Annotated in this window: 60 protein-coding genes (1 of these 60 only partly in view); 28 read left to right on the plus strand and 32 right to left on the minus strand. The window is 65.9% G+C overall.

Annotated elements, in window-relative coordinates; all coding sequences use genetic code 11:
• On the minus strand, positions 1-796 hold a 796-nt coding region (locus AB7F11_RS18645), incomplete at its 3' end, for a ParB/RepB/Spo0J family partition protein (protein WP_428300091.1).
• Positions 797-1170: 374 nt separating this feature from the next.
• Complete coding sequence (locus AB7F11_RS18650) at positions 1171-1566, minus strand: ATPase (protein WP_428300090.1); 396 nt, start codon at positions 1564-1566, stop codon at positions 1171-1173.
• Positions 1567-2308: 742 nt separating this feature from the next.
• Between AB7F11_RS18650 and ltrA the strand changes: the two genes are divergently transcribed.
• Entirely contained in the window at positions 2309-3808 is a 1500-nt protein-coding gene (ltrA, locus tag AB7F11_RS18655) for a group II intron reverse transcriptase/maturase (RefSeq protein ID WP_428300803.1), read from the plus strand.
• Positions 3809-4024: 216 nt separating this feature from the next.
• On the opposite strand, the gene AB7F11_RS18660 is transcribed toward ltrA, so the two are convergent.
• From AB7F11_RS18660 to AB7F11_RS18670, 3 genes are all read right to left on the minus strand, one after another.
• Complete coding sequence (locus AB7F11_RS18660; protein ID WP_428290531.1) at positions 4025-4891, minus strand: universal stress protein; 867 nt, start codon at positions 4889-4891, stop codon at positions 4025-4027.
• A 14-nt stretch (positions 4892-4905) separates the two neighbouring features.
• Positions 4906-6399, minus strand: a complete 1494-nt coding sequence (locus AB7F11_RS18665; RefSeq protein ID WP_428290530.1) for a SulP family inorganic anion transporter — start codon at positions 6397-6399, stop codon at positions 4906-4908.
• 316 nt (positions 6400-6715) lie between these two features.
• Positions 6716-7687, minus strand: a complete 972-nt coding sequence (locus AB7F11_RS18670; protein ID WP_428290529.1) for a YeeE/YedE thiosulfate transporter family protein — start codon at positions 7685-7687, stop codon at positions 6716-6718.
• 149 nt (positions 7688-7836) lie between these two features.
• Here AB7F11_RS18670 and AB7F11_RS18675 point away from each other — a divergent pair, with 149 nt between their 5' ends.
• Both AB7F11_RS18675 and AB7F11_RS18680 read left to right on the plus strand, forming a co-directional pair.
• Entirely contained in the window at positions 7837-8016 is a 180-nt protein-coding gene (locus AB7F11_RS18675) for a hypothetical protein (protein WP_428290528.1), read from the plus strand.
• A 65-nt stretch (positions 8017-8081) separates the two neighbouring features.
• Positions 8082-8789 carry a DUF6969 family protein gene (locus tag AB7F11_RS18680; protein ID WP_428290527.1) on the plus strand — a complete coding sequence of 236 codons (708 nt, stop codon included), beginning with the start codon at positions 8082-8084 and terminating at the stop codon, positions 8787-8789.
• 22 nt (positions 8790-8811) lie between these two features.
• On the opposite strand, the gene AB7F11_RS18685 is transcribed toward AB7F11_RS18680, so the two are convergent.
• The 9 genes from AB7F11_RS18685 to AB7F11_RS18725 all read right to left on the minus strand — a co-directional run bounded on the left by AB7F11_RS18685 (position 8812) and on the right by AB7F11_RS18725 (position 15225).
• The gene (locus AB7F11_RS18685; protein WP_428290526.1) at positions 8812-9888 is read right to left on the minus strand and encodes a hypothetical protein; all 1077 of its coding nucleotides are present in this window, start codon (positions 9886-9888) and stop codon (positions 8812-8814) included.
• Between the two features lie 56 nt (positions 9889-9944).
• Positions 9945-10679: a cytochrome c biogenesis CcdA family protein gene (locus AB7F11_RS18690; RefSeq protein ID WP_428290525.1), complete on the minus strand. Its 735-nt coding sequence runs from the start codon at positions 10677-10679 to the stop codon at positions 9945-9947.
• 13 nt (positions 10680-10692) lie between these two features.
• Positions 10693-11073: a thioredoxin family protein gene (locus AB7F11_RS18695; RefSeq protein WP_428290524.1), complete on the minus strand. Its 381-nt coding sequence runs from the start codon at positions 11071-11073 to the stop codon at positions 10693-10695.
• 78 nt (positions 11074-11151) lie between these two features.
• The gene (locus tag AB7F11_RS18700) at positions 11152-12288 is read right to left on the minus strand and encodes a patatin-like phospholipase family protein (protein ID WP_428290523.1); all 1137 of its coding nucleotides are present in this window, start codon (positions 12286-12288) and stop codon (positions 11152-11154) included.
• Between the two features lie 103 nt (positions 12289-12391).
• Positions 12392-13192 carry a 3-hydroxybutyrate dehydrogenase gene (locus tag AB7F11_RS18705; RefSeq protein WP_428290522.1) on the minus strand — a complete coding sequence of 267 codons (801 nt, stop codon included), beginning with the start codon at positions 13190-13192 and terminating at the stop codon, positions 12392-12394.
• A gap of 119 nt (positions 13193-13311) precedes the next feature.
• Positions 13312-13596: a DUF427 domain-containing protein gene (locus AB7F11_RS18710; RefSeq protein ID WP_428290521.1), complete on the minus strand. Its 285-nt coding sequence runs from the start codon at positions 13594-13596 to the stop codon at positions 13312-13314.
• Positions 13597-13607: 11 nt separating this feature from the next.
• Complete coding sequence (locus tag AB7F11_RS18715; protein ID WP_428290520.1) at positions 13608-14303, minus strand: haloacid dehalogenase type II; 696 nt, start codon at positions 14301-14303, stop codon at positions 13608-13610.
• Between the two features lie 30 nt (positions 14304-14333).
• Positions 14334-14642 (minus strand): hypothetical protein, encoded by a 309-nt coding sequence (locus tag AB7F11_RS18720; RefSeq protein ID WP_428290519.1) that lies wholly within the window; start codon positions 14640-14642, stop codon positions 14334-14336.
• Positions 14643-14655: 13 nt separating this feature from the next.
• Entirely contained in the window at positions 14656-15225 is a 570-nt protein-coding gene (locus AB7F11_RS18725; protein WP_428290518.1) for a carboxymuconolactone decarboxylase family protein, read from the minus strand.
• A gap of 266 nt (positions 15226-15491) precedes the next feature.
• On the opposite strand from AB7F11_RS18725, the gene AB7F11_RS18730 reads away from it, so the two are divergent.
• The 3 genes from AB7F11_RS18730 to AB7F11_RS18740 all read left to right on the plus strand — a co-directional run bounded on the left by AB7F11_RS18730 (position 15492) and on the right by AB7F11_RS18740 (position 17083).
• The gene (locus AB7F11_RS18730; RefSeq protein ID WP_428290517.1) at positions 15492-15971 is read left to right on the plus strand and encodes a DUF4148 domain-containing protein; all 480 of its coding nucleotides are present in this window, start codon (positions 15492-15494) and stop codon (positions 15969-15971) included.
• A 273-nt stretch (positions 15972-16244) separates the two neighbouring features.
• Positions 16245-16856 (plus strand): sigma-70 family RNA polymerase sigma factor, encoded by a 612-nt coding sequence (locus AB7F11_RS18735; protein ID WP_428290516.1) that lies wholly within the window; start codon positions 16245-16247, stop codon positions 16854-16856.
• A complete protein-coding gene (locus tag AB7F11_RS18740; protein WP_428290515.1) occupies positions 16853-17083 on the plus strand; it encodes a zf-HC2 domain-containing protein in 231 nt (76 codons plus the stop codon). The genes AB7F11_RS18735 and AB7F11_RS18740 overlap by 4 nt, the downstream gene beginning before the upstream one ends.
• A gap of 1 nt (position 17084) precedes the next feature.
• On the opposite strand, the gene AB7F11_RS18745 is transcribed toward AB7F11_RS18740, so the two are convergent.
• The 5 genes from AB7F11_RS18745 to nrtS all read right to left on the minus strand — a co-directional run bounded on the left by AB7F11_RS18745 (position 17085) and on the right by nrtS (position 19630).
• Positions 17085-17906 (minus strand): AraC family transcriptional regulator, encoded by an 822-nt coding sequence (locus tag AB7F11_RS18745; protein ID WP_428290514.1) that lies wholly within the window; start codon positions 17904-17906, stop codon positions 17085-17087.
• Between the two features lie 68 nt (positions 17907-17974).
• Positions 17975-18544 carry a carboxymuconolactone decarboxylase family protein gene (locus tag AB7F11_RS18750; protein ID WP_428290513.1) on the minus strand — a complete coding sequence of 190 codons (570 nt, stop codon included), beginning with the start codon at positions 18542-18544 and terminating at the stop codon, positions 17975-17977.
• The gene (locus AB7F11_RS18755) at positions 18541-18777 is read right to left on the minus strand and encodes a zf-HC2 domain-containing protein (protein WP_428290512.1); all 237 of its coding nucleotides are present in this window, start codon (positions 18775-18777) and stop codon (positions 18541-18543) included. The genes AB7F11_RS18750 and AB7F11_RS18755 overlap by 4 nt, the downstream gene beginning before the upstream one ends.
• Entirely contained in the window at positions 18771-19409 is a 639-nt protein-coding gene (locus tag AB7F11_RS18760) for a sigma-70 family RNA polymerase sigma factor (RefSeq protein WP_428290511.1), read from the minus strand. The genes AB7F11_RS18755 and AB7F11_RS18760 overlap by 7 nt, the downstream gene beginning before the upstream one ends.
• On the minus strand, positions 19406-19630 hold the full coding sequence (gene nrtS / locus AB7F11_RS18765; RefSeq protein ID WP_428290510.1) for a nitrate/nitrite transporter NrtS: 225 nt from the start codon (positions 19628-19630) through the stop codon (positions 19406-19408). Before nrtS ends, AB7F11_RS18760 begins: the two co-directional genes overlap by 4 nt.
• Positions 19631-19982: 352 nt before the next feature.
• On the opposite strand from nrtS, the gene AB7F11_RS18770 reads away from it, so the two are divergent.
• The 5 genes from AB7F11_RS18770 to AB7F11_RS18790 all read left to right on the plus strand — a co-directional run bounded on the left by AB7F11_RS18770 (position 19983) and on the right by AB7F11_RS18790 (position 23512).
• Positions 19983-20303 carry a DUF2282 domain-containing protein gene (locus tag AB7F11_RS18770; protein ID WP_428290509.1) on the plus strand — a complete coding sequence of 107 codons (321 nt, stop codon included), beginning with the start codon at positions 19983-19985 and terminating at the stop codon, positions 20301-20303.
• A gap of 44 nt (positions 20304-20347) precedes the next feature.
• The gene (locus tag AB7F11_RS18775) at positions 20348-21322 is read left to right on the plus strand and encodes a DUF692 domain-containing protein (protein WP_428290508.1); all 975 of its coding nucleotides are present in this window, start codon (positions 20348-20350) and stop codon (positions 21320-21322) included.
• A complete protein-coding gene (locus AB7F11_RS18780) occupies positions 21319-22089 on the plus strand; it encodes a DNA-binding domain-containing protein (protein ID WP_428290507.1) in 771 nt (256 codons plus the stop codon). Before AB7F11_RS18775 ends, AB7F11_RS18780 begins: the two co-directional genes overlap by 4 nt.
• Positions 22090-22200: 111 nt before the next feature.
• Positions 22201-22686, plus strand: a complete 486-nt coding sequence (locus tag AB7F11_RS18785) for a DoxX family protein (RefSeq protein WP_428290532.1) — start codon at positions 22201-22203, stop codon at positions 22684-22686.
• 25 nt (positions 22687-22711) lie between these two features.
• A complete protein-coding gene (locus AB7F11_RS18790; RefSeq protein WP_428290506.1) occupies positions 22712-23512 on the plus strand; it encodes a YiiX/YebB-like N1pC/P60 family cysteine hydrolase in 801 nt (266 codons plus the stop codon).
• 30 nt (positions 23513-23542) lie between these two features.
• On the opposite strand, the gene merR is transcribed toward AB7F11_RS18790, so the two are convergent.
• Positions 23543-23956, minus strand: a complete 414-nt coding sequence (merR, locus tag AB7F11_RS18795) for an Hg(II)-responsive transcriptional regulator (RefSeq protein WP_428290505.1) — start codon at positions 23954-23956, stop codon at positions 23543-23545.
• 42 nt (positions 23957-23998) lie between these two features.
• Here merR and merT point away from each other — a divergent pair, with 42 nt between their 5' ends.
• The 12 genes from merT (at position 23999) to AB7F11_RS18855 (ending at position 38556) form a co-directional block, all read left to right on the plus strand.
• Positions 23999-24370, plus strand: a complete 372-nt coding sequence (gene merT, locus AB7F11_RS18800; protein WP_428290504.1) for a mercuric ion transporter MerT — start codon at positions 23999-24001, stop codon at positions 24368-24370.
• Between the two features lie 12 nt (positions 24371-24382).
• Positions 24383-24667: a mercury resistance system periplasmic binding protein MerP gene (gene merP / locus AB7F11_RS18805; protein WP_428290503.1), complete on the plus strand. Its 285-nt coding sequence runs from the start codon at positions 24383-24385 to the stop codon at positions 24665-24667.
• Entirely contained in the window at positions 24664-24885 is a 222-nt protein-coding gene (locus tag AB7F11_RS18810; RefSeq protein WP_428290502.1) for a GDCCVxC domain-containing (seleno)protein, read from the plus strand. Before merP ends, AB7F11_RS18810 begins: the two co-directional genes overlap by 4 nt.
• A gap of 56 nt (positions 24886-24941) precedes the next feature.
• The gene (locus AB7F11_RS18815) at positions 24942-25298 is read left to right on the plus strand and encodes a hypothetical protein (RefSeq protein ID WP_428290501.1); all 357 of its coding nucleotides are present in this window, start codon (positions 24942-24944) and stop codon (positions 25296-25298) included.
• Between the two features lie 102 nt (positions 25299-25400).
• Complete coding sequence (locus AB7F11_RS18820) at positions 25401-26768, plus strand: TolC family protein (protein ID WP_428290500.1); 1368 nt, start codon at positions 25401-25403, stop codon at positions 26766-26768.
• A 4-nt stretch (positions 26769-26772) separates the two neighbouring features.
• Entirely contained in the window at positions 26773-28440 is a 1668-nt protein-coding gene (locus AB7F11_RS18825; protein WP_428290499.1) for an efflux RND transporter periplasmic adaptor subunit, read from the plus strand.
• Positions 28437-31607, plus strand: coding sequence for an efflux RND transporter permease subunit (locus AB7F11_RS18830; RefSeq protein ID WP_428290498.1), 3171 nt, complete (start codon positions 28437-28439; stop codon positions 31605-31607). The genes AB7F11_RS18825 and AB7F11_RS18830 overlap by 4 nt, the downstream gene beginning before the upstream one ends.
• Before the next feature lie 6 nt (positions 31608-31613).
• On the plus strand, positions 31614-33896 hold the full coding sequence (gene selD / locus AB7F11_RS18835) for a selenide, water dikinase SelD (protein ID WP_428290497.1): 2283 nt from the start codon (positions 31614-31616) through the stop codon (positions 33894-33896).
• 120 nt (positions 33897-34016) lie between these two features.
• A complete protein-coding gene (locus AB7F11_RS18840) occupies positions 34017-36167 on the plus strand; it encodes an FAD-dependent oxidoreductase (protein ID WP_428290496.1) in 2151 nt (716 codons plus the stop codon).
• A 13-nt stretch (positions 36168-36180) separates the two neighbouring features.
• Entirely contained in the window at positions 36181-37227 is a 1047-nt protein-coding gene (locus AB7F11_RS18845; protein WP_428300087.1) for a hypothetical protein, read from the plus strand.
• Between the two features lie 17 nt (positions 37228-37244).
• Positions 37245-37919, plus strand: coding sequence for a TIGR04283 family arsenosugar biosynthesis glycosyltransferase (locus tag AB7F11_RS18850; RefSeq protein ID WP_428290494.1), 675 nt, complete (start codon positions 37245-37247; stop codon positions 37917-37919).
• A 7-nt stretch (positions 37920-37926) separates the two neighbouring features.
• Positions 37927-38556, plus strand: a complete 630-nt coding sequence (locus AB7F11_RS18855) for a TIGR04282 family arsenosugar biosynthesis glycosyltransferase (RefSeq protein WP_428290493.1) — start codon at positions 37927-37929, stop codon at positions 38554-38556.
• On the opposite strand, the gene AB7F11_RS18860 is transcribed toward AB7F11_RS18855, so the two are convergent.
• The 8 genes from AB7F11_RS18860 to guaB form a co-directional block, all read right to left on the minus strand.
• Positions 38543-39154 carry a CDP-alcohol phosphatidyltransferase family protein gene (locus tag AB7F11_RS18860; RefSeq protein ID WP_428290492.1) on the minus strand — a complete coding sequence of 204 codons (612 nt, stop codon included), beginning with the start codon at positions 39152-39154 and terminating at the stop codon, positions 38543-38545. The genes AB7F11_RS18855 and AB7F11_RS18860 overlap by 14 nt on opposite strands.
• The gene (locus AB7F11_RS18865; RefSeq protein WP_428290491.1) at positions 39147-39794 is read right to left on the minus strand and encodes an ATP-binding cassette domain-containing protein; all 648 of its coding nucleotides are present in this window, start codon (positions 39792-39794) and stop codon (positions 39147-39149) included. The genes AB7F11_RS18860 and AB7F11_RS18865 overlap by 8 nt, the downstream gene beginning before the upstream one ends.
• 1 nt (position 39795) lies before the next feature.
• A complete protein-coding gene (locus AB7F11_RS18870) occupies positions 39796-41463 on the minus strand; it encodes an ABC transporter permease (RefSeq protein WP_428290490.1) in 1668 nt (555 codons plus the stop codon).
• Positions 41436-42611 carry an ABC transporter substrate-binding protein gene (locus tag AB7F11_RS18875; protein WP_428290489.1) on the minus strand — a complete coding sequence of 392 codons (1176 nt, stop codon included), beginning with the start codon at positions 42609-42611 and terminating at the stop codon, positions 41436-41438. Before AB7F11_RS18875 ends, AB7F11_RS18870 begins: the two co-directional genes overlap by 28 nt.
• Before the next feature lie 79 nt (positions 42612-42690).
• Positions 42691-43746 (minus strand): aminoglycoside phosphotransferase family protein, encoded by a 1056-nt coding sequence (locus AB7F11_RS18880; protein WP_428290488.1) that lies wholly within the window; start codon positions 43744-43746, stop codon positions 42691-42693.
• Positions 43747-43828: 82 nt separating this feature from the next.
• The gene (locus AB7F11_RS18885; RefSeq protein ID WP_428290487.1) at positions 43829-45235 is read right to left on the minus strand and encodes a tyrosine-type recombinase/integrase; all 1407 of its coding nucleotides are present in this window, start codon (positions 45233-45235) and stop codon (positions 43829-43831) included.
• A gap of 226 nt (positions 45236-45461) precedes the next feature.
• A complete protein-coding gene (gene guaA / locus AB7F11_RS18890) occupies positions 45462-47078 on the minus strand; it encodes a glutamine-hydrolyzing GMP synthase (protein ID WP_428300095.1) in 1617 nt (538 codons plus the stop codon).
• 71 nt (positions 47079-47149) lie between these two features.
• A complete protein-coding gene (guaB, locus tag AB7F11_RS18895; RefSeq protein ID WP_428300085.1) occupies positions 47150-48619 on the minus strand; it encodes an IMP dehydrogenase in 1470 nt (489 codons plus the stop codon).
• Positions 48620-48791: 172 nt separating this feature from the next.
• On the opposite strand from guaB, the gene AB7F11_RS18900 reads away from it, so the two are divergent.
• Entirely contained in the window at positions 48792-49343 is a 552-nt protein-coding gene (locus AB7F11_RS18900) for a DUF4124 domain-containing protein (protein WP_428291647.1), read from the plus strand.
• Here the strand turns inward: AB7F11_RS18900 and AB7F11_RS18905 are convergent.
• Together AB7F11_RS18905 and AB7F11_RS18910 are read right to left on the minus strand one after the other, a co-directional pair.
• On the minus strand, positions 49337-49666 hold the full coding sequence (locus AB7F11_RS18905) for an RnfH family protein (RefSeq protein ID WP_428300084.1): 330 nt from the start codon (positions 49664-49666) through the stop codon (positions 49337-49339). The genes AB7F11_RS18900 and AB7F11_RS18905 overlap by 7 nt on opposite strands.
• 263 nt (positions 49667-49929) lie before the next feature.
• Positions 49930-50376 (minus strand): type II toxin-antitoxin system RatA family toxin, encoded by a 447-nt coding sequence (locus AB7F11_RS18910; protein ID WP_428300083.1) that lies wholly within the window; start codon positions 50374-50376, stop codon positions 49930-49932.
• Between the two features lie 48 nt (positions 50377-50424).
• On the opposite strand from AB7F11_RS18910, the gene smpB reads away from it, so the two are divergent.
• The 4 genes from smpB (at position 50425) to AB7F11_RS18930 (ending at position 52776) form a co-directional block, all read left to right on the plus strand.
• Complete coding sequence (gene smpB / locus AB7F11_RS18915; protein ID WP_428291650.1) at positions 50425-50919, plus strand: SsrA-binding protein SmpB; 495 nt, start codon at positions 50425-50427, stop codon at positions 50917-50919.
• Positions 50920-51013: 94 nt separating this feature from the next.
• Entirely contained in the window at positions 51014-51388 is a 375-nt protein-coding gene (locus tag AB7F11_RS18920) for a hypothetical protein (protein WP_428300082.1), read from the plus strand.
• Positions 51389-51424: 36 nt separating this feature from the next.
• Complete coding sequence (locus tag AB7F11_RS18925; RefSeq protein WP_428291652.1) at positions 51425-51967, plus strand: sigma-70 family RNA polymerase sigma factor; 543 nt, start codon at positions 51425-51427, stop codon at positions 51965-51967.
• Between the two features lie 14 nt (positions 51968-51981).
• Positions 51982-52776, plus strand: a complete 795-nt coding sequence (locus AB7F11_RS18930) for an anti-sigma factor family protein (protein ID WP_428300804.1) — start codon at positions 51982-51984, stop codon at positions 52774-52776.
• 5 nt (positions 52777-52781) lie between these two features.
• Here the strand turns inward: AB7F11_RS18930 and AB7F11_RS18935 are convergent, their stop codons facing one another.
• Both AB7F11_RS18935 and AB7F11_RS18940 read right to left on the minus strand, forming a co-directional pair.
• On the minus strand, positions 52782-53771 hold the full coding sequence (locus AB7F11_RS18935) for a lipase family protein (RefSeq protein WP_428300080.1): 990 nt from the start codon (positions 53769-53771) through the stop codon (positions 52782-52784).
• A gap of 201 nt (positions 53772-53972) precedes the next feature.
• Positions 53973-54234, minus strand: the final stretch of a protein-coding gene (locus AB7F11_RS18940) for an enoyl-CoA hydratase/isomerase family protein (RefSeq protein WP_428300079.1). 839 nt of this gene lie beyond the right edge of the window; 262 of the gene's 1101 nt are visible here — the last part of the coding sequence; the start codon falls outside the window, past its right edge — the gene reads right to left on this strand; it ends in the stop codon at positions 53973-53975.

Consider the following 54234-nt stretch of genomic DNA (forward strand, 5'->3'; position numbering starts at 1 on the left):
GCCGAAGTTCGGAACGCAACGTAAAAGAGCCCACGAGGGGCACAGTTATGCCGAGTGATTCTGGGAATCTATGCAGGCTGTTGCCGACCGTGCTCGGCATAACCTCGCACTCCACATAAGCCGCGTTATGCCGATCTCGGCATAACGCGGCTTCCTGCGCCGCGTGGTCCTCGGTGATCGCCAGGGCCATCAACTGCTCGAGCGAGACCTTGCCTTGCTGGTAGTCCGTCAGCAGCCGGGGCGAGACATTGGCCAGCCGCAGCCGCCGCTTGACCACCAGTGGCGTGACCCCGAAGTCGGCCGCAATGTCTTCCAGTGCACGCCCTTCGGCCACCAGCGCCTTCCAGGCAAACAGTTCGTCCACCGGGGACATGGGTTCGCGCTGCACGTTCTCGGTCAGGCTCACGGTGCGGGCCGAAGTGTCGGGCACCAGCAGACAGGGCACCGGGTGGTCCTTGTCGAGTTTGTGGCGCTTGACCAGCAGCTTCAGCGCGGCCAGCCGCCGACGCCCAGCCACCACCTCGAACGACAGCCCATCGGGCGATTCGATGACGGTCAGGTTCTGCAGCAGGCCCAGGCGGCCGATGGACGCTGCGAGTTCGGGAATGGCCGTGTTGCCGCTTTGGCGCACGTTGCGGCTGGACGGACGCAAGCGCGAGAGCGGGATCAGATGCAACTCATAGGGTGCCACCTCCGGGACGCTCAAGGATTCCTCGGTTCTGGCTGCTGCGCCTATGGCCGCAGCGGTTGCCACGGCGTTCAGCGCCAGGGCTTCGGGTTGAGAAACGGTGTTCATGTGAAATCTCCTGCCCCTCTCGGGGCCTTGGTTCAATGAAAGGTCAGACGAAACAGATGGGGGTTCAGTGGGTGTTGTGCATGGGCGCTCTCCTTGGGTGCTGGGCTCCGCAGGGGCCGCGAAGCCCTTCGCGGCCATGGGCAGCCGCTGGGGCCGGCGCGGGTGCGCCGTCAAGGGAGGAAGCGAAGGCGCTGGCGCGGCCCGCAGGCGCAGCCGAGGACACGGGCGCCGCAGCGGCCCTTGACGGGGGGAGCGCCCGCAAAGGCCAGGCAAGCCGGCAAGGCCGGCGCGCAGGCGTTGCCATTCATGCGTTGCAAAAGAAAAGCGCCGCGCCCGCAGTCTGCGGGGCGGCGCATTGAAGATTCAGCGCAGCGTCAACCCGCCGCGGGCACCACCATGGCCTGCAGCTGCGCGATCACGCCGGGTTCAACGAAGACACAAGGCTGCCCAGCGTCAACCGGGACGTTGAACACCCGGGTGAACACCTCCCGCTTGATGTGCACCAGCTGACCGGTTCGGTAGGTCTGTTCAGGCTTCATCCGGCCCGAACCGGACGGTGCCCCGCTGCGCCGCGGATCGCATTCGACCAGTGCCACAAAACCTTCTGCGAACATCTTCTGGTGCTCGGGACACAGGCTCCAGCCCGTGGTCGTGTGGAGTGCCATGCTCGCGCGCAGGCGTCGGTCGAGCAGCAGGTTGCCTGTGTCAAAAGAGGTGCCGCACACCAGGCACAGCTGCTGTTCCAGCGAAATGTATGACTTGTCGTCCATGACCAACTCCGGTGATCGGGCGGGATTGCCCGAGACCGGAACCGGAACACCGCAGCGCAGCGGTCACAGGTTCGAAGACGGCCGACAGGCCGCCAGCGCCCACCGGGCGCGCAGACCTTGACGGCGAGAACGTGCGACCTGAGGTCGCTTGAATTTCTGTTTCACGGAGGTAGCTATGACCTGATGAAACCGGCTGTTCCATCAGCCGTTCCCTACCCGGACATGCGGAGCTGGCAACGGCTCGGTATGAAGCTCCGGGGACAACGTTGCCGCCGGTTTACCGGTACGCCAAGCCGTGAGGCGAAGCGGAATCTGCCAGCACAAGGGCGGAGAGGAGCAAGGGATGGGTGGGTACGACCAACACATGTGAACGTCCGACAACGCGTCGTAATGTCAGACAAGCCAAAGGTGCTGAAAGGCTTGAACCAAAAGGTATGCGGCAAGGCACGGTCCTTTGTTCTCTGGACCGTCATGGACATGATTGCCGCCGGCGCACAGGACGGGTCCGCACCATCCGGAAATTCATGCGGAACAGGGTAAGCCCATCACGCTGCCGGCAACGGCAGGCGAACCGTGAGGAACGCTGTGGGTGTGGTGGGTAGAGGAATGCGGAGAAAGCGAAAGCCCGGCTGTAATGGACGGGATACGGGCTGCGACATCGCCCGACGCGAAAGCGGGCAGACTTCCGCGCGGTCATTCATGGCGAGAGAATCTTGACCAATCGTTGTACGAGGAAAAGCAGATGACGGCGAACGATACGAAGGTATCGGGCGCTGGTGCGTCCTCGCCCGCTACGCTGATGTGGGACCAGGCCAACTGGCCCCACATCGAAGCAGAGGTGAAGCGACTTCAGATGCGTATCGCCAAGGCAGTTCGGGAAGGCAGGTGGGGCAAGGTGCAAACCTTGCAACGTCTGCTGACCCGCTCGCACAGCGGCAAGATGCTTGCCGTCAAGCGAGTGACGGAAAACAGTGGGAAGAGAACGCCGGGGGTGGACGGAAAAGTCTGGCTGACCCCGGCGGCCAGATGGAAGGGGATGCTGTCGCTGGGGCATCGTGGCTACTGCCCGATGCCGCTGAGGCGGGTCTACATTCCCAAGAGCAATGGAAAGAAGCGTCCGCTGGGAATTCCATGTATGCGGTGCCGGGCGATGCAGGCCTTGTGGAAGCTCGCCCTGGAACCCGTCGCGGAGACACAGGCGGACCCGAACTCCTACGGCTTTCGGCCTGAGCGCGCGACTGCCGATGCCATCGAACAGTGCTTCACGGTCCTGTCGCGCCGTATTTCGGCGCAGTGGATTCTGGAGGGTGACATCCGAGGTTGTTTCGACAACTTCAGTCACTCCTGGTTCCTGGAGCACATACCGATGGACAAGGCGGTCCTGCGCGCATGGCTGGAGGCCGGCTACGTCGATGAGGGATCCTTGTTCGAGACGCGGGCAGGTACACCCCAAGGGGGGATCATCTCGCCCGTGATCGCGAACATGGCGTTGGATGGCTTGGAGGCGGTGGTGCATGCGAGTGCCGGTGGATCGGAACGCGCACGCCGCAGGGCCAAGCTCAACGTCATCCGCTATGCCGATGATTTCGTGGTGTCTGGTGCGTCGAAAGACGTGCTCGAATCCCAGGTCCTGCCTGCAATCCGCCGGTTCATGGCCGAACGCGGGCTGGAACTGTCGGAGGAGAAGACCCGGATCACGCACATCGGGCAAGGGTTCGACTTCCTGGGTCAGAACGTGCGCAAGTACGGCGACCAGTTGCTGACCAAGCCGGCGAAGAAGAGCATCAAGTCGCTGCTGGACAAGGTCAGGGACATCATCAAGGACAACGCGAGCGCCACGCAGGATGCGGTGATCCGGCAACTCAACCCTGTGATCCGAGGTTGGGCCATGTATCACCGTCATGCTGCGGCGAAAGCGACCTTCTCATTGATTGACTCGCACATCTGGCACATGCTTTGGAGGTGGGCCGTGCGCAGGCACCCCGCCAAAGGGGCACGATGGGTCATCAGACGGTACTTCAGGGTAAGAGGATCACGGTCTTGGGCCTTCGCAACGAGGGGTTCGACTGACGGCAAAACGGTCAGCCTTCAGCTCTTCTGCGCGATGACGGTAGCGATCACCCGCCACGTCAAGGTTCCTGGGGCTGCCCATCCGTTCGATCCGGAGTGGACTGCGTACCTGGCCCGTCGTCGAGCCGCGAAACGTTCCGTCAAATTGTTCGGTGCCAACCCATGGTGCTGAAGAATGGCTTGAGCCGGATGCGGGGTGACTCGCACGTCCGGTTCTTAGGGGGCGGCGGCGCAGCAATGCGCCGCTGCTACCCGACGGTGTGCAAGGATGAAGGGATCAGCGAGCCAGCCCCACCACACCAGCAGGCGCGAACCAGGGCAATCGCAAGGCTCAGGCTGGGACCCAGCTTCAGTCGAGGTCAACCAGGGTGGACTGTTCGGTTTCCTCTTAGCGCAGCAGCAGCGTGGGTACCCTCGCCGCGCGCAGCAGTTCGGTGGTCTTGCTGCCCATGAACAGCTTGCGCAGCGGCGAGTGGGTGTAGGCCCCCATCACGAGCAGGTCGACGCCCATTTTCTGGATGGCGTGGCCGATCACGGTTTCCGGGTCGCCGGGCTCGATGTCCGCCACCACGCCAAAGCCAGCCTGCTCCAGCGTTTGGCGCGCCCACTCGATCTGCTTCGGGCCGTCGCCCGACGGCTTGCCCGACATCAGCACGTGCACCGGCAGGCCTTTGAAGAGCGGGCTGGCCGCCACCATCTCCACGCCCTTGCGTGTGATGGCGCTGCCGTCGAAGGCAATCAGCACGCGCTCGGGCGCCTTGAAGCGGTCGGTCACCGCGAGGATGGGGCGCTGCAGCGAGCGCACCGTCCATTCCACGTGGCGGCCCAGGTCGCGCTGCGTGGTGCTGGCCGAGGCGCCGCGCCGGCCCAGCACGAAGAGGCGCACGCCGTCCTGCTGCTCGCTCAGCGTTTCGGCCAGATCGCCGTGGCGCTGGCGCGTGTCCACCGGGCTGGCGCCGGTGGCGAGCGCCCGCTCGCGCAGACCCTGCAGGAAGCTGCGGGCCTGTTCGCGCTCGGCGCGGGTGCGGGCGGCGTCCTGCTCGCTCAGGTTCTTGAGCAGGGTTTCTTCGGCATTGGCGCCGATGGCGCCGCTGTGGTCCTGGCTGCCCTGCAGGGCAGGGTGACGGTCGATCACGTGCAGGAATTCCAGCGGCGCGGCCATGCGCTCGGCGGCCCAGGCGGCGTAGTCGGCCACGTGTTCGGCGTATGGCGATAGGTCCACACAGGCCAGCACTTTGTTGTCTTGTTGGGTCATGTTGATGCTCCTGTTCAGTGACCGACCAGCATGTCGTCGGCGCCGTCTTTGTCGTGGATGGCGAACTTGTCCACCATGGTGGTGCTGGCTTCGTTCAGGCCGATCACTTCCACCTCGGTGCCTTCACGGCGGAACTTCAGCACCACCTTGTCCAGCGCGCTGACGGCGGTGATGTCCCAGAAGTGCGCGCGACTGACGTCGATGCGCACCGTGTCCACCACCTCCTTGTAGTCGAACGCGTTGGCGAAGCGCTCTGCGCTGGCGAAGAACACCTGGCCGGCGACGGTGTAGGTGCGGCTGCGGCCCTCGTTGTCTGACATCGAGCGCACGCGCAGGATCTGCCCCACCTTGTGCGCGAAGAAGAAGCCCGAGAGCAGCACACCGGTGAGCACGCCCTTGGCCAGATCGTGCGTGGCCACGGTCACCACCACGGTGGCGATCATTACCGCGCTGGAGCTCTTGGGGTGGTCGCGCAGGTTGCGGATGGAGCCCCAGTTGAAGGTGCCGATGGAGACCATGATCATCACGGCCACCAGCGCGGCCATGGGGATCTGCTTGACCCAGTCGCCCAGGAACACCACCAGGATCAGCAGCACCACGCCGGCCACCAGGGTGGACAGGCGCCCGCGCCCGCCCGATTTGATGTTGATCACACTCTGGCCGATCATGGCGCAGCCGGCCATGCCGCCGATGAAGCCGGTGGCGATGTTGGCCACACCCTGGCCCACGCATTCGCGGTTCTTGTCGCTCCTGGTGTCGGTCAGGTCGTCGACGATGGTCGCGGTCATCAGCGATTCGAGCAGGCCCACCACCATGAGCGTGAGCGCGTAGGGGAAGATGATCTTGAGGGTCTCGACGTTGAGCGGAATGTCCGGGATCAGGAACATCGGCAGGCTGTCGGGCAGCTCGCCCATGTCGCCCACGGTGCGGATGTCCAGGCCCATCCAGATCGAGAAGGCTGTCAGCACCACGATGGTCACGAGCGGCGAGGGCACGGCCTTGGTGAGGTAGGGCAGGCCGTAGATGATGGCCAGGCCCGCGGCCGTCATGGCGTACACATGCCAGGTGACACCCACAGTCTGCGGGTTCAGCTCGGGCAACTGGGCCATGAAAATTAGGATGGCCAGGGCATTCACGAAGCCAGTGACCACCGAGCGCGACACGAAACGCATCAGCACCCCCAGCTTCACCCAGCCCGCAATGACTTGCAGCACGCCGGTGAGCACGGTGGCGGCCAGCAGGTACTGCAGGCCGTGGTCTTTCACCAGCGAGACCATGAGCAGCGCCATGGCGCCGGTGGCGGCCGAGATCATGCCAGGGCGCCCACCCATGAAGGCGATGATGGTGGCAATGGAGAACGAGGCGTACAGCCCCACCTTCGGGTCCACGCCCGCGATGATGGAAAAGGCGATGGCCTCGGGGATGAGCGCGAGCGCGACCACCAGGCCGGCGAGCACATCGTTGCGGACGTTGGCGAACCAGTCCTGTTGAATTTTCTGAAGGGACATGAGTCAAGCACCCTCGCAGCGAAGCGAAGATGAGTCGAGGAAGAGGAGAAAAGGAGAAACCGCCCAGACGGACAGTTGAAGCAGAGCGCGATGGCCAGGCCAGATGCCCGGCGCCGGTCAAGGCGGTGTGACCGAACTGAAATACCCACGCGGCAAAGCCGAGCCACGGTAGGTCACCGTGGGGCGTTGAAGGGCTGGGTGGAAATGCTGCATCGCCGCATTTTAGATGATCAACGCGGCATCAAGGACCATGCATCCAAGATGCACCAGTGGAAACGGCGAACGACCTTTGTCAATATTCGGGATCAACCACCCATCAGGCACGCTCGGGCGCCTTCATCAGTTTCACCACCACATAGATCCCCGTCAGCATGGCCGCAAAACTGGCCAGCGCCTGCAACGACAGCGTGGGCATCAACACCAGCAACACGGTGTCGTTGCCTCCCGGCACCAGTGCGCCACCGATGCCCATGAGTCCGCCGCCCAGCATGTTGCGCCACCCGAACATGGTCTGCGCGCCGCGCCATTGAAACTGGCCGCGCTGCACCGACGAGACCACCATGCCCACGAACAGGCAGGAGACCAGCGTCAGGCGATACCATCCTGGCGGCTTCGTTCCGGATATCCAAGAAACACCCAGCTCGCGCAGGTAGTTGGTGTAGGTCCAGGCGCCTTCCAGCAGGAACAGCAGGCCGCTGCAAAGACCCAGCACCATCGCGGCCATTGAAAGTCGATACCTGGGCGCCAGAAGCCACTTGTCTGGGCGCTGGTGGTGGACTCTGCAGCGCCAGAGCACCACGAGCTGCCACACCGCCCACGCCAGCAGCAGCAACATCAGCGCTTTGCGAAAGCCCGCGCCCACCGCACTCCACCAGAGTGCTTCCGCATGGGGCCAGGGCAGTGTGCCGACCGATTGCAGCCACGTCACCACGAGGCTGCCCAGCACAAAGAACGCCAGCGTGGTGAGCAGACGGGTTTCGCCGTCCGCCAGCCGCTGCAAGGTGGACAAGGAACAGCCGCCATTCACCGCTGCCCCCATGCCGAACAGCAGACCGCCGACCACGCTGAACAGCCAGCTGCTGGCCAGCACGGGGCGCCCGGCGATGGGCGCTCCCACCCAGACAAACAACCCCGTGACCAGGCTGGCCCAGAGCGAGGCGTAAAAAAAACTGACCAGCAAGCTGGCCTTGCGCTGCTCCATCCACTGCATCACCGCGCGCACCGTGCACAAGCTGGCACGGTGGGCCGCGAAGCCGATCAGAAAAACCAACACAAAACTGAGCCACATGGCGCTTGGTCGGTGATCGCCGCATCCGGATTACACCGATCGCTGTAATGATCCGGCTCCAGGTGACGACCAAGCCCCACCAAGGACTGTTCGTGGGCATCCGGCCTCGCGCATGTCACTGGTTTCTGTCACTTCACCGGAGAACCCCCATGTCATCACTTTCTTCCCGCCTGTCCCTGAGCCTGGCTGCGGCCGTTGTCACCACCGCCGCCCTGGGTGGCTGCGCCATGGCCTGCCGCGCTTGCGGCGCCAAATGCGGCACGTCCAAGACCATGCCTAAGTGCAGCGCCTGCAAGGCCAAATGCGGCGCCTGCGCACCCAAAAAGTAATCAACCCGTGCCCCACGTCCCCTGAACGGCACCCCGCTCTGGGGACGTGTCATCGACCTGCATCCATGCCTGCATCCGCCCTGCTGCGCCGACACTGGCGCTCGGCCCCATTCACCGAACTGGGCGCCGCCCTGCACCACGGCCAGGCCAGCGTAGAAGCCTTCGCCACCGCCACGGAAGCAGCGGGCTCCCTGCTCCAAAGCTGGGTGCAAGGCGCCGAGGTGGTGGCGTACGAACACTACCCGCCATCCGACGTCATTGATCTGGCCAGCGGGACCCAGTTCTACTACCACGCCCACCGCACCCACGGCGACGAACACGGGCATCTGCACGTGTTCTGGCACGCCACCGCGTCAGGCCGCCGCAGCCGCCCCACACAAGGCCGCAAGGTCTGGAAACGCAGCGCACCGACGCACATGTTGGCCATCGCGCTCGACGCCCGTGGCTTGCCGGTCAAGCTCTTCACCACCAACCAGTGGGTCACCGAAGGCCACTGGTTCGACACTGCGCTCACCCTGGCCTGCCTCGACCGCTGCCGACCCGGCCCGGTGCCCGGCCACGAAAACGCCTGCGCCTGGCTGGGCCATTTTCTGGCGCTGTACCGCCCCCTGATCGCCGACCTGCTGCAGCGCCGGGACGCCCGCCTCGCGAAGCACGGCGCCCTGGCGGATGCATTGAGCAACCACCGCCTGGAGGTGCTCAGCCAGTCGCGCATCGACTGGGCCGCCGATCTCGATGCCCTACAAGCCGAGGCGACCCGGCGCGGGCTCTGAGGCTGGGCACCGCCCCGGTGAATCAGCGGGCCTCGACCGTGAACTGGTGGCTGTTGCCCTTGAGTACTTCGACCGTGGGCCGGTACAGGCCCGGCAGGCTGCCCGCGCGGAACTGGATCGCGAGCAGACCCGGGTTGGGCTTGCCGCCTCCGGCCGCAGGCGGAAAGCGGTCGCTGCGCAGCACCTGCCCCGAAAGCACCGGATTGCCATCGGCACCCAGCGGGCTGGTGGCCGCCTGGCCCGTGGCGCCTTTCGGTGCCGCACCGATGATGCCGCCGACCACCGTGTCGACCGCCGGGTCCAGGCGCTTGTCGCCGTTGCTGTCCTGCACCAGCAGACCACCGGTGTAGCGCGGAAAGCGGTTGATGTCGCGCGGCGCCACGCCCACACCGTTGAGCGGTGCACCGTTGGCGCCCCAGAGCAGCAGCCCCAGGTGCATGGGGGCGACCTGCCCGGTCGCTACCGTCTGGAAGTCGGTGTTCGCGCCCGGTGGCACATGGAAATTGGTGGGCGCCAGCCGTGCCTCCAGCATTTCTTCCTGCACCCGCATGCCTCCTTGCCAGACCGCCTGCACCTGGCCCTGGGCGGACCGGCGCGTGACCGTCACCGGGTAACCGCCGGTGGCCGGGTTGGTGAAGCTGCGACCGCGCAGATGAATCACCTTGATGCCCGGTGCGTTGCCGCCTTCTGCCGCCATGTCCTTGAGCGCGGTGACGGTGATGACGTGGTCTTTCTCGACATAGTCTATGCGGTACTGCCCGGCCAGCGGCACGGCACCCTGCGGCCAGCCCTTGGTCAGCACGAGATTGGTGTCCCGGTCGGCCACGATGGGCACCGAGGCGTTGCGCTTGAACGCCGGAGACAGCGCCAGCTGCAGCGACTCGCCCGCCTTCAGGGCCAGGCCCGGTGTGGCCGGGTTGGCGTCGGGCACCAGCACAAACACATAGTCGGTCGCTTCGCCCGCCACATGCCCGTCGTATGACACCGGAGCCGGAGCGGTGAGGAGCGCCTGCGGTTTCTGCGGTTCGACGGTGCCGCACGCGGCCAGCAGCAGCACCGAAGCGCCGATCAGCGGAAGGGTTTGGGTCATGGCATGCATGGGAAGGTCTCCTTGAAATGAGCGGTTCACCGAAGAACCCGTGGTTGAAGAATCGGTCAGATGCCCACCGTGAGGTTGACCCAGGCGTCGGGCATCCACTGCACGAACAAAGCTTCGAGCCGTTTGTCCCAGCCCATCAGGATGGCCACACCCAGCAGGCCCAGCAACACGGCAAAAGCGTGGCGCACGCGATCGATGCGCGCCATCACCCAGTCGCGCACACGGTTGAAGCCGCTGCGCGAGGCGTACGCCACGGCCACCAGGGGAATGGCCGCCCCCAGGCCAAAAACACCCAGGATCAAGCCGCCCCGCGCCAGGCCACCCTCGCTCGCCACAAGGGTGAGCGCCGAGCCGAGCAAAGGACCTGAGCAGGGGCTCCAGACCAGGCCCAGCACACCGCCGAGCAGAAACGCACCAGTGAGCGAACCGCCCTGCAGCCCCGACGATGCGGCATGGGCCGAATTGGCCAGCGGCAACATCCAGCGCGTGAAGCGTTCGCCCAGCGCGGGCACCAGCATCACCACCGCAAAGGCGATCAACATGGCGGCACCCGCAAAGCGCACGGTGTCGCCATCCACCCCCAGCGCCGGCCCGAGGGCGCCGAGCACCACGCCGATGCCGGCGAACGAGGCAACCATGCCCAGGCCCATGGCCACCGGCCCCAGCCGGTTGCCCTGCAGCGCACCACCGACCACCAGGGGGAGCATGGGGAAAACGCAGGGTGAGAGCGTCGTCAGGCCTCCGGCGGCCAGGCTGAAACCGAGTTGTGGCAGAGAGACCAGATCAGACATGCGTGTGTTGCGCTCAGAGCGCGGACTTGAATGCGGTGCGAATGGCGGCTGGGTCGGTGTCACCCACCAGGCGCGCCCACTCCTGTTGCCCGCGCAGCACCACGAAGGTGGACTGGGCGCGCACGTTGAACCGCTTCTTGATGTCCTTCTCGGTGTCGTAGTTGACGACCATCACCGTCAGGTCCAGACCCGACTCGCTCTTGAGGGACTGCAAGACCTTGTCCTGCGCGCGGCAGGTCGGGCACCAGTCGGCATGGAAGTGCAGCGCCACCGGCTGGTTGCTGGCCTGGGCCTGCGCCAGCAGCGCGGCAGAAAAGGGTTTGATCTCCAGCGCGTGCGAGGCAGCACTGGCGAGCAACAGAACAGAGGCAAAAAAGACGCGGCGAAGAACCATGTTGACTCCTTGAATGGGACCTGGGTGATGAGTTCAGTCGCCCCCACGCGTGCATTCCTTACAGGCGTCAATGAACAATCAGGCCAGGTCGGCCGGCGCCGCAACCGCTGCGTCCAGGTGAAGCCTGTGCAGACACACCCCTTCGAGCGGATCGTGTGGCGCTTCCCAAGGCTTTTCCGCCAGCGCCTGGCGCCCCAGCTTCAGCCCGGCGTCCGAACGCATGCCCACTCCGCGGGGCGTGAAGTCAATGTCCTTGCTCTGGTCCGCACCCGGCAGGTGCGGCGCCATCAGGCTGACGACGTGCATCACCGTGTTGCAACCCCAGGCGCCCAGCTCGCGCGCGTGGGCGCTGTCGGGCACTTGCCGGGCCAGGTCGCGGATGATGTGGCGCAGCCGGTGCAACTGGCGCTGGCGCTCGATGTGCGATTCGGCCCGGCTGGCGAACTGGATGTCTTTCAAACGGCCCTGCACGTCCCAGAGGCTTTGCGGTTCATCCCCGTGCGGCTCCCACAGGCGGCAGGCAAAGATCAGCGAGTCGCAGCGCGGCTTGTCGTCCAGCACGACCTCGATCGGCGTGTTCGAGTACAGCCCGCCGTCCCAGTACGGGTCGCCGTCGATGCGCACGGCACCGAAAGCCGGCGCCAGCGCCCCTGAGGCCATGATGTGGTCGACGCCGAGGCGTTCGTGCCGACTGTCGAAATACCGCATCTGCCCGGTGCGCGCGTTGACCGCGCCCACCGTGATGCGCATGGGCGAGCGCGCGAGGTATTCAAAATCCACCAGCTCACCGAGTGTGTCGCGCAGCGGCTGCGTGTCGTAGTACGCCGCCTGTTCGATGCCGAGCGCCTGGCGCGGGTTGAACCAGGCGGGCAGGTTGGGCTTGAAGAAATCGGGAATGCCCTGCCCCACCACACCCAGGTTGTGCTGCCACTGCGCCAACCCGGCCAGCGAGGGCCACAGTGCAAAGACGCCTTGCCCCGCCTGCCGCGACTGCATGCGCGCCCAGAACTCACGCAAGCGCGCCAGCCGGTGCTGGGGATGGTTGCCAGCGATCAATGCGGCGTTGATCGCACCGATGGAGGTGCCGATGACCCAGTCCGGCTCCTTGCCGCCTTCGTGCAGGGCCTGGTAGACACCGAGGTGAAACGCCCCTACCGCGCCACCGCCCTGCATGACCATCACGGTCTGCTGGGGCGGGCAGTTCGTGTTCGGCATTTCCATCCTGGTACGCGCCACCTTCGCGGCCACCGTTTGGGCGGAATCGCGGGGTTGGCGGGATGGGGTTTTTGCGCGTGTGGCCATATCGATCCGCCTTTCGTTATTGCGCCGTCCAGCCGCCGTCGATGGGCATCACCGCGCCGGTGATGCTGGCGCCGGCGTCGGAACACAGGAAAGCCGCGTAGGCCGCCACCTGCTCGATGGTGACGAAGCGCTTGGTGGGCTGTGCGTGCAGCAGCACATCGTCGATCACCTGCTGTTCGGTCAGGCCGCGCGCCCTGGCCGTGTCGGGGATCTGCTTTTCCACCAGCGGTGTCCACACATAGCCCGGGCACAGCGCGTTGGCGGTGATGCCCTGGGTGGCCACTTCCAGCGCCACCGTTTTGGTGAACCCGGCGATGCCGTGTTTGGCCGCCACGTAGGCGGACTTGAACGGCGATGCCACCAGCGCGTGCGCAGAGGCCACGTTGATCACCCGGCCCCACCCCTTCGTCTTCATGCCGGGCAAGGCCAGCCGCGTGGTGTGGAACGCGGCCGACAGGTTGATCGCGATGATCGCGTTCCACTTGTCCACCGGAAACTCGTCCACCGGCGCCACGTATTGAATGCCCGCGTTGTTCACCAGGATGTCGATAGCGCCGCGGGTGCCGATGGCTTCTTCCATCATGGCCTGCGTGGCCGCCGGATCGGACAGGTCGGCGCCGCTGTGGTGCACGTTCACCCCGTGCAGCTGCGACAGCTCGCTGCGCAGTTGTTCGATGGCTTCGATTTCGCCGAAACCGTTGAGCACGATGTCGCACCCCGCCGCGGCCAGCGCCGTCGCGATACCGAGACCGATACCGCTGGTGGACCCTGTGACGAGGGCGGTTTTTCTCTTGGCGCGGGTGGTCGGGTGGGACATGGGCAATTCCTGAAAAGCGGTCGATGGCAAGCCAGACGGCTTGTGCCCTTCAGTCGCTGCCCATCACGGCATCCTTACAGCGCGCCCATCGCGATGACGTTGTGCGTTGGCAAGCACGCTCAGTCAGGCGCCAGCGTCACACCCCGCCAGAAGGCCACACGATCGCGTATGGCAGTGGCACGCGCGGTCGGGTGGGTATAGGTCCAGATGGCGTCCCTGTTGACCTGCCCGGCCACCACGATGTCGTAGTAGCTGGCCATGCCTTTGTAGGGGCACACGGTGTTTGTCGAGCTGCTGCGCACGTGCGCCTTGACCAGCGAGCCGAGCGGAAAGTAGCTGACCCCCTCGTGCTCCACGATGTCATCGCTCTGCGCAATCACGGTGTGGTTCCAGATGGCCTTCATCACACAGTCCCTCAAACACCCAGCCGCTGTGCGAGCGCGGGGAAGTCATCGACCACGAAACTGCAGTCGGGGTGGGGATGCGGATCGGGCGGCCCAGCCGGTCCCCACTCCAGTGGCCGGCGGACGAAAGCGGTCTGGTAGCCGCAGCCTCGTGCCGCATTCAGGTCGAAGTTGTGGCAAGCCACCATCAGGATCTGCGCCGGCTCCAGGCCCAGCCAGGTGGCGACCTGCGCATAGGCCTCGGGTTGTGGCTTGTACACGCCGATCATCTCGCACGACACCACGGCATCCCAGTCGATGTCGTTGCGGCGCGAGACGGCCACCACCATGGCCAGCGGCAACATGGTGAACGAGACCACCGGGTAGCGGCGCTTCAGGCGGTTCAACGCGGCGGGAAAGTCGGGCCAGGTGTTCAGCGCGTGCCACGCCCGGTGTATCTGCCAGCGGTCCTGCGCGGTGAATGCCTGAAGACCGTGATGTGCCAACACGCCATCGAGCGTCGTGCGGTGCACGTCGTCCATGTTGAAGGCGGGTCGCACCTGCCCGACGATGGCTTTCATGGCCGCGCGCCGGTAGTCGTTGGTCACGGCATGCCAGTCGCGCGTCAGGTCATGCACATGACCCACGCGCGTGAATGCGTCCACGAGACCAGAATGCCAGTCGAACACCGTGCCGCCGGTGTCAAACGCCAGTGCCTGGATGTCCATGGTGTGGGCTCCCGAGATGGTGACCTGCCATCAACCGCCGCCGCGGTGCGTCTGCAGGTCAAAGCGTTTCTGGACCCGGTAGCGTTCAGCATCGCTCAGGTCCTCGTAGGTGAAGCGCACCGCCAGCTGCGGGATGACCAGCAGCGCTATGCGGCGCGGCGGCAGGGTCTGCCAGCTCAGCGTCAGGCGCCCCTGTGGCCAGCTCGCCAGATTGCTCTGCCCCGCCGCGTCGGTCTGCAACCGGGCCTCGGGCAAGGCCCGGGGCAGCCACGCCAACAATTCGTCGGCGGTGCAGCCCATGACCCGCTCGAAGGTTTCTGGAACGAAAGAAGGGGTCATGGGCTTGCCGGTCTCAATCGACCTTGTAGGCCGCGAAGCGCTCGTCCACGGCCGTGCCGAACGCGTGGTTGGAATAGTTGCTCAGCACCTTCACCGACACCGCCAGCACGATGTAGAGCAGATCGCGCTCCTGGTAGCCAGCATCGAGAAACGCTTTGACCGCTGCAGGGCTGGGCTGGCCCAGGCCTTTGACCATTTCGGTGGTGACTTCAAACAGTGCGGCCAGCTTCGGATCGGGAATGGGCTGGTGGCTGCGGATCGCTTGCAGCACAGGCGCCGGCACACCGGACATCTTGTCGGCAATCATGCTGTGCGCCGCCGTGCAGTATTTGCAGCCATTGGTCCGGCTGACCGCCAGGAACACGACCTCCTGCTCGGTCGGCGTGAGGCCGGACTCCTTGCGAAACAAGCCATAGCCGTGCAGGTAGGTGCTCAAGACGGCCGGTGCGTTGACCATGTTGGCGTACATGTTGGGGATGAACCCCACCTGCTTGAGCGCGGTGTCGAGGATCTCTTTCTGAGCGCCCTGGGCATCGGCGTGGGCCACGGGCTTGAGTTGCTGGATATAGGGTGCTGCTGACATGTGTGGGGCTCCTGGGGATGAGGTGAAACAAGCCGCGGTCGGTGAATCCGGATCGGTTCGACGGTGACTGAGCACCATGCTATGAGCCGTCCAAGCGCGGCGAATCACTGAACGTCTCAGCTTTGCTACCCATCGTTCTCCTGCCGTGCTGGTCGCGGTGAACGCAAAGATGGTGAAAAAATCCTTGTCACGTTTTTTCAGGTTGTTCCGACCAAGGTCATGACGGCACTGCAGATCGCAGCGCTGCAAACCCGAAAGGAAACACCATGAAAACCGTACTCTCTGCCGTGGTCATTGCCCTGTCCACACTGGCCGCCGGCCAGGCCCTCGCTGCCGACCCTGCAGCGCCCAAAACCCGCGCCGAAGTGCAGGCCGAGCTGGCTGAGGCCATTCGCAATGGCGACATGATGGCGAACGGCGAGTCTGGCGCCACTTACAGGCAGCTCTACCCCAGTCGCTACCCGCAACAGACTGCCACGATCGGCAAGACCCGGTCCGAGGTGCAGGCTGAACTGGTCGAAGCCATTCGCAATGGCGACATCATGGCGAACACCGAAAGCGGCGCCACCCTGCGGCAGCTCTATCCGAGCCGATATCCCCAGCAGCCTGCATCGCTCGGCAAGACCCGCGCTGAAGTGAAGGCCGAACTGGCCGAGGCCGTCCGCAACGGTCACACGATCGCCGACGGCGAAAACGGTTCCAGCTTCAACCAGATCTATTCGGGTCGCTACGGACGGCGTTCCTGACTCAGGCCTTCGCCGTGAATCCATGCTCGTCACGCGGGTCAAGTCATGACAGCTCTGCACCCGCCCACGATAGCGGCCATGCATTGAACGGTGCGCCGTGCACCCGTGGCAGGGTCGCCCTGCATCACAGCGCTTCCGGCCGCGGTTGGAAGCGTTTTTTTCTGGATAGGGTCCGGGGGGAACTGTAAGACGCGAGACTGCTAGAGCGACTGTGTGGGACCACCACCTGCCTTGTTCCAGCGACGGCGTACTTCAACCCAGGAGACCAAGACCATGGACACCGCTACGGGCCTTCATGCAAACCAACCCAGCACCCCCTCCACACCGCCGGGCGATCCGTGGACACCGCTGCGCCAGCGTCTGGTCCGGCACGCGCGCCTGCTGGTGCACGAGCCAGCGCTGGCCGAAGACCTGGCGCAGGAGACCCTGATGAGCGTGCTGGAGAGTCCGCAAGCCCACCGCGGCGATGCCTCGCTCACCACCTGGGCCACCGCCATCCTGAAGAACAAAATTGCCGACTGGTACCGCTCGCCCCACCAGCGCCGCCGGGTCTACAACGCCAGCGACGAAGAGGAAGCCGACCCCGCCGAAGGACAGTTCAACGAACAGGGCGGGTACCTGGAGCCGGTTCCCGCCTGGCAACAGCCCGAAGGCCGGGAGGCGCAGCGTCAGATCATGTCCAGCCTGGAGGCCTGCTTGCGCCATCTGCCACCGCAGACCGGACGCGTGTTCATGATGCGCGAATGGCTGGGATTCGAAACCTCCGAAATCTGCGAACGGCTGGGGCTGACTGCTGACAACTGCCGCATGGTGCTGCACCGCGCACGCATGGGCCTGCGCCAATGCATGACATCCCATGGCCACACTGTCCGGAGCGCCACATGAACATTTTTCACTCCTGTGAGCGGGCGGCAGAACTCATGTCCCAGGCACTGGACGAACCCCTGGACCTGGCCGACCAGATGCGGCTGCGCATCCACCTCAAGATGTGCGGCAACTGCCAGGAGGTGGAGAAGCAGATGGCCACGCTTCACGCGCTGGCACCTCAGCTGGGGCTGCTCGATCTGGACATGAGCGACGAACGCGAGCCGCCCGTGTCGAACACACCTTGAGTCAGACTGGCTGCGCCGTCCACGCACCCGGCGCCATGCCGATCTTGCGCACGAAGGCGCGAGAGAGTGCGCTGGCACTGCCGTACCCCACTTCCAACGCCACCTGCTTGATGGCCACCCCGCGCGCCAAAAGCCGCTGCGCCGTCAGCACACGCCAGGAGGCCAGGTAGTCGGCCGGGGTCTGCCCCGTCACTTCGCGAAAGCGCTCGGCAAACCGGGCGCGCGACATGCCAGCGCGGTGCGCCATGCCGGGCAGATCCCACTGCAGTTGCGGCGATTCGTGCAGGGCCGCGAGCACCGGACCGATCCGTGCGTCCGCCAGCCCCGCCAGCGTGCCGCCCTGCGTCAGACCCTGGGCCATGCAGTGGCGCAGCAGACGGACCATCAGCACCTCGCACAGTCGGTCCAGCACCCCTTGGCGACCGGGGTGTTCGTGGAACGCCTCGTCGAACATCAGGTCCAGCAAAGCGTCCACCCCGGGCAACTGGCTCAGAGACACCATGACCAGATCCGGCAAGGAGGCGGTGATCGGGTTGATGCCAGAGCCACCGAACTGCACCGTGGCACACACCACGTCCGCTCCGGCCCCGTCGTCGGCCACCAGGCGGTGCTGGTCGGGTCGCGGCAGGAACATCAGCGTGGGCTCGGTCACCGCAAACCGACGTCGTGTCACGCCCCGCACCTGCACGTCGCCGCTGCGGATCAGGTGCAGGTGCCCGCGCTGGGTGTCGCGCTCGAAATCGTGAATGCCACAGATGTTGCCGGTGTAGAAAACACCCGCGTGCAGGGAAAAGCTTTGGAGCAGGCTGGCCAGAGGATCCATGTTCAGATGGTACGTCCGGTCAATCAACCATCAACATCAGGCACCATTCGTATCCATTGCGGGTCAAGTCAAGTGCCATCTGGCGCCTGGGATGCTGCATCCAGGAAGGCCAACAAGGGCGCATAGCCCGTGTCCTTGAGGCCCTGCCCGCGGGCGACAAACACCTCGGGCGAACCCTTCACCCCATGCCCTTCCAGCAGCCGGTTCATGAAGTTGAACAGGCACACTGTGAGCACGGCATCGTGCAGGGCGGCTTCGCTCCAACCGGCGGCAAACACTGCCTGCGCATCGGCTTCGGTCATGCGCGAGGGCTCCAGCGTGAGCTTGCGCGCGTAGCGCAGCAGCGGCTTGAGCCGCTCGTCCACGTCGGCGCTGTCAATGTCGGTCAGCAGACGCTCCAGCACCCCGGCTTCCAGCCCGAACGCCCTGGCCGTCTCGGCGTGCACGCCAAAACAGTACTGGCAGGCATTGAGTCCGGAGACGTAAGCGGCGATCAGTTCTTTGTGGCGCGGCTCCAGCAGCCCCTCGTTGCGCAACGCGGCGGTGTGGAACTCGACCAGGGCCCGGCCCGCTCTCGGATTGAGCGTCAGGATGTGGCGAACGCCCGCGTCCTCGGGCAGTGATTTGAAGAAGCTCATGGGTGCTTGCTTTCGTGGTTCTGGGTGTTTGCGGTGCCAGGTTCTTCGATCACCTCGTCCAGGCGCTCTGAATAGGCCTTCATGGCCTTGCGTAGAAAAGGCACCTGCAAGCTGAAGTTCTTGCAGCCGTCGCACATCATCAGGTGCAGGTTGAGCGACATCTTCTCGACAACCGAGAGCTTGCGCTCCTGGGATTCGGACACCAGGCGGGTCACTTCGCGGCAATTCAGCATGTTGCACCTCCCCGGGCAAACCAGCGGTCTTCCAGACACTCCCGCAGACGCAGGCGCGCACGGTGCAGCATCACATTGAGGTTGGTCGGGGTGATGCCCACCTCGCTGCAGATCTCGCGCGACTCCAGGCCCACGTATTCACGCATCATGAACACCTTGGCTTGTTGGCCTGGCAGCCCCTCCAGGCACAGCTCGAACACCTTCCAGAACTGCTTGTCGTGCAGGGTTTCGGTCGGATTGCCCCAGGTCGCGGGGCGCTCGTCTGCCTCCCACATGCCCCGGCCATTGAACAGCTCGGAGAGGTCGGCCTCTTCGTCGGCATCGCCCACCGGCTGGTGGATCGAAACCTCGCGCTGCCGCTGGCGCAGCCGCAGGATGTCGGTGATCTTGTTCTTCAGGATAGCGAAAACCCAGGTCTTGAGACTGGCCTTGCCAGCGTAGGCCGCGGTGTTCCTGAAAGCACCCATCAGGGCCTCCTGCACCGCGTCTTCGGCCAGTTGCGGGTCCCCCAGCTGAAGAGAAGCGAACTTGACCATCTTGCCCCGCAGCGCGCTCAGCTCGGCCGGATCAATCTCCTGAGCCTGAGACGCGCCGTCCTGCACATCGGCTGCCTTTGTCTTGCTGGCGCTCATGGTGCAGCCTTGTTCGACAGTTGATTGCGCGCTGCGCTGTAACTGGACACCGCGTAGGGCACCAGGAAATTCAGTAACACGTGTCCCCAGGCGATGGGTCCGCCCGAGAAAAACGCCTCGCCCTGGTTGATCAGGTTGAGCACACAGCCCACGACCAGCGAAACACGCAGCGCGCCCACCACGATGGGCCGTGAAAACACCGTGCCTAAAAACCTTTGCATCAACGGCTCCATATGTAGGGTGGTGTCTGACGCCCTGTACAGGCGCGCAGACGCTGGCCGCGATTCTCGTACAGAACGCCCGGCGTCCGGGCGCAGCGCACAGCGGCGTCCACCGAAATAGCTTGCAACCCATACCCGAACTCCATGTGTGTTGACAGACTTGGTCGCCGAGCGCGCGTTATTCATTACACGGTTCAGCCGTCTCCCATCACCAAGTCTCATCACCCGTGTGCGCTGAAAGAAAACTTCGGCGACTCGGTGTAAGGATCGCCCAAACGGAGGCGACTACATCCCTGCAAGCTCATCTTGTGGGCGAGCACCTTCCAACCTCAATCCCTTTCAGGAGAACACCATGAGCTACAGCATCACCCGCCGCAACGCCGCCCAGATCGCCTCGGGCGCAGCCCTTGCCCTCGCCATGGGCGCCGCCCTCACGCTGGCCGCCAGCCCGGCCGTCGCCCAGAGCGCCGACAAGGAGAAGTGCTTCGGCGTCGCCCTCAAAGGCAAGAACGACTGCGCTGCCGGCCCCGGCACCACCTGCGCCGGAACATCCAAGGTGGACTACCAGGGCAACGCCTGGTCGCTGGTGCCCAAGGGCAGCTGCGAGAAGACCGCATCGCCCAAGTCGCCCACCGGGTTCGGCCAGCTCAAGGAATTCAAAGAGAAGGCCTGATCGCTTCGCGTGAACGACGGACACCAGAACCAGGAGCCGACGCCATGAGCCACCGCGCTGCCTCGACCACCGCCTGCGTTCCGCCGATCACGCTGACGGACCACAGCCCACCCGATCGCTGGCCCCTGCCGCATCGGGCGGGGCTGGGCCTCAAGCCCGAACATTTCACGCACATTCACGAGCACCAGCCCGATGTCGGCTTCTTCGAGGTGCATGCGGAAAACTACCTCGTGGCCGGTGGCCCGCTGCTGCAACACCTCACCCGCATTCGTGAAAGCTATCCACTGAGCATCCACGGCGTGGGCCTGTCCATCGGCGGCGAAGACCCGCTCGATACCACCCACCTGGACGCCGTGGCCTGCCTGCTGGAGCGCTTCCAGCCCGCCGTTTTCTCCGAACACCTTGCTTGGTCCAGCCACGGCGGCGTGTTCTTCAACGACCTGCTGCCCCTGCCCTACAACCTGCCCACGCTGCAACGCGTGTGCGAACACATCGACCAGGTGCAAAGCCGCCTCGGGCGCGCCCTGCTGCTGGAGAACCCGTCCACCTACGTCGAGTTCATCAGCTCGACCTGGAGCGAAGGCGACTTCCTGCGCGAAGTGATCCACCGCACCGGCTGCGGCCTGCTGCTCGATGTCAACAACGTGTATGTCTCCAGCGTCAACCACGGGCGCGACCCCCGACGCAGCCTGTGCGAACTGCCCTGCCATGCCGCGGGCGAAATCCACCTCGCGGGGTTTGCCGAAGACCTCGACGCCGCCGGCGACCGCCTGCTGATTGACACCCACGGCACGCCGGTGGCCGAGGCGGTCTGGGCCCTGTACGACGCCGCGCTGGCGATCACTGGACCGTTGCCGACATTGATCGAGCGAGACAACGATCTCCCTTCCTTCGAGGTGCTGCGTCAGGAGGCTCGCTTGGCCGACATGCACTTGTCGGCCATCGCCCCCGCCACCGGCCGCGCCAAACCTTGCCCCCGGACCAAAACCCGCTACGCGGCGGCACAGGAGGTTGCATGAGCGTGCAACACACCTGGGCGCAGTCCCTGCTGGATCCCTCGCAATCACCACCCGCAGGCCTCACCACCTGGAACCACAGCGATCCCTCCAAGCGCTTGGCGGTGTACCGCAACAACGTGCTGGTCTCGCTGGTGGACGCGCTGGCCCACACCTTCCCGGTGACGCAAGAACTGGTGGGAGAAGACTTCTTCCGCGCCATGGCCCAGGTCTTTGTGCGCGCCCACCCGCCCCGCACCCGCGTGCTCGCGCACTACGGCCAGGCGCTGCCGGGGTTCATCGCCCAGTTTCCGCCCGCCACCGGTCTGCCCTACCTGGCCGATGTGGCACAACTCGAATGGCAACGCCTGCAGGCCCTGCATGCGGCCGACGCCAGCGCCATGGAGCCCGCCGCCATCGCCATGCTGCTGGGTGACGCCGCGAGCTTGCCTCAGGTGCATTGGCAACCGCATCCGAGCCTGCACCTGCTGCGCTCGCCTCATGCGGCCGTCTCGCTCTGGGCTGCCCACCAGGCCGACAGCGGCCTGGCGCTGGAACACATTGACACCACACGGGCCGAATCGGCCCTGGTGTTTCGCAGCGTGCTGAACGTGATGGTGCTGCAGGCCGATGCCGGCTTGGCCGCCCTGACAGCCGGCCTGCTTGACAACGCCCCCTTCGGCGCAGCCATCGCCCAGGCCTTGAGCGCCGACCCCGCTTTCGACCCCGCGCAGGCCATGGCCGTGCTGATCCGCCACGGGTTGCTGGTCGGCGCCCGGCACCCGCACTGAACACCGGCACAGACCCCGTTTCGCCACTCACAACCTCTTTCAGCCACAACAACCCAGGAGACCGCCATGAACACCCTCACCACTTCCCAAGGTACCGACACCAACGGCCTGATGTCGCGCCTGAGCGCGCTGCTGCGCACCGTGCACGGCATGATGGGCCACCTGCCCAACACGCTGCTGGCCTTCATCGCCCGCTTCTCCATCGCCGCCGTGTTCTGGAAATCGGGCCAGACCAAGATCGAAGGCCTGGCCATCGACATCGTCAGCGGCGAGTTCACGCTGGGCATGCCCCGACTGTCCGACAACGCCGTGTTCCTGTTCAAGGAAGAATACAAATTGCCCATCCTGTCGCCAGAACTGGGCGCGACGATGGCCGCGCTGGGCGAACACATCCTGCCCATCTTCATCCTGCTCGGCCTGGCCACCCGCCTGTCGGCGCTGGGCCTGCTGGGCATGACGATGGTGATCCAGCTCTTCGTCTACCCCGACGCCTACGCCACCCACGGCACCTGGGCCGCCGTGTTGCTCTACCTCATGGTCCACGGCCCGGGCAAGCTGTCGATCGACGCCTGGATTGCCAAGCGCTGCGCCGGCTGACCCGACCAACAAGCCGGAGCCGATCATGGGCACGGTGTCTGGCTGGTTCGGCTCGCAACTGGCCCGTTACCTCTCCGCCGAGGTGCACCAGCATGGCAGCGCGCCGCCCACCCGGGCGGACCGGCTGCTGGCGACCCTGCAACCGGGCGATGTGCTGCTGGTGGAGGGCCACAGCCGCTTCAGCACCGCCATCAAATACCTCACACAATCGACCTGGTCGCACGCGGCCTTGTACGTGGGCAGCGAGGCACTGGTCGGCACCGGCGCCCCACCCGGACATTGTTTCGTGGAAGCCGATGTGAGTGACGGGGTGCGCACGGTGGGGGCCGCGCTGTTTGAGGCCTATCACACCCGCATCTGCCGACCGGTCGAACTGCGGGCCGAAGAGATCACACAGGTCGTGGGCTACGTGATTGCGCGTCTGGGCCACCAGTACGACCTGCGCAACGTGTGGGACCTCGCCCGCTACCTGTTGCCCACGCCACCCGTGCCACAGCGCTTTCGCCGACGCATGCTGTCGCTGGGCAGCGGCGACCCGACCCGCGCCATCTGCTCGACCCTGATCGCCCAGGCCTTCCAGTCGATCCGCTACCCCATCCTGCCGCTGGTCAGCACCACCAGCCGCGACAGCCCGGACTGCCCCGCCTGCGTGGAAGAGATCCTGCAGCTGCGCCACCACAGCCTGTTTGCGCCCCGGGACTTCGACGTGTCACCCTACTTCGCCGTGGTCAAGCCGACGCTGGCGCAGGGCTTTGACTTTCACAGTCTTCAATGGCAACCCGGTGCCGACGAGGTTGGTCCGGTCAGCACGCTGGCCAGTCGGTAAATGTCAACAGCACAAACTGCGTTTCGCTGTTCAGGCCTGCCCGTCCCGGATCGATGCGATCAACGGGCAACGCACACGCCCACGCGTCGATCCGCAGCGCGCCACCAGATCGGCCAGCACCTGCTCGATGCGCTGCAGGTCTGCGAGACGGGCGCGCACATCGGCCAGCTTGCGCTCGCCCTGTTCGCGTGCCTCGCCACAATGCGATCCATCTTCCAGCTTGAGCAGTTCCGCCACCTCGTCCAGGCTGAAACCCAGGCGTTGCGCGGATTTGATGAAGCGCACCCGCGCCAGATCAGCATCGCCGTAGCGCCGAACTCCACCCTGAGGCCGCGCAGGTTCGGGCATCAGACCTTTGCGTTGGTAGAAGCGGATGGTCTCCAGGTTGACCCCGGCCGCCTCCGCCAGGACGCCGATGGTGAAGACCGGGGAAACAGCTCGCATGGCACTTGACTCCGTACTTGAGTACAGCCTTAAGCTTACGCCATGAATACCGATCACCCCAGCACATCACAAGAAAAGTCCGGCCTGTGGGCTCTGCTGACCGGAGGCCTCGCGGCCTTGTTCGCATCGGCCTGCTGTCTCGGCCCCTTGGTGCTGATCACCCTCGGCGTCTCCGGTGCCTGGATCAGCCGGTTGAGCCAGCTCGGGCCGATGCAGCCGGTGTTTCTGGCCGCCGCAGTGGTGGCGCTCGTGCTCGCATGGCGTCGCATCTGGCGCCCTGCCGCGGTTTGCTTGCCAGGCCAGGTGTGTGCCCGTCCAGCCGTCAAGCGCGTTTACAGGCTGTTGTTTGCCGCGGTGGTCGCCCTGCTCACCATCGCGTTGGTATTCCCGTTCATCGCCCACTGGTTTTACTGAAAGGCCCCTCCAATGACCAAGATTGGGATCACGCTGGTACTGTGCCTGGCGGCAGGACCGGGTATCGCAGCGCCACAAACCGTCACCCTGTCCATTCCCACCATGGACTGCCCGGTCTGCCCCATCACCATCAAGAAGGCGCTGACACAGGTCACAGGTGTGAGCCAGGCCCTGGTGAGCTACGAGCGGCGCGAAGCCACGGTGACGTATGACAACGCACGCACCACGGTTGAAGCGCTGACGCGAGCGACCGCGCAAGCGGGATACCCCTCCACCTTGTCCGGGCGCCAACCATGAGCGCGGTCGAACTGATCTCGATGCTCACCTGTCCCCATTGCGGACACGGCAAAACCGAAACCATGCCCATCGATGCCTGCCAATGGTTCTACGAATGCGAACAGTGTCATGAGGTGCTCAAGCCCCTGCCCGGCGACTGCTGCGTGTACTGCTCCTATGGTTCGGTTCCCTGCCCGCCGATACAGGCCAATACCGATGGTTGCTGCAACGGCGCTTGATCGGCATCAACAACCGATTGCCACAGAGCCGGTGTCACCCGCCTAGAATCCCGAACATGCGTTTCCTTCTCGCCCTGCTGCTGTGCCTGGCCATTCCCTTGCAGGGATGGGCTGCAGGCCGGGGTGAGCCAGCACCGTGCCCGATGGCGGCCACGATGGCGATGCATGCGTCAGCAGGCCATGGCGACATGCCTGTTGCATCCGGCGACTGTTGCAACGACGCCGCCACCGCCGCCTTGACCGGCAAGCTCTGCAAGACCGGGCAAGAATGCCAAACGCCCACCGGTGGGTTCGTGGCCCCGGCCCAGGCCGCCGTGTACCCCTTGCCAGCGGCCGCTGTTCCAGCGTTCTTCACCTCTGCTCCTTCATTGGGCGCCTCCGCCAGCGTCTGGCGCCCTCCCACCCTTCTCTGACTCCGTTGATCCGGACCGTGCGCCGCCATGCGGCGCCGTCTGCGTCGTGGCCGCGTGCATGTTGCTGCAGGCGGCCGGGTTCATTCCTCATGGAGCAGAGACATGCCATCCCCTTTTGCGGCCGCAGGCCGCACCGTGTATCCGGTCGTTCGCGGTCGGCGCTCGAAATCACCCTTCATCCCGCTGGCCGTTGCGCTCTGCCTGGCCGCACCCGGCTGGGCATCGGGCGCTGAACCCCTGAGCCTGCAGGCCGCCGTGCACGCGGCACAGGTGCGCTCCCAGGCACTGAGCGCGCAGGACGCTGCGGCCCGCTCGGCACGCGAAGCCGCCGTGGCAGCGGGTCAGCGCCCGGACCCGGTGCTGCGGTTCTCGATCAACAGCTTGCCCATCGAAGGCGACAACCGCTTCAGCACATCGGCCGAGCCCATGACCAGCAAGGCCGTCTCTTTGATGCAAGCGTTCCCCGCCGAGAGCAAGCGCCAGGCTCGTTCGCAGCGCCTGGAGCGCGAAGCCGAGGTAGCCCTGGCCACGCGGGCGGTGCGCGCGGCCAACCTGCGGCGAGACACGGCCATCGCCTGGTTTGAACGGCAAGCGCAGGAGAAGCGCGTCGCCCTGCTGCGGGCGCAGCTGAACGAAAACCGCCTGCAGCTCCAGGCCGCCGAAGCGGCCACCCGCGGCGCTCTGCCCGCTGGCGCCAACAGCGCCTCGGTGGACTGGCTGAATGCGCGCGACGCGGTCGCCCAGGCGCAGCAAGCCCTGCTGGGCGCTGAGGCCAGCCTGGTCAACGCACGCCAGGCGCTGGCCCGCTGGACGGGTGAGACGCCCGACCGGCCCTTGGGTGATGCGCCCGCGCTGGCGCCCTTGGCACTGTCGGCCACGGGCTTCGCGCCCCACCTGCAGCAACACCCGGACCTGGCCTTGGCGAGCGCGCGCCTGGCCGCCGCCGAGGCCGACGCCGAGCTGGCCCGACAGGATCGCCAGCCCGACTGGAGCGGCGAGCTGATGTTCAGCCACCGCCGCCCGCGCTTCGACAACATGGTTTCGCTCGCGGTGTCGGTGCCGCTGCAATGGGACCGTGCGCAGCGCCAGGACCGTGTGCTGGCCGCGCGCCTGGCGCGCGTGGACGAACTGCAGGCCGAGCGCGAAGAGCGCTCGCGCGGGGCGCTCGCCGAGACCGAGCGCTGGCTGGCGGCCTTGCAGGCCGGTCTGGAGCAATCGGCACTGATCGACAGCGCGCGTTTGCCATTGGCGCGCCAGCGCGTGGACCTGGCGCAGGCGGCCTACCGCGGCGGCAACGCCCGGCTGGGCGATGTACTCGCGGCGCGCCGCATGGCCCTGGCCCTGGAGATGGAGCGCGTCGACTTGCAGCTCTCGACCGCGCGCCTGTGGGCCCGGCTCGAATACCTCCTGCCTGTCGCTTCACCCCCAGGTGCTGCACCCGTCGACCCGACCGCCACCACAAAGGAATGACACCATGAAAACATCCACCTGGATCGGGCTGACGGCTGTCGCCCTGGCCACCTTGACCGCCGTCGGCTACGGCGCCTGGACCGTTGGCATGAATGCCGGCATGTCCATGGCAACACCCCAGGGAGCACCCGCCGACGCCGGCGCGGCCACCCCTTCCACACAAGACCCCAGCGGCTGGACGATCACGCAAGGCTTCGAGGCCACCGAACGCCACATGCGCGAGGGCCTCAAGGCCGGGGATGTGGACCCGATGACGGGGCTGAAAATCCTGAATTACCACGACCCCATGGTCCCAGGCAAGAACTTCGACGCGCCGGGCAAATCACCCTTCATGGACATGCTGCTGGTGCCCCGCTACGCCGGCGGCGGTGCTGCCGACACCGGTGGCGTCAGCGTGAGTGCCCGCGTGCAACAAAACCTCGGGCTGCGCACGGTGGCAGTGACCGAAGGCCAGCTCGACAGCGCGGTGTCGGTGGTCGGCAACGTGGCCTGGAACGAACGCGACCAGGTGCTGGTCAGCGCTCGGGCGCTGGGTTTTGTCGAACGCCTGCACGTGCGCGCCGCGCAGGACCGGGTTGCAAAGGGTGCACCATTGGCCGACATCTACGTGCCCAGCTGGGTGGCGGCGCAGGAAGAGTATCTGGCCGTGGCCCGCATGGCCGAACAAGACCCCCAGTTGGTGTCCCTGCGCGATGCCGCTGCACAGCGCATGCGCCAGGCGGGCATGAGCCCGGTGCAGATTGATCGTGTGGTGAACAGCGGCAGCCTGCAGCCCCGTTTCACGCTGACCGCACCCCTGGATGGCGTCGTCACGGAACTGATGGTGAGCGAAGGCGCAACCGTGATGCCAGGCATGGCCCTGCTGCGGCTGCAGGGCACGGGCACCGTCTGGGCCGAAGGCCAGGTGCCCGAGAGCCAGGCCGCCCAGCTCACCACCGGCGCATCCGTCAGCGCCACCAGCCCGGCCGCCCCAGGCCAGACCTTCACCGGGCGCCTGCAGGCGCTGCTGCCCTCGGTCGACCCGGCCACACGCACGATCAAGGCACGGCTGGAACTCGCCAATCCCCAGGGCCGGCTGGTGCCGGGCATGTTTGTGCAGATGCGCTTCGCCAACCCCGATGCGAGGCAGGTTTTGCTGCTGCCCAGCGACGCGGTGATCCACACCGGACAGCGCAGCGTGGTGATGCTGGCTGAAGGTGACGGCCGTTTCTCGCCGGTCGAAGTGCGCACCGGTCGCGAAGCGGGCGATCAGACCGAGATTCTGCAAGGTCTGCAGTTGGGGCAAAAGGTGGTGCGTTCGGGCCAGTTCCTGATCGACTCCGAAGCCAGCCTCAACGGCTTTCTGGCGCGGCTGAGCCCTCCGACAGAAGCTGCGATGGACAAAGCGGCAGCGATGCCCGAGAAGGCTGGCGCCGTATCGCCAACCGCGCACCAGACGCCCGCCAAAGTCAAGGCGGTCGATGGCGACACCGTCACGCTGAATCACCCGGCCATACCGGCGCTCAAATGGCCGGCCATGACCATGGATTTCCGGTTGCCACCAGCAGACCAGCGGCCGAAGCATCTGTCGGCAGGCCAGTCGGTCCAGATCGAATTTGAGATGCGCGACGGTGACGTGCCGCAGATCACGCGCATCGAACCCCGCACCGCAGCCACCGGAGCGAAACGATGATCGCGCGCCTGATCCACTGGAGCATCGCCAACCGCTTCCTGGTTCTGATGGCCACGGTGATGATCACCGCCTGGGGCGTGGTGTCGATGCTGCGCACGCCTCTGGATGCGCTGCCCGACCTGTCGGACACCCAGGTCATCATCCGCACCAGTTGGCCCGGGCAGGCGCCGCAGCTGGTGGAAAACCAGGTCACCTACCCACTGACCACCACCATGCTCTCGGTGCCCGGCGCCAAGGCGGTGCGCGGGTTCTCGATGTTTGGGGACAGCTTTGTCTACGTGCTGTTCGACGACGGCGTGGACCTGTACTGGGCGCGCTCGCGGGTGCTCGAATACCTGAACCAGGTGCAGTCCCGGCTGCCGGCCACGGCCAAATCGTCACTCGGCCCCGACGCCACAGGCGTGGGCTGGATCTACCAGTACGCGCTGATCGACCGCAGCGGGCGGCAGGACCTGGCCCAGCTGCGCTCGCTGCAGGACTGGTTCCTGCGCTTCGAACTCAAGACGGTGCCCGACGTGGCCGAGGTCGCCAGCATCGGCGGCATGGTGCGCCAGCACCAGATCGTGCTCGACCCAGACAAACTGGCGACCTACGGCATCACGCAGCAGATGGTGGGTGATGCCGTGGCGCGCGGCAACCAGGAGGCCGGCGGCTCGGTGCTGGAGCTTGGCGAGGCCGAATACGCGGTGCGTGCCAACGGCTACCTGAAAACCCTGGACGACTTCCGGGCGCTGCCGCTGAAGACCACCGACGCCGGTGTGTCGGTGCGGCTGGGCGACGTGGCGCGCGTGCAGATCGGGCCCGAAATGCGGCGCGGCATCGGTGAGCTCAATGGCGAAGGCGAAGCGGTCGGCGGGGTGGTGGTCATGCGTTCGGGCAAGAACGCTTTGCAGACCATTGAAGCGGTCAAGGTTCGGCTGGCCGAATTGCAGCGTGGCCTGCCCGAGGGGGTGGAAATCGTGCCCGTGTATGACCGCTCTGGCCTGATTCAGCGCGCTGCCAACAACCTGGGCATCAAGCTGCTGGAGGAGTTTGGTGTGGTCGCCCTGGTGTGCGCGCTGTTCCTGTTTCACCTGCGCAGCGCCCTGGTGGCCATCGTTTCGCTGCCGCTGGGCATTCTGGTGGCCTTCATCGTGATGCAGCAGCAGGGCGTGAACGCCAACATCATGTCGCTCGGCGGCATCGCCATCGCCATTGGCGCCATGGTGGACGCGGCGGTGGTGATGATCGAAAACGCCCACAAGCACCTGGAGCGCTGGGCGCACGAACACCCGGGCGAGACGCTCGAAGGCGAGCCGCGCTGGCAAGTGATCGGCCACGCGGCGGCGGAGGTCGGCCCCGCCTTGTTCTTCTCGCTGCTGATCATCACCCTGAGCTTCATCCCGGTGTTCACCCTGCAGGCGCAAGAGGGGCGGCTGTTTGCGCCACTGGCCTACACCAAGACCTACGCCATGGCGGCGGCCGCCGGTCTGGCGGTCACCTTGATTCCGGTGCTGATGGGTTACCTGGTGCGCGGCCGCATTCCCGAAGAGACCGCCAACCCGCTCAACCGCGGACTCATCGCGCTGTACCGGCCGGTGCTGGATGCCGTTCTCAAGGGGCCGAAGCGCACTCTGCTGGTGGCCGCCGTGCTGCTGGGTTTGAGCGTCTGGCCGCTACAGCACATCGGCGCCGAGTTCATGCCGCCGATGGACGAGGGCGACCTGCTCTACATGCCGACCGCGCTGCCCGGTCTGTCGGCAGCCAAGGCCACCGAACTGCTGCAACTGACCGACCGCCTGATCAAGACCGTGCCCGAGGTGGCCAGCGTGTACGGCAAGGCGGGCCGCGCCGACAGCGCCACCGACCCGGCACCGCTGGAGATGTTCGAGACCACGATCCAGTTCAAGCCGCGCGAGCAATGGCGCGCGGGCATGACACCAGACAAACTGGTGGACGAACTCGACCGCACCGTGCGCGTGCCCGGCCTGGCCAACATCTGGGTGCCACCGATCCGCAACCGCATCGACATGCTCGCCACCGGGATCAAGAGCCCGGTGGGGGTGAAGGTGGCCGGCGCCGACCTCGCCACCATCAACCGCCTCACGCAGCAGATTGAAACGGTGGTCAAGGGCGTGCCCGGTGTCACCAGCGCGCTGGCCGAGCGCCTGAGCGGTGGGCGCTACATCGACGTCGACATCCGCCGCGACGAAGCGGCGCGTTACGGTCTGAACATCGCCGACGTGCAGGACGTGATCTCGGGTGCGGTGGGCGGCATGAACATCGGCGAGACCGTGGAAGGGCTGCAGCGTTATCCGATCAACCTGCGTTACCCGCGCGACGCGCGCGACTCGCTCGCAGCACTGCGCGAGCTGCCCATCGTCACACCGCGCGGCCAGCGTCTGGTGCTGGCCGACGTGGCGCGCCTGAGCATCGCCGACGGTCCACCCATGCTGCGCAGCGAAAACGCACGCCTGGCCGGGTTCGTCTATGTGGACATCCGCGACCGCGACCTGCGCGGCGCCGTGCTGGACATGCAAAAGGCAGTGGCTGAGCAGGTGAATTTGCCGGCTGGCTATTCGGTGTCGTGGTCGGGCCAGTTCGAGTTCCTGGAGCGCGCCAGCGCCCAGCTCAAGCTGGTGGTGCCGTTCACGCTGCTGGTGATCTTCCTGCTGCTCTACCTGACCTTCCGCCGCCTCGACGAAGCCCTGCTCATCATGGCCACGCTGCCCTTCGCCCTCATTGGCGGCATCTGGCTGCTCTGGACCCTGGGGCACAACCTGTCGGTGGCCAGCGTGGTCGGCTTCATCGCGCTGGCCGGCGTGGCGGCCGAGTTCGGCGTGATCATGCTGCTGTACCTGAAGCAGGCCTGGGCCGCGCGGCTGGCCAAAGGGCTGGACACCGACACCGACCTGCTCGACGCGATCCGCGAAGGCGCGGTATTGCGCGTGCGGCCCAAGGCGATGACGGTGGCGGTGATCGTGGCCGGCCTGCTGCCCCTGTTCTGGGGCGCGGGGGCGGGCAGCGAGGTGATGCAGCGCATCGCCGCACCGATGGTGGGCGGCATGCTCAGCGCACCGCTGCTGTCCATGCTGGTGGTGCCGGTGGTTTATCGTCTGATGCGCAGACCCAAGCGACAAGTCCAGCTGGGTTTGACGACCCAGGGCACCCCAACGCCATCCAACTGACCCTTCATGCAAGCCTCCGAACAACCCATCCTGCGCGACCTGGTCCTGGTCGGCGGTGGCCACAGCCACGTGGTCGTCTTGCGCATGCTGGCCATGCAGCCCGAGCCCGGCCTGCGCATCACGCTGATCTGCACCGACATCGACACGCCCTACTCCGGCATGCTGCCGGGCTATATCTCGGGCCACTACCGCTTTGACGATGTGCACATCGACCTGGGCCGCCTGGCGGCCTTCGCCGGGGCGCGCTTCATCCACGGCGAGGTGACAGGTCTGGACCGCGCCAACCAGCGCGTGCAGCTGCGTGACCGGCCTGCCGTGCCCTACGACCTGCTCTCCATCAACACCGGCTCCACGCCCAACATGCGCCAGATCAAGGGCGCACAGGCGCACGCGGTGCCGGTCAAGCCCATCGCCCAGTTCAACCAGCGCTGGCTGCACCTGCTGGCGCGCGTGCGCGAGTTGCACCGCCGTTTCACGATCGCGGTCGTGGGCGGCGGTGCGGGCGGGGTGGAGCTGGTGCTGTCCATGCAGTACCGGCTGCGCAACGAGCTGCAGAAACTCGGCCGCAACCCCGACCTGCTGCACTTTGTGCTGCTCACGGCGGGCGACACCCTGCTGCCGACACACAACCCCGGGGTCCGTGCCCGATTTGTGCGCGTGCTCAAGGAGCGCCATGTGGCCGTGCACACCCGTGCGGAAGTGAATCAGGTCTCGCCCGGCTGCCTGCACACACAGGACGGCCGCACCTTCGACGCCGATGAAACGATGTGGGTCACCCAGGCCGGCGGACCGGCCTGGCTGCAAAGTACCGGCCTGGCGCTGGACGAACACGGCTTCATCCAGGTCAACGACCGGCTCCAGACGCTGGACGACCCGAAGATCTTCGCCGCGGGCGACGTGGCCTCGTTCAGCCGCCGTCCGCTGGAAAAGGCCGGTGTGTTCGCGGTGCGCATGGGCCCGCCGCTGGTGAAAAACCTGCGCCTGGCCTTGCGTGGCCAGCCGCTGGTGGTCTACCACCCTCAACGCAGCTGGCTGGCGCTGATCTCCACCGGCGACCGCTACGCCGTGGCCTCGCGCGGCTGGCTCGGCTTTGCTGGCGCCTGGGTCTGGACCTGGAAGGACAGCATCGACCGCCGCTTCATGCGCAAATTCACCGAGCTGCCCGCCATGGCGCCCGGTACCGCGGCATCGGCCGCACCGGCCAGCCTCGCGCTCAGCGCCGAAGAATCGCGCCAGGCCATCTCGGCCATCGCCATGCGCTGCGGCGGCTGCGGCGCCAAGGTGGGTGCCAGCATCCTGAGCCGCGCGCTGGGCAGCCTGCAGCCGGTCGAGCGCGACGACGTGCTGATCGGTCTGCACGCCCCCGACGACGCCGCCGTGGTGCGCGTGCCGCCGGGCAAGGCGATGGTGCACACGGTGGACTTCTTCCGCAGCTTCATCGACGACCCCTACCTGTTCGGCAAGGTCGCGGCCAACCACGCCCTGGGCGACATCTTCGCCATGGGCGCCGAGCCCCAGTCCGCCACCGCCGTCGCCAACGTGCCGCCGGGCCTGGAAGCCAAGGTCGAAGACCTGCTGTTGCAGATGATGACCGGCGCGGTCGAGGTGCTCAACGCCGCCGGTTGCGCCCTGGTCGGCGGCCACACCGGCGAAGGCCGCGAGCTGGCACTGGGCTTCGCCATCAACGGCCTGATCGACGACAGCATGGAAGGCGTCCTGCGCAAGGGTGGCATGTTGCCCGGTGACGTGCTGCTGCTGACCAAACCCATCGGCACCGGCACCCTGTTCGCCGCCCACGCGCGGCATTTCCCCAAAGGCCGCTGGATCGATGCGGCGCTGACATCGATGGTCGTGTCCAACCAGGCCGGCGCTCAGATTCTGCGGGCGCACGGCGCCACCGCCTGCACCGACCTGACCGGCTTCGGCTTGCTCGGGCATCTGGTGGAAATGACGCGCCCCTCGGGCGTGGACGCCGAACTGCAGCTGAGCGCCCTGCCCTTGCTGGACGGCGCCGTGGAATGTGTGCAGGCCGGCATCGTCAGCTCGCTGCAGCCGGCCAATGTGCGGCTGCGCCGCGCCTTGCGCAACGCCGACGCCTTTGTGAACGACCCGCGCTACCCGCTGCTGTTCGACCCGCAGACGGCCGGTGGACTGCTGGCCAGCGTGCCGGCCGACCGGGCGGCCGACTGCATCCGGGCCCTCAAGGCCGCGGGCTACCCGCAGACCGCCGCCATCGGCCGCATCAGCGGTGCGTCGGACGCGCTGGAGCCCGTGGTGCTGACGCCCTGACGCGCCGGCCCAGCGCCACGGTGATTGCAAGCAACTGTAAGGACCCGGGACATCGCAGCGACTGAGGTTCAAGTCGGCAGCACATCGTTGCCAGATTTCGCCCCCAAGAACCACGTCCCCATGAAACGAATCCTGATCCTTGCCACCGTCGTGCTGCTGGTGGCCGCCTATTTCGGGCTGGGGCTGAACCGGTACCTGACCCTCGCCGCCGTGCAGGAGCGCCTGGGGGAATTTGAAGCCATGCGTCAGGCGGCCCCTGTCGCCACGGCGCTGGGCTTCTTTGGCCTGTATGTGCTGGCCACCGCCTTGTCCCTGCCCGGCGCGGTCATCCTCACGCTGGCGGCGGGCGCCCTGTTCGGCTTGGTGGCCGGCACGCTGATCGTCTCGTTCGCCTCCAGCGTGGGCGCCACGCTGGCGTTTCTGGCCTCGCGCCACCTGCTGCGCGACGGCGTGCAGGCGCGCTTTGGCAACCGGCTCAAGGCCATCAACGACGGCATGGCCCAAGACGGCGCGCTGTACCTGTTCACGCTGCGCCTGATTCCGGTGTTCCCGTTTTTCCTGGTCAACCTGCTCATGGGCCTGACCCCGATCCGCACCGGCACCTATTACGCGGTCAGCCAGCTGGGCATGCTCGCGGGCACCCTGGTCTACGTCAACGCCGGCACGCAGCTCGGCCAACTCAACAGCCTCTCGGGCATCCTCTCGCCCGGCGTCCTGCTTTCTTTTGTCCTGCTCGGAGTGTTTCCCATGATCGCCAAGTCCGCCCTCGGTTTTCTGCAACGTCGCCGGGTGTATGCCAAGTGGCAGCGCCCCAAGACCTTTGACCGCAACCTGGTGGTCATCGGTGGCGGCGCGGCGGGTCTGGTCACTTCTTACATCGCGGCGGCCGTCAAAGCCAAGGTCACGCTGGTCGAGGCGCACAAGATGGGCGGCGACTGCCTGAACTACGGCTGCGTGCCCAGCAAGGCGCTGATCAAGTCGGCCAAGCTGGCCACCCAGATGCGCCGCGCCGACCACTACGGCCTGGAGGCCGCCACCCCCGCCTTCAGCTTCAGGCAGGTGATGGCGCGGGTGCACAAGGTCATCAGCGAGGTGGCGCCACACGACAGCGTGGAGCGCTACACCGGGCTGGGCGTGGAGGTATTGCAGGGCCGCGCCCGCATCGTCGATCCCTGGACGGTCGAGATCGCGCTCAACGGCGGCGGCACCCAGCGCCTGACCACGCGCAGCATCGTCATCGCCGCCGGTGCCCGCCCCTTCGTGCCGCCGCTGCCCGGCCTGGACGATGTGGGCTACGTCACCAGCGACACGCTGTGGGACGAGTTCGCCCAACTTGACGCGCCCCCGGCCCGCCTGGTGGTGCTGGGCGGTGGACCGATCGGCTGCGAGCTGGCGCAGAGCTTTGCGCGCCTGGGCTCGCAGGTGACCCAGGTGGAAATGGCGCCGCGCATCATGATCCGGGAAGACGAAGAGGTCTCGGAACTGGCGCGTGACTCGCTGGTGCGCGACGGTGTGGATGTGCTCACCGGCCACAAGGCGCTGCGCTGCGAGCGCGAGGGCGAACGCAAATTCATCGTGGTGGAGCACCAGGGCCAGGAAAAGCGCATCGAGTTCGACGCGCTGCTGTGCGCGGTCGGCCGCGTGGCGCGGCTGCAGGGCTACGGTCTGGAAGAGCTGGGCATCCCCACGCAGCGCACGGTGGTGGTCAACGAATACCTCGAAACGCTGTACCCCAACATTTTTGCCGCGGGCGACGTGGCCGGGCCGTTCCAGTTCACCCACACGGCCGGGCACCAGGCCTGGTACGCCGCCGTCAACGCCCTGTTCGGCAGCTTCAAGAAATTCAAGGTCGATTATTCGGTGATCCCCTGGGCCACGTTCATCGAGCCCGAGGTGGCGCGTGTGGGCCTGAACGAACAGGACGCGAAGGAAAAGAAGATCCTTTACGAGGTCACGAAATACGGCATCGACGACCTGGACCGCGCCATCGCCGACGGCTCTGCGCACGGCTTCGTCAAGGTGCTGACCGTACCGGGCAAAGACCGCATTCTGGGCGTGACCATCGTGGGCGAACATGCCGGCGACCTGCTGGCCGAGTTCGTGCTGGCCATGAAACACAGCCTGGGATTGAACAAGATCCTGGGCACCATCCACACCTACCCCACGCTGGCCGAGGCCAACAAATACGCCGCTGGGGAATGGAAACGCGCCCACGCGCCCCAGGGCGTGCTGGCCTGGCTGGGCCGCTACCACGCCTGGCGCCGAGGCTGAAAGGAAAACCACCATGGCCAAGACACCCGCCCCGCAGGTCCATCTGCAACTGCCCGACGGCCCTGAACGCGACGCCCTGCGCGCCGGTCTGCTGGCCCTGCAATGCATCCCGGTGAACCTGCCGCCGCCGGGTGCAGCGCTCACAGAGCAGCTGGAACACCTGGCGCAGGACCCCAGGGCGGTGGTGTTCCTGGACATCTCCAATGCCCTGCCCAGGGTCACTCACCGGTTCGACCGCATCCTCAAGACCTGGCCCCAGGCCCTGAAGGCCCGAACGGTGCTGACCCGGCTGGCCGCCGGGCACGTGAGCCCCGCCGACCGCACCTGGGTGCAGTCGCTGGGGTTTGCCGACCTGATCGCTTCGTTCGAAGACCACGCGCCTGCATCGCCCTTGCGGCGATCGCTGGACATGGTCGCGGCCACCGTGGGCTTGCCTGCGCTGGCGGCCGGGGACCTTGACCGCTACCTGCGCGCCGTCCCCACCGCGCCGTCCAGCCTGTCGCCCCGCGCGCTCATCCGCGCTCGCACAGGACTTGAAGCCGAGGCGCTGGCGGACCTGCTGCAGTTCAAGCTCGACATCCGCGACCGCAGCTACCACCTCAAGAAGTACCCCGCCTGTTTTCTCGCGACCGAGGCGGTGGCCTGGATGGGCTCGCATTTCAAACTGGGGCGCGCGGAGGTGATCGAAGTTGGCGTGGCCTTGCAGACCCTGGGCCTGCTCTACCACGTAGCCCACGAACAGGCTTTTGCCGACGAGGACCTGTTCTTCCGGCTGCGCGCACCGGCCCAGTTGCCCAACGTGAACCTGGGGCTGGTCCTGCAGACCCTGCGCGATCGATTGGTGGTGGTGGACCGCAGCTACCTCGGCAAGGACTACCCGAGCTGCTGGATCGGCCAAGAGGCGGTCGATGCGCTCTGCGCCAAACGCAACATCACGCGCCATGAGAGCCAGCTGATCCTGCACCGGCTGATGCAGTTCGGGTGCTTTGAACACGTTGTCGGCGAACATGGTTTCATCGACGGCAACTTCTTCTACCGGTTCAACGAAGGCCTGGCCTGAACCGACATCACGCACCGATGCGCTGTTCCATCATCGTTCCCATGCTCAACGAAGCGCAGGGCTTGCCTCGCCTGCTGGCGCGGCTGCGCGCGCTAGAGCGCCAGGGATGCGAGGTGCTGATCGTGGACGGCGGCAGCGACGACGGCGGTGCTGAGCGGGCTGCGCAGGCTGGGTTTCGGGTGCTGTCGTCGCCGCGGGGGCGCGCCCGGCAAATGAACCAGGGCGCCGCACACGCCACAGGCGACGTGCTGCTGTTCCTGCACGCCGACACTCAACTGCCTGACGGCGCCCTTGTCACCCTCCGCCGAGCACTGCAGCGGTCCGGCGCGCCCTGGGGCCGGTTCGACGTGGTCATCGAGGGCCGCCACCCCATGCTGCGCGTGGTGGCCTGGCTGATGAACCTGCGCTCGCGCTGGACCGGCATCGCCACCGGCGACCAGGCGATCTTCGTCACACGCGAGGCCTTCGACACCGTGGGCGGCTACCCCGACCAGCCCCTGATGGAGGACATCGAACTGTCCAGCCGCCTGCTCCATCGCGCCCGCCCGGTGTGCATTCGCGACCGTGTGCAGACCTCGGGGCGCCGCTGGGAAAGCAGGGGCGTCTGGCGCACCGTGCTGCTGATGTGGCAACTGCGCTGGGCCTACTGGCGTGGCGCACCGGCCGTGCAGCTGGCACAACGTTACCGGTGACCGCCTCATGGCCGATGAACCCCGCATCGTCATCTTCGCCAAGGCACCCGTGGCGGGCCTGGCAAAGACCCGGCTGATCCCGGCGCTGGGTGCACAGCGGGCGGCCCGACTCGCTGCCAAGATGCTGAACCACGCGGTGGAACAGGCCCTGGCCAGCGAGGTCGGTCCGGTGGAGCTGTGCGTGACGCCAGCGCCGCAAGACCCGATGTGGGCCGGGCGGTTGCCCAGGCATGCAGCGTTGACCTTCAGTGACCAGGGCGATGGCGATCTGGGCGAGCGCATGGCGCGGGCCGCACGGCGCACGCTGGAGGCCGGTCGGCCGGTGCTGCTGATGGGAACCGACTGCCCCGCCCTCACCGCAGAGCGCCTGCGCTCCGCCAGCGAGGCCCTGATGACGAGCGATGCCGTCATGATCCCGGCAACCGATGGCGGCTATGTGCTGCTGGGACTGCGACGTTTTGCCGTCAGCCTGTTCCATGACATCGCATGGAGCACCGAGCACGTGGCAGCAGCCACGCGAGATCGGCTTTGCGCCCTGGGTTGGCCCTTGAACGAAAAGGCACCGCTACACGACATCGACGAGCCCGATGACCTGCGTTGGCTCCCGACCGACTGGGACGGCGTTAGTCGGGTCTGAACACCTGCATGCCCGTGGCGATGCGCGTGAGGATCGTGAGCGCGCACAAGGCGGAAAACCCATAGGCCAACACACTGAACGCTTCAGGCCACAGGCACATCAGCACGAACACCGTGATGGTTTCTGTGCTCTCGGAGAGCCCCCCCAGGTAGTAGATGCCCTTGCCAGCGTACGCGACGCTTGACAGCCCTCTTTGAGCGGCCAGCACCGCAAAAGCCAGAAAACTGCTGCCCGTACCGACGAACGAAAACAGCAACACAGTGGAAGCGAGGGCATGCTGCTCTGGCTTGGCGAGCGCGAACGCCATCGGAATGGACGCATAGAAAAGAAAATCCAGGGCGATGTCGAGGAACGCGCCTCGGTCCGTGGGCTGTGTCAATCGGGCCATGGTGCCGTCCAGCCCATCGGCAAGGCGATTCAGAAAGATCGTGATCAAGGCCCACTGAGACATCCCCAGAGCGATCAACGGCACTGAAAGCAGCCCGATCACAAAGCCCACCCAAGTGAGGTGATCGGCCTTCAATCCCCAGTTCAACAGCCGCAAGGCAACGGCTTGCAGCGGGGATTTGAGTCGCTGGTTGAGCGTTGCGTCAAACATGCTGGGCCTGCCACTGGTGAATGTCCATGACCCGCCCACCCTGAGGCACATCGCCTGGGTCGTGGGTGACCAACAGGGTAGGAATGCCTTGACGCGCGATTTGCTCGAACACCAGCTCGCGGAACTGCACACGCAAACTGGCGTCGAGCTTGGAAAATGGTTCGTCCAGCAGCAGCGCACAAGGCTCGGCCAGCAGCGCCCGCATCAAACTCACACGGGCGCGCTGCCCGCCCGACAATGTGGCGGGGTCGCGGTCGTGGAATCCGGCCAGACCGATGTCCTGCAACGTCTGCTCCACCCGGGCGCGCCGCGCGGCAGCGCTACCCACCGCGCCCGGCAAGGCAAAGGCCAGGTTCTGCCCCACGCTCAGGTGCGGAAACAGCAGGTCGTCCTGGAACAGGATGCCGATGCCCCGCGATTCCACCGGCAGGCCATCGCGCCGCTGGCCGTCCAGCCACAGCTCGCCACTGGCCTGGAAAGCGGGGTCGAGATCGCCCACCAGCCAGTTCAGCAAGGTGGATTTGCCCGAGCCCGAGGCGCCGGTGATGGTCGCCACGGCACCAGCCTCCACCCGCAGGTTCAGGTTCGTGACCAGCGCCAGGCGGCCCTGCGCAATGGTGAGGTTCTTGATGTCCAGCATGTCAGCGAAGTCCTTTGCGGCAACGACCCGCCCATTGGGCCATCAGCGCAGCGAGCCCGAAACCCAGCAGCGGCAAGGCGATCTGCAGCAGCGCCTGCACCGCCAGCACGCGGCGGTTGCCGCCGGCGCTCAGGCCCACCGCCTCGGTCGTGACCGTCACAAACCGACCACCGCCCGCAAACAGCGTGGGCAGGTACTGCGCCACGCTGACGGCAAAGCCGACCGCCAGCGCGGCCAGGATGGGCTTGATCAGCATCGGCCACTTCACGCGCAGACAGGCCCCCAGGGGGGACTGCCCGAGCGCGCGCGCGGTGGTCATGAGGCGGCGGTCAAAGGCGCGGTAGGGGCCGACCAGCGTGAGCACCATGTACGGCAGCACCCACAGCAGGTGGCTCCAGACCAGGCCGGCGGCGGTGCCGTCGCCCTGCAGGCGCAGCAGCGCGGCGTACTGCGCCGCCACCAGAGGCAGCGCGGGAATGATCAGCGGCACATACAGCACGGCGTTGAAGCGCTGCGGCCCCCACTCCAGCCAGACCAGGGTGGCCGGCAGGCACAGCAGCGTGGCGGCAGCCGCCAGCCACAGCGTGGTCCAGAACGGTGCCCAGTCGGCCTGCATCCAGGTGCGCAGCGACAAGGCGTCGGGCCACAGTGCCGGGAAGAACCAGGTGTCGGCCAGCGACCACAGCACCAGCACCGCCACCACCGCATAGCCCACCAGATACAGGGGCTGGTGCAGGCCCAGCCGCGACGCTGTTGCCGCTGGCTTTCGTTCGCCCGCCGGGTAGGCCGCGCGCCGCGCGATCTGCCGCCAGGCCCACCGCGCACCACCGGCGATCAGCAGGAACAGCCCCAGCAGCACCAGCGAAGCCGCCGCCCCTTTGGCCTGCGTGGCCGCATCGGGGTCGGTCAGCCACTGCCAGACCAGCACGGCCAGTGTGGGTGGCGTGCTCGGCCCCAGGATCACCGCCATGTCCACCACCGACAGGCCATAGGCGAGCACCGCCGCCAGCGGCCAGCCCAGGCGCGGCAGCAGCTGGGGCCACAGCACATGACGCCAAGTCTGTGCGCGGTTGTAGCCCAGGGATCGGGCCACCACCATGTGCCGCTGCACCGTCTGCTCGCCCAGCACCGCCACCAGCACCCAGAGCAGGAACCAGCTTTCTTTCAAGCCCAGCGCCAAGGCCAGACTCAGCGCAAAGGGGTCCTGCACCGTGGTCCATGGCGGCGGCTCCAGCCAGCCCAGCAACGGCGCCACCGCCCGCACCAGCCAGCCGGACGGCGAGAGAAGGAAAAAAAGCCCGACGGCAAACGCCGCGTGGGGCACCGACAGCAGCAAGGGCAGCCGCCGCTGCAGCGCCAGCCAGCGCGGCCCCGGATACAGCGCGGTGGCCAGCCCGGCCGCCAGTCCCACCCCCAGCGCAGTGCCCAGCCCGGCAGACAGCAGGGTCGCGCGCAAGGCCTGTGGCCACTGGGTGTCGGCCCACAGCGACTGCCAGACCGCCAGGTCCAGGGCCGGCACGAGCGCCCAGTACAGGCCCGGCAGCATGGGGCCGAGGATCAGCGCCACCGGCAGCGCCGCCAGCCAGACCGGCGACAAACGCCGTCGGGCTCCCGAAGAGCCGGGTGGCGAGCTGCGCCGGATCAGCGGGAACCGTAGCGCTTGAGCCACTCGGTCTCCAGCGCCTCCACCCAGCTGGCGTGGGGCTCGGCCAGCGTGGGCACGGCCTCGGCCAGTGCACCGGGCGCGGTCTTGCGCATGGCGGCCTGGGTGGCGGACGGCAGCTTGTTCACGTCCAGCACGCTGCCATCACCCCAGACGGTGATGTCGGCCTTGCGGGCCTGGGCCTCGGGCGACAGCAGGAAATTGGCCACCACCTGAGCGCCCGCCGCCGCCTTGGCGTTGACGGGGATGCCGACGAAGTGCACGTTGCCAATGGTGCCGCCGGTGAAGCCGAAGCTGTAGGCGGTGGCGGGCAGCTGGCGCGTGGCAATCAGGTTGGCGGCCTCGTTGGGGTTGAAGGTCAGCGAGAGCTTGAGCTCGCCGTCGGCCAGCATGCGGTGCATCTCGGCCGCACTGGCGGGAAAGGCCTTGCCACCGCGCCAGAGCTGCGGGTGCAACTGGTCCAGGTACGCCCACAGCGGCGCGGTCGAGGTGTTGAAGCTGGCGGGTGTGACAGGCACCTGCAGCACCTTGCGATCCGGGGCCAGCTCGATCAGCGCCTGTTTGACGAAGGTGGTGCCGTGAAAGTCGGTCGGCTTGGGGTAGCTCACCCGACCCGCGTTGGCCTTGGCAAAGGCCAGCAAGTCTGCGGCCGAACGGGGCGGCACGGGTGTCTTGGCCTTGTCGGCGATGAAGGTCAGCTGCGCGGTGCCCCAGGGCGCCTCATAGCCGTCGGTGGGCACCGAGAAATCGCTGCGCACCGGCTTGTTCAGGTCGACCGCGCCCCAGTTGGGCAATGCTTCGGCCCAGGGACCGAACAGCAAGCCGCCTTGCTTGAGGTTGCGGAAGTTCTCGCCGTTGATCCACATCAGGTCGATCGAACCATCGGTGCGGCGCCCGGCTGCCACCTCGGTCTGCACCCGCTTGACCACCTCGGCCGTGTCCGTCACCTTGACGTGACGAAGCTCCACGCCATAGCGGCTCTTGACCTGCTGCGCCACCCAGCCGATGTAGGCATTGGTTGCCTCACTACCGCCCCAGGCGTTGAAAAACACAGTCTGGCCTTTGGCATCGGCCTCGGTCTTGGCCCAGTCGGCGCTCGCGGCCAAAGGGAACGACAGGCTGAGGGCCAGGGTGGTCAGGGGAAACCATTTCATGCGTGAACGCTCCGTATAAGAGGATGGGAAAGCCCATAGTCGGATGAGCACCCCAAATGCTTACAGGCAAGGGCACGCTTTAGCCGGCCAGCGCTCCCTGCAGCGCATGAAATTCGGTCAGCATGCGTTCGATGGTTCGCGGTTTGAGGTAGTCGTTCACCCTGCCCCGCACATGAACGATCAGCGCATCCTCGCTGTGCTGCGTGGACCAGTCTTCGCCATCGCCACCGCGGCCCTGGTGGTTGGCCGACTCGGCCAGCCATTTGGCACACCAGGTCACCGACCACAACCACATCAACTCACGCAGCGGCACCAGCGCGCCCCGGCAAGGCCCCGCGATGCCCTCCCCGACCGCCTGCGCCCAGGTTACGTACGCTCGCGCCACAGCGTCGATGGACAGCTCAAAAGCGGCCTCACGGTCCCAGGTCGTTGACGTGTACAGACTGGCGTGCGCCAGGTCGAGCGGTGGGTAGCTGTAGCGCAGCTTCTCCAGATCCACCAGCACCGCCTTGCCCGTCGATGTGATCAGAAAATTGCCCGGGTGGGCGTCGAAGGTGATCAGCCGCTGCGGACAAAGCTGTACCAGAGGCGCCATGCGCGGCGTCACATCCTGCAACCGCGCCTTCAAGACCCGAGCCGATTCGGCGGGAACGGCCGAATGGTCCAGATACCGGGCCTGGGCTTCGATCAACGCGACGAGACCTGCCAGCGGGTCCGACTCATCCAGCAGGGGCGCGCGGTCTGGTGGTGGCGGCACTGGCAACGCATGGATCGCAGCAAGGGCCTGCATGATGGACCCCAGATGCTCCGGTTGGCTGGCGGGAGTGCCGATGATTTCTTCGACCAGCAAGGCACCCCGCGGCAGATGCTCAGACGGGCCCAGCACCGCTTCCAGCTGCGGCACGTGCCCGGAGGGCTCTGCACGCCGAAAGCAGGTGCTCTGGTACAGCAGGTTGTCCTGGGCGACCAGCGCCATCTGGCTCTGTTTGGGGATTCGGGCCAGCAGACCCGTGCCTTTCAAACGCACATGCCAGTGGGCCAGACCTTTGTCCGGCAGGGCCTCCAGAACGACAGGCCTGGGAAACCGACCCGACAGCTGCTTGTCCAGCAGGGTCAGTATTGAGTCAAATTGCATGAAGCTCATCGTACAACCGCGCGATGGTTCAACGCAGCGACGTGGGAGCCCAACGGCGGGCTACAGCGGGTGCTCCATCAGCCTACAAGTTCATGCCTTCTGCATCGTGCGCCGCTGCATCGATTTTCGCCTTGCCCAATACGATGACCTCCCTCGCGGATTCGCCGCGCATCCAACTGTCCAGCATGTCCGCCCACACTTGCATTAGGGCCCGCCGAGGCCCGGATAAGCGCGCATGGTTGTAGGCCGCAGCGACTTGGTCCTTCTTCTGGTGGGCCAGGCAGGCTTCGACCAGGGCTTCCGGGAAGAGCGCGTCGTTGAGCCGAGACGAGAATGTTCTGCGCAGGTCGTGCACTGACACTGGCAAGAACAGCTCCTGACTGGGTGTTCGATCCTTGTTGATTCGATCCACCGAAGCGGCGATCGTTCGGTTCAGTGTGGCCTGGCTGATTGGCTCGGCGGAGTCATATCGGCCTGGGTGGACGAAGTTGCTTGAAGGAAAGCAGGTCCGAAGCGTTGTCAGGATGTCCAGGGCCTGTTCTGCCAGATACACCGTGTGCGGCTTGCCAGCCTTCATCCTCTCGGCGGGGATCACCCACTGTGCCCGCTCCCAGTCCACTTCCGCCCAGGTGGCTCCGATGAACTCTCCTTTGCGAACACCCGTCAGCAGCAAGAACCTGACCGCCAGTCGAAGTGTCGGCGCGGTGCCTGTCCTCTCCAGCGCGTCGAGCAAGGTCTTGATTTCGTGGCGGCTCAGATTGCGTTCGCGAGGGACAAAGGTCGCGTAGGCCTTCCGGGCGAGCGCTTCAGCCGGATTTGCGACATCGACGCCTTTGCCATTCGCGAACCGGTAAACCTGCAACACGAGTTCCCTGGCGTGCACAGCCGGGCCAGGGCCTCGCTCAGTTTTGACGCGGTCGAGCAACTCACCCAGCGCGACTGGCTTGATTTCATCCAGGTTCAGTTTTCCAAACGGGCCAGCCAGGATGCGGTCGTAGATCGAACGCCGTAACGCCAGCGTGCTGTCAGCGAGACGTTCGGCCCCGCTCTTGGCGTCGGACTTGAACTCGAAGTACCGTGTCGCCCAGCGCCCGAAGCTCATGGCGTCCGCGACTTCGCTGCGCTGCTCGACCTTGGCCCGTGCGGGCGACCGCCCGGAACTGACATCGACACGCGCCCGAGCCAGCAGGAAGCGGGCTTCCTCCAGCGTCACATCCATGCCGTAGGCCAGATGAGACCGCTGGGCGTGACGGGCAACCGGTTCATGGCGACCAATGGTCAGCGTCTCGCGGCGGCCGCTCAATCGATAGTCATAGCGGAAGGACCTGCTGCCACTGGGCGAGACGACGACGTAGAGACCGTTGCCTCCGTCGCTGACCTTGTAGGCCCGCTCGCCCGGCTTTAGTTCTCGCAGCTTGGCTTCCGTCAACCCGTGGCGTGTTTTCGCGCTCGCCAGCCCAACCCGCGCCCGTTCCATCAAGGTGTCCATGAGATCTCCGATCCGTTGCTTGTCGCAGGACCGAAATACCGTCATGGGGTCTGACGGTATCGCTGCAGGCCTGCAAGCTTAGGTGGCCGGATACCGTCAGGTCAACCGTCAGAACGCCTGGGACGCCCTGGGATGAGATGGGACGCCGTTGGACGCTAAGTCCTTGTCCCTACAGGGAAATCGGGTTTTCCTGGGATGTACCGAAACACCTTGGGACAATCTTGACTCATTCCCACTCGATCGTCGCCGGCGGTTTGGAGCTCACGTCGTAGGTCACCCGATTGATGCCGCGCACCTCGTTGATGATGCGGCTGGACACCTTCTTGAGCAGCGCATACGGCAGCTCTGCCCAGTCGGCGGTCATGAAATCGCTGGTCTGCACCGCTCGCAGGGCCACCACGTAGTCGTAGGTGCGGCCGTCGCCCATCACGCCCACACTCTTGACCGGCAGGAATACGGTGAAGGCCTGGCTGGTGAGCTCGTACCAGGTCTTGCCGCTGTTCGGCTCCAGTGTGGAGCGCAGTTCCTCGATGAAGATGGCGTCGGCCCGGCGCAGCAGGTCGGCGTATTCCTTCTTCACTTCGCCCAGGATGCGCACGCCCAGCCCAGGCCCGGGGAAGGGGTGGCGGTAGACCATGTCGTGCGGCAAGCCCAGGGCCACGCCGAGTTCACGCACCTCGTCCTTGAAAAGATCGCGCAGGGGTTCCAGCAGTTTCAGGCCGAGCTGTTCGGGAAGGCCGCCCACGTTGTGGTGGCTCTTGATCGTCACGGCCTTCTTGCTCTTGGCACCGCCCGATTCGATCACATCCGGATAAATTGTGCCTTGCGCCAACCATTTAGCGCCTTTTATTGATGTTCCACTTGAAGTCAGTTTGGCGGCTTCGGCTTTGAAGACCTCCACAAATTCGCGGCCAATGATCTTGCGTTTGGCTTCCGGATCGCTCACGCCCGCCAGGTGACCCAGGAACTGGTCGGCTGCGTCCACCCGGATCACTTTGGCGTGCAACTGGCCGACGAACATGTCCATCACCATGTCGCCCTCGTTCAGGCGAAGCAGGCCGTGGTCGACGAAGACACAGGTGAGCTGGTCGCCGATGGCGCGGTGGATGAGCGCGGCGGCCACAGACGAGTCCACCCCGCCCGAGAGGCCGAGGATGACTTCTTCGTCGCCCACCTGCTGACGGATTTTTTCGACCGCCTCGGCGATGTGGTCGCGCATCACCCAGTCGGGCCGCGTGCCGCAGATGCCGAGCACGAATCGCTCCAGCAAGGCTCGTCCCTGAACGGTGTGCGTCACTTCCGGATGGAACTGAACGGCATAAAAATGACGCGTTTCGTCGGCCATGCCGGCGATGGGGCAGGAATCGGTGCTGGCCATGAGCTTGAAGCCCGGCGGCAATTCGGTGACCTTGTCGCCGTGGCTCATCCAGACCTTGAGCATCCCGTGGCCTTCGGGAGTGTGGAAGTCGGCAATGTCCTTGAGCAGCGCCGTGTGACCCCGGGCGCGCACTTCGGCGTAGCCAAACTCGCGGGTGTGCGAGCCTTCCACCTTTCCACCGAGCTGCTGCGCCATGGTCTGCATGCCGTAGCAGATGCCCAGCACCGGAATGCCGAGCTGGTAGACCACGTCGGGCGCCTTGTCGTCCACCTCGTACACGCTGGCGTGGCTCCCGGACAGGATGACGCCCTTCAACTGCCCGTCGGCGGCGAATTCACGCACCCACTCCTCGCTCACATCGCAGGGATGGACTTCGCAGTACACATGCGCCTCGCGCACTCGGCGGGCGATGAGCTGGGTGACCTGGGAACCGAAATCGAGGATGAGGATTTTCTGGTGCTGCATGGGGTGTGGTGGGGTGCGGCGAGAAAAATGAAAAAGGCCGTCGCGCTGGACGGCCTGCTGGGCGGTGGCGGTCACTCCGCCCTGTAGTTGGGTGCTTCTTTCGTGATCTGCACGTCGTGGACGTGGCTCTCGCGGATGCCGGCCGAGGTGATTTCGACGAACTCCGCCTTGTGGCGCATGTGCTCGATGCTGGGGCAGCCGCAGTAGCCCATGGCCGCCCGCAGGCCGCCGGCCATCTGGAAAATGATGGAGACCACCGATCCCTTGTAGGGCACGCGGCCTTCGATGCCCTCGGGCACCAGCTTGTCCGCGTTGGGGTTGCCGGTGCTGCTTTCCTGGAAATAGCGATCGGCACTGCCCTGTTGCATGGCACCAATGGAGCCCATGCCACGGTAGCTCTTGTAGCTGCGTCCCTGGTACAGCACGATTTCGCCCGGCGCTTCTTCAGTGCCGGCGAACATGCCGCCCATCATCACGGTGTTGGCTCCCGCCGCAATGGCCTTGGCGATGTCGCCGCTGTACCGGATGCCACCGTCGGCGATCATGGGCACGCCCGTGCCTTGCAGGGCGCTGGCCACGTTGTCGATGGCCATGATCTGCGGCACGCCCACGCCGGCCACGATCCGGGTGGTGCAGATCGAGCCCGGGCCGATGCCGACCTTGACCGCATCGGCGCCCGCCTCCACCAGTGCCATGGCCGCGCCCCCGGTGGCGATGTTGCCGCCGATCACGTCGATCTGGGGGTACTGTTGCTTGACCCAGCGCACGCGCTCGATCACGCCCTTGCTGTGGCCGTGCGCGGTGTCCACCACGATGGCGTCCACCCCGGCTTTCACCAGCGCTTCCACGCGTTCCTCGGTGCCTTCGCCCACACCCACCGCCGCGCCCACGCGAAGGCGGCCAGCGGCGTCGCGCGCGGCGTTCGGAAAGTTCAGCTGCTTGGTGATGTCCTTGACCGTGATCAGGCCCTTGAGCTCGAACGCGTCGTTGACCAGCAGCAGGCGTTCGAGCTTGTGCTTGTTCAACAGCGTCTTGGCCTCGGCCGGCGTGGTGCCGTCGGGCATGGTGATGAGGCGCTCGCGCGGCGTCATGATCTCGCTCACCGGCAGGTCGTAGCGGGTCTCGAAGCGCAGATCGCGACCGGTGACGATGCCGACCACCTTGCCTGCCTCGACCACCGGGAAGCCGGAGACGCCCAGCTCGTCGGACAGCTTCATGACCTGGCGGATCGTGGTCTGCGGGGTGATGACCACAGGGTCGCGCAGCACACCCGATTCGTAGCGCTTGACCTTGGCCACATGCGCGGCCTGTTCCTGTGGCGTGAGGTTTTTGTGGATGATGCCGATGCCGCCCTCCTGGGCGATGGCGATCGCCAGGCGAGCCTCGGTGACGGTGTCCATGGCCGCCGAGACCAGGGGAAGATTGAGCTTGATGTTGCGGGAGAACTGGGTGGCAAGCGAGGTGTCCTTGGGCAGGACCTGGGAGTACGCTGGCACCAGCAACACGTCGTCGAAGGTGAGCGCTTTGCCGAGGAGGCGCATGGGTAAAGCTCCAAAAGCGACGATTGTAGCCGCCCGACCTCCGTGCAAACCCGCACATCGGGCAGCGCAGGGCCTACCGCTCAGCCACGAAAATCGACCGCTGCGACGGCTGGTGCGGCACCCGAGCCCTGGTGCGCTGCGCATCGCCATGGGCGAGGGCTAAACTTGCGCCATGCCTCAACACCTCCCCCACGTCCGGCGCTGGCGCGCCGCCTGCCTGACGGCGATTTTGCTGGCGTCCAGCCCATGGGCACTGGCGCAATGGCAGTGGATCGACGGCACCGGTCGCAAGGTGTTCAGCGACACCGCGCCACCTTCGGGCATCCCGGAAAAGAACATCCTCAAAAGCCCGGCGACTTCGCGGGCGCCTGTGCAGGCTGCGGCCACACCCGCCTCCGCGCCGGCTGCATCCCAGCCGGGCGCCGTACCTCAGCTGCCCGCGAGAGACGAAGAACTCGAAGCCCGCAAGAAGCAGGCCGACGAGGCCGAACAGGCTCGCCGCAAGGCCGAAGAACAGCGCGTGGCCAAGGGCCGGGCCGAGAGTTGTGAACGCGCTCGCAAGGCCAAAAGTGTGATGGAGTCGGGCACACGCCTGGCCACCACCAACGCCAAGGGTGAGCGCGAGATCATGGACGACAAGGCCCGGGCAGCTGAAGCCCGTCGCATGGACGACATCATCCGCGCCGATTGCGGCCCCATGCCCAAGACCGCCAACGCTCAGTAACCCGCCTTGGAGCCGGGCCTTCGCTTGGCAAACAGGCCGGTGGCTCGCGCACCCTGGCCCACGAAGCGCTCGCGCCGGGCCACTTTCGGGTCCACCCGCAGCGCCCTCACCACCTCGACACGGTCGCCTTCGCGCAGGGCATGCTCGGGGCCAGCCTTGCGGCCCCACACACAGGTCGTGAGCGATTCGGCCTCGATTTCCGGAAAGCGCTCTGGCCAGCCTGCCTGAACCAGCGCCTGCCACAACGTGCAACCGGACGGCACCTCCAGCGGTAGCTCGACGACCGAGCGCGGTGCTTGGGCGTACATCAGGACAACCTGCATCTCAGTGCTCCATGGCGCCGAGCGCCTTCCACGACGGATGAAACAGCGCTGCAGGGGTACCGTGGGGACGGCTTTGCCGGACCACGGGGGCCGCCCCCCTCCCGCCCAAGGCGAGAGAGGGGGGAGACGCGAAGCGGCGCGGGGGGTGTTTCATGCCAGGGCCTGTTCACACCATTCGGGGGGCAACCCCGGCTGCGTTCCGCGCCTTGCGCATGGCCATTTTTGATCCGCAACGCATCTTGGAAAAACAGTGTGAACAGACGCTAGTCCGCGCCATAGACCTGATCGGCACGCTTGACGAAGGCGTCGACCAGGTTGCCGGCGATCTTGTCGAACACCGGCCCGACCAGCGCGGCCAGCGCGCTGCTGGCAAAGCCGTAGCTCAGCTGGAAATCCACCTTGCAGGCGCGCTGGGTACCGTCGCCCAGTGGGGTGAATTCCCAGACGCCGTCGAGCCGTGAAAAAGGTCCGTCGACCAGTTCCATGAGCACCTTGCGGTCGGCCTCGTGTGTGTTGCGGGTGGTAAAGCTCTGGCGCAGGCCGCTGATGGCCATGCCCACTCGGGCCACCATGCCGTCCTCGGTTTGCTCCAGCACCTCACCGTGATCGCACCAGGGCAGGAACCTCGGGTAGTGCTCGATGTCGGTGACCAGCGCGAACATTTCATGAGCGCTGTGCCACAGCAAGACGGACTTGTGAATCGTTTTCATACAATCGAACTCATTGTATTGGCCTGAAATGGCCGCACCTCGCGCTTCATGGCCACCAAAAACAGCAAAGACACCAGCTCCAAAGGCACCGAAAGCCGCATCGCCGACAACCGAAAAGCGTTCTTCAACTACGCGATCGAAGAGCGTTTCGAAGCCGGTGTGGTGCTCGAGGGGTGGGAAGTCAAGGCGCTGCGCGAAGGCAAGGTTCAACTCACCGATGGCTATGTGGTCATTCGCGAAGGTGAGATGTTCCTCATTGGTTGCCAGGTCAACCCCCTGCACACCGCCTCTTCCCACGTGAGCCCGGACTCGGTGCGCACCAAGAAGCTGCTGCTTCACAAGGAACAGATCCGCCGCCTGATCGGCAAGGTCGAGCAGAAGGGCTACACCCTGGTGCCTCTGAACCTGCACTGGAAGAACGGCAAGGTGAAGTGCGAAATTGCGCTGGCCAAAGGCAAGGCTGAACATGACAAGCGCGACACCATCAAGGACCGCGAAGGCAGACGCGAGGTGGAACGGGCGATGAAGTCGCGCAATCGCTGAGGACTTTTTTTTTGGCGATGGAATAAATCTCCATGGCCTGGCGTTCGTTCCCATGCAGAGACCTTCTTCTGCCCCACCCACCGGAGAACGCGCCATGAAACGACTGATGTCCCTCGCCTTTGCTGCAGCCCTGCTGGGCGGCTGCGCCTCGATGCCCGCATCCACGCCTGCCCAAGTGGCCGACGGCGTGCTTGTTGGCCCGACCAAGATGACGCTCTACACCTTCGACCGCGATGCCTCGGGCAGCGGCAAGTCGGTCTGCAACGGCCCCTGTGCGGCCAACTGGCCGCCGCTCATGGCAAGCGCCACCGACAAGCCGGCGGGCGACTACACCGTGATCACCCGCGACGATGGACAGAAGCAATGGGCGATCAAGGGCAAGCCGCTGTACTACTGGGTCAAGGATGCGAAGCCCGGCGACAAGACCGGTGACGGCTTCAATGGAGTCTGGCGCGTGGCCAGGCCCTGAGCCCATCGCATCGACCCTGGCTGACGTCGGCGTGGCATGAATCCATCCGATCTCGTGGCCCAGATTCCCGGCTTGCGCCGCTACGCTCGCGCACTGACCGGGGACAGCTGGGCCGCCGACGACCTGGTGCAGGACACACTGGAGCGCGCATGCCAGAAATGGCGCCTGTGGGCCATCGGCTCAGACCTGCGTGCCTGGCTGTTCACCCTGATGCACCACCTTCACGCTGGTGGCGTGCGCCAGACCATGCGCCGATCCGCCTCGCTCAGGCAGGTCGACATTGACGACGTGGCGGCCGAACTTGTCGCGCCCGAAACCGCGCAGGATCTGGCGCTGGACCTGCAGCGCTGCCTGCTGCGCTTGCCGGAAGAACAGCGCGCCGTGCTGCTGCTGGTGAGTCTGGAGGACATGAGCTACGAACAGGTGGCCCGAATCACCGACACCCCCATCGGCACGGTGATGTCGCGGCTCTCACGAGCCCGCACACGCCTGCAGGCCCTGATGGATGCACCTGCCGTCGACCAGGCGCCCCAGCACCTGGATGTACAGCCCCCTGCGCACCTGAAGCGGCTGAAATAGCGCCGCCCCACACCATGGACAAGTCCACACTGCCACCGCCGCTGACCGACGCCGAGATCCACGCACTCCTCGATGATCAGGTGCAAGGGCCCGCACGCGCCGCACTGCTGGCACGCCTTCAACACGACGAGGCGGGCCGCCGGCGCCTCGACGCTTGGCAAGCCCAGCGCGACGCCTTGCGCGAGCTGCACCGGAATCTGCTGGACGAACCCGTCCCACCCGCGCTGCGCGATGCCGCGCAAGGCATCTACTTTTCGCGCCAACAACGCGCTCGCTGGCAGCGCTGGGGGGGTCTGGCCGCAACCATCGTGCTGGCCTTTGGCGCGGGGTGGCTGGGCCGAAGCTCATGGCCGCGCTACCCCACCGCGCTGCCCCTGGCGGCCCTGCCCGCCTTCGCACGCGATGCATCGGTGGCCCACGCCGTCTTCACCCCTGAAAAGCGGCACCCGGTGGAGGTGACCGCTGCCGAACAGGAGCACCTTGTGCAGTGGCTTTCGCGCCGTACCGGCAAGGCCTTGAAGGTACCCAACCTGCAAGCGCAGGGTTACGAACTGGTTGGCGGCCGGCTGCTGCCAGGCGGCGACGGCGCCCGCGCCCAGTTCATGTTCCAGAACACCCAAGGCGTCCGGTTGACGCTGTACCTGGGCGCGCTGGCGGCTTCATCGCCAGAGATCACCTTTCGCTTCACTCACGAGGGTCCGGTGCCGGGCTTTTACTGGGTGGATCAGGGCTTCGGCTATGCCGTGAGTGGTCCGTTGACGCGGGAAGCCCTGATGGCGCTGGCCGAGGCGGTGTACCGGCAGCTTTGAGGCCGTCAGCCCGTCGCCGCGTCGCTCACCAAGCTTTCTGCGCGCACGTCACCCGTCCACGCGAGCCCGGTGACAAACCGCTGCAGCGCGCTTTCCTTGCCCAGCCCCACCCGGTGCTGGTCGCTGAGAAGCGAGTCGATCAGGTCGCTGCTGCCATCCTCACGGCCGATCAGCAGCGCCACGAGATCGGGCGATTCCTGGCACAGCCGCGACATGCGCGGGTCGTACAGCATGGCGGCATGCAACTTCATGTCGTGCAGGGTGATCGCCCTTTCCAGGGTGAGCGGCTGAATACCGATGTCGATCACATGCTCCGTGCCGCGGATCGCGGTAGCGGGAGAACGCAGCAGGCCATAGATCTCTCCCCGGATGTACAGGTGCGCCACCCTCAGCCGTTCTCGCTGGGCCAGCACTTCGCCGGGGTGCCGGATGAACGCCTTCAACGCCTTGACCGCCCCATCTGAACTGCCCAGCAGCGATTCGATGTCGTTCAGGGCGCGAGCAAAGTCGCCGGGTGCAAGGGCCACCGCACGCAACGGCACCTGCGCGAAAACGGTGCTGGGCTGGTCGAACCACACGCTCATGACCGAAGCCAGGCCACCGCCCAGGCCATGGCCGGTGAAGATGATGCGGCTCGGATCACGGCCTCTCTGGAGCACCAGCTGACGCAGCAGGCCGTAAGTGTGGGTGGCCATCAGCATCGCCTCGGTGAACGAGGCCAGGCCCACGTCCAGCGCCAGGTTGGTCACGAATTCTTCGGCGTCGTCCGATGCGGTCAGGACGTCGGCTGTGAAGTCCCGCCCGGCAAAGGCAAGTACCGCGTCGCCCTGGACGTTCATGAAGGCTCTGGCATGGAAGCCAGGGGGATCGGGTTCGAGGGTCAGGTCTGACAGCAAGGACCAGCCTGCCGGCGGCGCAAGGCCATGGGGACCGTCATCATTGATGCAATAGGGATTGCAAACCATCGCCGACATCGCGGCGCATTCCTTTTCCATGGCCATGTTTCCTCCTGATCCAGGTCGCCTCAATGGCGGTCTTTTGGGATCGGAGTTTTAGTACAAAAGTGAAAACATGTCCATGAAAATTTGTGGGAAAAAGAGGTCATTACGCCTCAAATTCAGACCAATTGGCGTCAGTTGCAGATACGGGGATCAAGCTGCAAATCCCTGGGCACCAATTGCATTGGCCAACGCAGGTCAACCCAGTGTGCGCAGTGGATGATTTTCAGCCGACCATGGGCTTTCGAAAAATGCAGCGACTTGCGCGGGCGTCACATCTTCCAGGCGCGCGGGGTTCCATCGGGGCGCGTGGTCCTTGTCCACCGCCAGGGCGCGAATGCCCTCCACTGTCTCGCTGAGGGCACCGGGGCGCAGGTGGAAGCAGCGGTGAACCATGTCGCGCTCCATGCGCAGGTCGTCCGCCAGACCCATGCCACGAGCGCGCCGAAGCTGTTCGAGC

It is taken from the genome of Hydrogenophaga sp. (assembly GCF_050250835.1).
In the GTDB taxonomy this organism is placed as follows: Bacteria; Pseudomonadota; Gammaproteobacteria; order Burkholderiales; family Burkholderiaceae_C; genus Hydrogenophaga.

What these genes read in the sequence shown, in the direction of transcription:
- AB7F11_RS18840 (WP_428290496.1), top strand. Translation starts at nt 34,017, where the DNA reads ATGAAACGAATCCTGATCCTTGCCACCGTCGTGCTGCTGGTGGCCGCC.
- AB7F11_RS18675 (WP_428290528.1), top strand. Translation starts at nt 7,837, where the DNA reads ATGTCATCACTTTCTTCCCGCCTGTCCCTGAGCCTGGCTGCGGCCGTT.
- AB7F11_RS18825 (WP_428290499.1), top strand. Translation starts at nt 26,773, where the DNA reads ATGAAAACATCCACCTGGATCGGGCTGACGGCTGTCGCCCTGGCCACC.
- AB7F11_RS18815 (WP_428290501.1), top strand. Translation starts at nt 24,942, where the DNA reads ATGCGTTTCCTTCTCGCCCTGCTGCTGTGCCTGGCCATTCCCTTGCAG.
- AB7F11_RS18780 (WP_428290507.1), top strand. Translation starts at nt 21,319, where the DNA reads ATGAGCGTGCAACACACCTGGGCGCAGTCCCTGCTGGATCCCTCGCAA.
- AB7F11_RS18685 (WP_428290526.1), bottom strand. Translation starts at nt 9,888, where the DNA reads ATGCATGCCATGACCCAAACCCTTCCGCTGATCGGCGCTTCGGTGCTG.
- AB7F11_RS18740 (WP_428290515.1), top strand. Translation starts at nt 16,853, where the DNA reads ATGAACATTTTTCACTCCTGTGAGCGGGCGGCAGAACTCATGTCCCAG.
- smpB (WP_428291650.1), top strand. Translation starts at nt 50,425, where the DNA reads ATGGCCACCAAAAACAGCAAAGACACCAGCTCCAAAGGCACCGAAAGC.
- AB7F11_RS18720 (WP_428290519.1), bottom strand. Translation starts at nt 14,642, where the DNA reads ATGACCCCTTCTTTCGTTCCAGAAACCTTCGAGCGGGTCATGGGCTGC.
- merT (WP_428290504.1), top strand. Translation starts at nt 23,999, where the DNA reads ATGAATACCGATCACCCCAGCACATCACAAGAAAAGTCCGGCCTGTGG.
- AB7F11_RS18775 (WP_428290508.1), top strand. Translation starts at nt 20,348, where the DNA reads ATGAGCCACCGCGCTGCCTCGACCACCGCCTGCGTTCCGCCGATCACG.
- merR (WP_428290505.1), bottom strand. Translation starts at nt 23,956, where the DNA reads ATGCGAGCTGTTTCCCCGGTCTTCACCATCGGCGTCCTGGCGGAGGCG.
- AB7F11_RS18695 (WP_428290524.1), bottom strand. Translation starts at nt 11,073, where the DNA reads ATGGTTCTTCGCCGCGTCTTTTTTGCCTCTGTTCTGTTGCTCGCCAGT.
- AB7F11_RS18755 (WP_428290512.1), bottom strand. Translation starts at nt 18,777, where the DNA reads ATGCTGAATTGCCGCGAAGTGACCCGCCTGGTGTCCGAATCCCAGGAG.
- AB7F11_RS18715 (WP_428290520.1), bottom strand. Translation starts at nt 14,303, where the DNA reads ATGGACATCCAGGCACTGGCGTTTGACACCGGCGGCACGGTGTTCGAC.
- AB7F11_RS18730 (WP_428290517.1), top strand. Translation starts at nt 15,492, where the DNA reads ATGAAAACCGTACTCTCTGCCGTGGTCATTGCCCTGTCCACACTGGCC.
- nrtS (WP_428290510.1), bottom strand. Translation starts at nt 19,630, where the DNA reads ATGCAAAGGTTTTTAGGCACGGTGTTTTCACGGCCCATCGTGGTGGGC.
- AB7F11_RS18785 (WP_428290532.1), top strand. Translation starts at nt 22,201, where the DNA reads ATGTCGCGCCTGAGCGCGCTGCTGCGCACCGTGCACGGCATGATGGGC.
- AB7F11_RS18930 (WP_428300804.1), top strand. Translation starts at nt 51,982, where the DNA reads ATGGACAAGTCCACACTGCCACCGCCGCTGACCGACGCCGAGATCCAC.
- AB7F11_RS18860 (WP_428290492.1), bottom strand. Translation starts at nt 39,154, where the DNA reads ATGTTTGACGCAACGCTCAACCAGCGACTCAAATCCCCGCTGCAAGCC.
- selD (WP_428290497.1), top strand. Translation starts at nt 31,614, where the DNA reads ATGCAAGCCTCCGAACAACCCATCCTGCGCGACCTGGTCCTGGTCGGC.
- AB7F11_RS18690 (WP_428290525.1), bottom strand. Translation starts at nt 10,679, where the DNA reads ATGTCTGATCTGGTCTCTCTGCCACAACTCGGTTTCAGCCTGGCCGCC.
- AB7F11_RS18700 (WP_428290523.1), bottom strand. Translation starts at nt 12,288, where the DNA reads ATGCCGAACACGAACTGCCCGCCCCAGCAGACCGTGATGGTCATGCAG.
- AB7F11_RS18745 (WP_428290514.1), bottom strand. Translation starts at nt 17,906, where the DNA reads ATGGATCCTCTGGCCAGCCTGCTCCAAAGCTTTTCCCTGCACGCGGGT.
- AB7F11_RS18855 (WP_428290493.1), top strand. Translation starts at nt 37,927, where the DNA reads ATGGCCGATGAACCCCGCATCGTCATCTTCGCCAAGGCACCCGTGGCG.
- AB7F11_RS18680 (WP_428290527.1), top strand. Translation starts at nt 8,082, where the DNA reads ATGCCTGCATCCGCCCTGCTGCGCCGACACTGGCGCTCGGCCCCATTC.
- AB7F11_RS18665 (WP_428290530.1), bottom strand. Translation starts at nt 6,399, where the DNA reads ATGTCCCTTCAGAAAATTCAACAGGACTGGTTCGCCAACGTCCGCAAC.
- AB7F11_RS18790 (WP_428290506.1), top strand. Translation starts at nt 22,712, where the DNA reads ATGGGCACGGTGTCTGGCTGGTTCGGCTCGCAACTGGCCCGTTACCTC.
- AB7F11_RS18935 (WP_428300080.1), bottom strand. Translation starts at nt 53,771, where the DNA reads ATGGAAAAGGAATGCGCCGCGATGTCGGCGATGGTTTGCAATCCCTAT.
- AB7F11_RS18830 (WP_428290498.1), top strand. Translation starts at nt 28,437, where the DNA reads ATGATCGCGCGCCTGATCCACTGGAGCATCGCCAACCGCTTCCTGGTT.
- AB7F11_RS18760 (WP_428290511.1), bottom strand. Translation starts at nt 19,409, where the DNA reads ATGAGCGCCAGCAAGACAAAGGCAGCCGATGTGCAGGACGGCGCGTCT.
- AB7F11_RS18710 (WP_428290521.1), bottom strand. Translation starts at nt 13,596, where the DNA reads ATGAAGGCCATCTGGAACCACACCGTGATTGCGCAGAGCGATGACATC.
- guaA (WP_428300095.1), bottom strand. Translation starts at nt 47,078, where the DNA reads ATGCAGCACCAGAAAATCCTCATCCTCGATTTCGGTTCCCAGGTCACC.
- AB7F11_RS18880 (WP_428290488.1), bottom strand. Translation starts at nt 43,746, where the DNA reads ATGCAATTTGACTCAATACTGACCCTGCTGGACAAGCAGCTGTCGGGT.
- AB7F11_RS18705 (WP_428290522.1), bottom strand. Translation starts at nt 13,192, where the DNA reads ATGTCCCACCCGACCACCCGCGCCAAGAGAAAAACCGCCCTCGTCACA.
- AB7F11_RS18875 (WP_428290489.1), bottom strand. Translation starts at nt 42,611, where the DNA reads ATGAAATGGTTTCCCCTGACCACCCTGGCCCTCAGCCTGTCGTTCCCT.
- AB7F11_RS18920 (WP_428300082.1), top strand. Translation starts at nt 51,014, where the DNA reads ATGAAACGACTGATGTCCCTCGCCTTTGCTGCAGCCCTGCTGGGCGGC.
- AB7F11_RS18810 (WP_428290502.1), top strand. Translation starts at nt 24,664, where the DNA reads ATGAGCGCGGTCGAACTGATCTCGATGCTCACCTGTCCCCATTGCGGA.
- AB7F11_RS18650 (WP_428300090.1), bottom strand. Translation starts at nt 1,566, where the DNA reads ATGGACGACAAGTCATACATTTCGCTGGAACAGCAGCTGTGCCTGGTG.
- AB7F11_RS18660 (WP_428290531.1), bottom strand. Translation starts at nt 4,891, where the DNA reads ATGACCCAACAAGACAACAAAGTGCTGGCCTGTGTGGACCTATCGCCA.
- merP (WP_428290503.1), top strand. Translation starts at nt 24,383, where the DNA reads ATGACCAAGATTGGGATCACGCTGGTACTGTGCCTGGCGGCAGGACCG.
- AB7F11_RS18905 (WP_428300084.1), bottom strand. Translation starts at nt 49,666, where the DNA reads ATGCAGGTTGTCCTGATGTACGCCCAAGCACCGCGCTCGGTCGTCGAG.
- guaB (WP_428300085.1), bottom strand. Translation starts at nt 48,619, where the DNA reads ATGCGCCTCCTCGGCAAAGCGCTCACCTTCGACGACGTGTTGCTGGTG.
- AB7F11_RS18820 (WP_428290500.1), top strand. Translation starts at nt 25,401, where the DNA reads ATGCCATCCCCTTTTGCGGCCGCAGGCCGCACCGTGTATCCGGTCGTT.
- AB7F11_RS18865 (WP_428290491.1), bottom strand. Translation starts at nt 39,794, where the DNA reads ATGCTGGACATCAAGAACCTCACCATTGCGCAGGGCCGCCTGGCGCTG.
- AB7F11_RS18735 (WP_428290516.1), top strand. Translation starts at nt 16,245, where the DNA reads ATGGACACCGCTACGGGCCTTCATGCAAACCAACCCAGCACCCCCTCC.
- AB7F11_RS18850 (WP_428290494.1), top strand. Translation starts at nt 37,245, where the DNA reads ATGCGCTGTTCCATCATCGTTCCCATGCTCAACGAAGCGCAGGGCTTG.
- AB7F11_RS18670 (WP_428290529.1), bottom strand. Translation starts at nt 7,687, where the DNA reads ATGTGGCTCAGTTTTGTGTTGGTTTTTCTGATCGGCTTCGCGGCCCAC.
- AB7F11_RS18845 (WP_428300087.1), top strand. Translation starts at nt 36,181, where the DNA reads ATGGCCAAGACACCCGCCCCGCAGGTCCATCTGCAACTGCCCGACGGC.
- ltrA (WP_428300803.1), top strand. Translation starts at nt 2,309, where the DNA reads ATGACGGCGAACGATACGAAGGTATCGGGCGCTGGTGCGTCCTCGCCC.
- AB7F11_RS18900 (WP_428291647.1), top strand. Translation starts at nt 48,792, where the DNA reads ATGCCTCAACACCTCCCCCACGTCCGGCGCTGGCGCGCCGCCTGCCTG.
- AB7F11_RS18725 (WP_428290518.1), bottom strand. Translation starts at nt 15,225, where the DNA reads ATGTCAGCAGCACCCTATATCCAGCAACTCAAGCCCGTGGCCCACGCC.
- AB7F11_RS18885 (WP_428290487.1), bottom strand. Translation starts at nt 45,235, where the DNA reads ATGGACACCTTGATGGAACGGGCGCGGGTTGGGCTGGCGAGCGCGAAA.
- AB7F11_RS18910 (WP_428300083.1), bottom strand. Translation starts at nt 50,376, where the DNA reads ATGAAAACGATTCACAAGTCCGTCTTGCTGTGGCACAGCGCTCATGAA.
- AB7F11_RS18770 (WP_428290509.1), top strand. Translation starts at nt 19,983, where the DNA reads ATGAGCTACAGCATCACCCGCCGCAACGCCGCCCAGATCGCCTCGGGC.
- AB7F11_RS18750 (WP_428290513.1), bottom strand. Translation starts at nt 18,544, where the DNA reads ATGAGCTTCTTCAAATCACTGCCCGAGGACGCGGGCGTTCGCCACATC.
- AB7F11_RS18925 (WP_428291652.1), top strand. Translation starts at nt 51,425, where the DNA reads ATGAATCCATCCGATCTCGTGGCCCAGATTCCCGGCTTGCGCCGCTAC.